Origin of the sequence: uncultured Altererythrobacter sp., assembly GCF_913057185.1 — a bacterium.
Taxonomy (GTDB): domain Bacteria; phylum Pseudomonadota; class Alphaproteobacteria; order Sphingomonadales; family Sphingomonadaceae; genus Erythrobacter; species Erythrobacter rubellus.
This window is the reverse complement of the sequence record NZ_CAJXNK010000002.1, coordinates 57,672-113,036: the sequence shown is the minus strand read 5'-3', so window position 1 is coordinate 113,036 and position 55,365 is coordinate 57,672. Positions and strand designations below refer to the sequence as shown.

Genomic DNA, 55,365 nt, shown 5'->3' with positions numbered 1-55,365 from the left:
CATTGTCAGCGGGTCTTCATTGAGCGAACCTAGCGGGAAACTCGGCGTTGGTGTCGTCGGCGCCAGGATCACATCGCATGTCGCCCAAGCCTCTTCGAAATCACGCGCGACCAGTGCTCGCACCTTTTGCGCCTGATTGTAATAGGCATCGTAGAAGCCTGCACTCAGCACATAAGTGCCGATCAGGATGCGACGCTTCACCTCGTCACCGAAGCCCGCAGCACGCGTAGCGGCATACATATCCTGAAGGCCCGCACCTTCGGGCAATTCGCGCAACCCGTAACGCACGCCATCGTAGCGCGCGAGGTTGGACGAAGCCTCTGCAGGCGCGATGATGTAATAGGCTGGCAGCGCGTATTTCGTGTGCGGCAGCGAGATATCGACGATCTCCGCGCCCGCATCGCGCAGCCATTCCTTGCCCTGCTCCCAGCTTTTCAGGATCGCCTCATAGGTGCCATCCATGCGGTATTCCCTGGGAATGCCGACTTTCTTGCCCTTGAGATCGGCTGAAAGCCCCGCTTCCCATGCGGGCACATCCATCTGCAGCGACGTGGAATCCTTCGGGTCAAACCCGGCCATGGCTTCCAGCATGATCGCGCAGTCTTCTACGCTGCGCGCCATCGGCCCAGCCTGATCAAGCGAGCTGGCAAAGGCGACTACGCCCCAACGGCTGCAACGCCCGTAGGTCGGCTTGATCCCGCAAATGCCGGTGAAGGCGGCAGGCTGGCGGATCGAACCGCCGGTGTCAGTGCCGGTTGCCGCTGGCGCTATGCGTGAGGCAACCGCGCTGGAAGAACCGCCTGACGAGCCACCCGGCGACATCGCGGCATTGCTGCCTTCTTTGCGCCATGGCGAATTGACGTTGCCGAAATAGCTTGTCTCGTTGGATGAACCCATCGCGAACTGGTCAAGATTGAGCTTGCCCAGCATGCCTGCACCGGCCGCCCAAAGGTTGGACGAAACAGTGCTTTCATAATCGGGCTTGAAGCCTTCCAGAATATGCGAGGCCGCGGTGGTCTGTACGCCGTGCGTGGCGAACAGATCTTTCATGCCGATAGGCACGCCGGCCATCTTGCCCAGGTCTTTGCCAGCCGCGCGGTCTGCATCGACTTTGTCAGCCGCAGCCAGAGCATGCTCAGGCGTGGTCACGATGAAAGCATTGAGCGCCGCCGCATCCGCAACAGCTGCATTGAAGCTTTCCGCCACTTCGCGCGCGGTGAATTCGCCGCTCGCAACACCGTCGCGGATGTCCTTGACGCCAAGATCAGTAAAGTCAGCCATCACTCGATCACCTTCGGGACGCCAAAGAAGCCATGCTCTGCGGCGGGCGCATTGGCGAGCACATCTTCACGCTTGCCGCCGCCCGTCAGCGGGTCAGCGTCAACCACGTCATCGCGCAAGCGCAGCTTTTTCGGGATCACTGCGGTCATCGGCTCGATCCCGGTCACATCGACCTCGCCCAGCTGCTCGACCCAATCGAGGATGCCATTGAGCTCGGGCACCATGCGCTCGAACTCTTCATCACCCATTTTGATGCGCGCCAAGGAAGCGATCTTGGCCACTGTTGCTTTATCTACGGACATAGCGTTTCCGTTAGCGGTGCGCTGGACCGCCTTCAAGCGCCCATTGCGCGGTTTAGGATGGAATCGAAACTTATGGCTGCGGCGGTGGTGGCGCGCCCGGCCCGCTCGGCCCTTGCGGCGGCATCATTTGTTGCAGCATCTGGATACGGCGTTCCGCATCTTGCCGGCTCATAAAGTCGACCAGTTCGACTTCGAAATTGAGACTGGCTCCAGGTGGAATGTCAGAGCCCGGTGGCGGCGCATCACCATATGCCAGGTCCGCAGGAATATAGAGCTCGTAAGTGCCGCCCTTCTTCATCTGCTTCAGGCCTTCGTAAAAGCCATCGACCACTGCACCCTTTTCAACCAGCATCGGCACGCCATCAGGGAATATTCCCGGCGGGAACGGCGACGAAGAAGCTTCGTCGAAAATCGTCCCGTCATCCAACGTGCCTTTGTATTTGATGAAGGCCACGTCGCCGTCGGTAGGCGCAGCGCCTGTACCAGCGGTAATCTCAGTCACGGAAAAAGTCTTGGGCAGTGCGGCCCAGGCAATGCCCGCGCCCAGCAGCACGGCAGCAACCACACCAAGCCACAGTTTGGTCAGCGAGCCTTTGGCAATGGGCAAAATCGGAACGCGGGTGACTTCGGTCATGCAAGATAATCCTGATATAGTCTGTGTCTTCGCCGCTTACGCACAAGCAAAAGGGCGCGGAATCAATCCGCGCCCTGATGGCTTATCGCTGAAACCTATTCAAGCCGGAAAGCTTGAATAGGACGGCATTACTTTAGCCGTCGCGTTCCATACGCTTGCGCTCAAGCTTGCGAGCGCGGCGAACAGCAGCAGCCTTTTCACGGGCGCGCTTCTCGCTTGGCTTTTCATAATGGCGACGCAACTTCATTTCGCGATACACGCCTTCACGCTGAAGCTTTTTCTTAAGCGCACGGAGAGCCTGGTCGACATTGTTATCGCGAACCATGATTTGCATAAATTCAAACACCTCACAAAAATGAGCCAGAGCCCGCATGCGCGCGAGATACCCCACTTGAAAATAAACGAAAATTGGGCCGAATCCGCAAACGGTCAGCAATCTCTGAGCGCGCTCTAGCCAAATCGGATACGAATGGCAAGTGCCTGAAGGGTTGCGGGAATACAACATGTGGCCTGCGTGCGATGATCCGTAGTCGGCGCTATGCAGGTGCGCCAAGCCTCGTTAAAGGGAGCCGCAATGAGCGCTTCACTCTCTCCCATTATGGCCAGCATCAACGTTGCCATCGGCGGCGCAATCGGCGCCGTGCTGCGTTATCAGCTTGGCCGCGGCATGACCGGATGGCTGGGTGCGCCAGTTGTTGGCGCGTTTCCGTTTGCTACGCTGGCTGCCAATGCAATCGGGAGCCTGCTGATGGGCGTGCTCGCGGGTTGGCTAGCGCGCCATGGCGGCGAAGGTAGCGTGGCTCCTGACCAGCTGCGCCTGCTCCTGGGAGTCGGCCTGCTTGGCGGCTTTACTACATTTTCTGCCTTCAGCCTCGAGATGGTGCTGCTGATCGAACGCGGACAATATCTGTTCGCGTCGCTCTATGTGATCCTGTCTGTTGCATTGGGCATCAGCGGCTTGCTCGTGGGGCTTAACCTGACGAGGCTCTTCTCATGAGCGAGCAGACCACCAACGCAGACCAGACGGTGCGCCAGTTCACCATAGGCGAAGACGATAGTGGCATACGGCTGGATCGCTGGTTCAAACGCAATCTGCCGCAGATCGGCTTTGCCACGGTCAGCCGCTGGGCACGTACCGGCCAGATCCGCGTCGATGGCAAGCGCGCCAAACCCGATGATCGTTTGAGCGAGGGGCAAGTGCTGCGTGTGCCGCCAGGCGGCGAGCAAGCCCCCGGTGGACGAAAGCCGAAGCAGCGCCGCGAGCTGAAGCCTGAGGAAATCGCCGAGGCCCATGCCATGGTGATTCGCGAGACCAAGTCCGCAATTGTGCTCAACAAACCTCCCGGCCTTGCGACGCAAGGCGGCAGCAAGACCAACAAGCATGTCGATGGCCTGCTTGATGCCTTTGTCGAAGACGATGACACCCCTCGCCCGCGCCTGGTTCACCGGTTGGACAAGGACACTTCCGGTGTGATCCTGATCGCGCGCACTCCAGGCAGCGCAGCAAGCTACTCCAAGCGATTCTCCGGCCGCAGCGCGCGCAAAGTCTATTGGGCCCTGATCGTCGGGGTTCCCGATGTGAAAGAAGGCACAATCGATGCCCCGCTCGCCAAGCAGCCGGGGAGCGGCGGCGAAAAAATGCATGTCGATCTGGAGAACGGTCAGCCTGCAAAAACGCGCTATCGCGTGGTTGAAACCGCGGGCAAGAAAGCGGCCTGGGTCGAGCTGGAGCCGCTTACCGGGCGCACCCACCAGCTGCGCGTACATCTGGAGGCGATTGGCCACCCCATCGTGGGCGACGGCAAATATGGCGGGCAAGACGCGTTTCTGACCGGCAGCATCAGCCGCAAGATGCATCTGCACGCCCGCCGCCTGGTCATTTCCGAACCCGGCGGCGGAAAGATGGATGTTACAGCCGATCTGCCCGACCATTTTTCAGCAAGTATGCAGCAACTGGGTTTCGATCTCTCGCTAAGCGATGCCGAGCCCCTGCGCGAAGATACGACCGAGCGCACCAAGGCCGAGAAGAAACAGGCCGCCCGCGCCCATGCCAAGCAATATCGCCGCAGCCAGCGCGGACCGCGCCGCGCGCGCGGAGACGCTGGCAAGTCTGGTAAGCCGCGCAAGCTCGGCAACAAGGGGCGCAAACGCTGATGCACCCGAATCCCAGTTTTCGCGACGACAGCCCCGATCTGCATCGATCGCTGGTCGACGCGGTCGGTTTTGGCACAATCTTCCTTCAGACACCGGCCGGGCCAAGGGTAGCCCACTCTGCCCTGCTAGCGATGGATTCGAGCAAACTGCAATTCCATCTCGCACGCGGCAATGCGCTCACGCGGCATTTGGAAGGCAGCACCGCGCTGGCCGTGGTCAATGGACCTGATGCCTATATATCCGCTATATTCGCCCGCTGGTACGCCGGCCCCGATCAAGTGCCGACGTGGAACTACATTGCGGTCGAGCTGGAAGGCAGCGTTCGCAAGCTTGATGACGCCGAACTGTTGCAGCAGCTTGAAATGTTGAACGATCACCACGAGGCCAAGGTCAAAGGCGGAATACCCTGGACCATGGACAAGATGTCAACGCGCCACCTGGACGGATTGGTGCGGAGCATTGTGGGCTTCGAATTGGAAATTGAAACGCGCCGAGAAACGGTAAAGCTTTCGCAGAACAAATCGGTTGAAGAGCGCGAGCGTGTTATCGCTGGCCTGGAACAACAAAATGCGGCCGGCATCGCGCAAGCGATGCGTAGGATTAACAAATGACGCGGCTCGCTGTCTTTGATTGCGATGGTACGCTGGTCGATGGGCAAGCCCATGTTTGCGATACTATGGAGCAAGCTTTTGCCGAAGCCGGGCTTTCCTTGCCTGATCGCAACGAGGTACGCCGTTCTATGGGCTTGAGCCTTCCCATGGCGGTCCGGCGACTGGCCCCCGAGATTGACGAGAACACTAATGCGCAGCTGGTTGCGGCCTACAAAGAAGCCTTCTTCGAGCGCCGTCTGCGCGGCGCCATTCACGAGCCATTGTATGAGGGCATTCGCGAGCTTCTGATCACGCTTCGGGAGGCGGATTGGCGGCTGGCCGTTGCGACCGGCAAATCCGATCGCGGTCTTCAGGCCTGCCTGGAACAGCACGGCCTGACCGACATGTTTGTATCCTTGCAAACCGCTGACCGCCATCCCTCCAAACCGCATACCGACATGTTGGATGCGGCGATCTTCGAAGCGGGGGTCGCGCCGCAGGACGCAGTCATGATCGGGGACACCACCTTCGATATCATCATGGCGAAGGATGCCAACGTTCGCTCGATCGGTGTCGCATGGGGATATCACGCACCGGAAGAGCTGCTCGAAGCGGGGGCAGAAGCGGTTGCCCGGGACGCATTGCATTTAGGGGAACTCGTGTGAGTGGGTTTGACGAGAGCAAAGCCAAAGAGCGCTTCATGCTGCTCAACCTTGTGCGTTTGGCGGGAATTTCGCTGGTTCTGATCGCAATCGCTTTCTCTCAGATGGACCCCAATGTTCCTGCAGCACTCAACATCGTTCTCAGTTTGACGGGAATGGGGATCTTCTTCTTCTGGCCGCGCCGGCTCGCAAGCCAATGGAAGTCCGAAGTCGAATGAAACGTTTTTACGAGAATGTCGATGTATCAGAGGTCGTTGATGCCGGCTGGCAAGTGACGCTCGATGGACGCGGGCTGCGAACAGTCAAGGGCACGCCGCAAATCGTGCCGACGCGCAAACTCGCAGAGGCTTTGGCGCGCGAATGGGCGGAACAGTCGGAAGACATTGATACGTCGCGTTTCGTTCATCGCGATCAGACCGATTTCGCGATCGATATGGTTGCCAACGATCCTGAAGAAGCAATCAACCAGATCTTGAAGTACGCGGAAACAGACACGCTTTGCTATCGCGCTAACCCGGAACAACCGCTCTTTGAGCGTCAACAGGCCGTCTGGGAACCGCTGATCAAGCGGGTGGAACAAACCCATAGCATCAAGTTCACGCTGGTGAGCGGGATTGTGCACCGCCCGCAACCACCGGAAACGCTTGCGACTTTGAGTGATTTTCTGCGCGGCAGGGATCACTTTACCCTGGCCGGCATGCAAACCATGGCCTCGCTGGCCGCTTCACTCTGCATTCCATTGTTGGCTTTGGAGGATGGTGCGGAACCGATTGCTCTATGGCGCGCGGCAAGCCTTGAAGAAGAATGGCAATCGGATCTGTGGGGCCGTGATCAGGAAGCCGAAACGCGCCGGAGAAGGCGGCAAGAGGCGTTCCTCGCGGCTTGCGACTGGATCGGTCTGCTGAACGACTAAAGCGCGCTACTCGAGCCAGTCAGCAACTTGTCTGGCAACATCATTGGCCGCACTATTGAGCGCCGGACCGACTGAAGCAGCGTCAGCCAAGACCCCTGTTTCAATTGCTTCGAAACGTTGTTGTCTGACCACCCCGTCACTGTCCAACAGGGTCGCATCGAAACGCACAATGACCGCTGACTGGGTCGCATTATAGCCAAACTGCGACAGACTGCCGCGTATTTGCAAGCTTCCCCGCGCCGCTGGGTCGCCGCCCGCCAGAACCACACGTTCGCTTTGCGTACGAATGGTCTCTGCCAGCAAGCGACGGAACAATTGTGCAGGACGCTCGACCCACACTGCATCTTTCAGATAGGCCAGCGACGCATCGTCAATCCGGACGGGCACGCGGAGCACATCCAGCTCTGCCGGAACGACCGGCTCGTGCAGGGCAAGAGCCTCGCCGCGCGCGGCGCTGATCGCGGCACCAGCCGGAGCAGAGGTGGTCGGGGTCAAGGTCAGCAGGCTTTCCGGCGGTTCTGCGCCGCCCAAGTTTACACAGCCGCCTAGCGCGAGGCATGAGAGCAAGAGACCAGCCCGCAAGAATGCTACAGGCCGGCTTGAAGAAGTGATCATCGACTTGCCCTTTCTCATGGCTCGTAATCCGGCAAAGTTTGCCCGCCTATCACAGCAGCCGCGCCTTGGCTCTCAAGCCGCTCTGTCACCTTGCGCAATGCGCGGCTCGTTGCTTCCAAATCGCGCATTGCGGCTTCGGCGGCCGGGATTGTTGTTTGTGAAAGTTGTTCAGCTGCAGGCTGCGCCGCGTCCAGCGTTGCGGCCAAGGACGCTGATGCAGCATTAACAGATTCCAACGTGTTTCGTAGTTCCTTAGCCAGGGATCGGCCCTCGGAATTGATGACTTTGTCTGTCGATTCCATGACCCGTTCGAAACTGTCGAGCGCTTCGGCACCTTCCTTAAGGGTAATCTCCAGCTGCGCCAGATTGGCATTTACCGCCGGGGCAGTCTCGGCAAAACTGGCGGTCATGGCGTTGGTATTTTCCAGGATCGCAGCAATCTGGTTCTGGTTGTCATCGTCCAACACTTGCGTGAGGCGCTCGGTCAGCGTCGCCAGCCTTTCCAGCAGCAGTGGTGCAGACGCTAGCAATTCACCAAAGCCGCCGCGCGCGGGCGGAATGACCGGGTTTCCATCGGGGCAGGCTGTCGTTTCACATGTGATCGGCGGCGCGTCGATACGTGCGCCATCAAGCAAAATTGTTGAGACGCCGGTAAAGCTCGCTTGAATGGTCGCCGTCGTCCCGACAAGCATTGGCACATCATCGCGCACCTTGATGGTGACTTTCACATACTCGGGATCCTGCTTCCAGAGCTCGATCTCACTGACCTGTCCAACCGGCACGCCCGCGAACGAAACCTGGGATCCCTTGGCAAGACCAGCAACAGATTGTTCAAAGAGAATATCGTACTCATCGTTTGCGCCTTCGCCAATTCGCGCAAGCCAGACGATAAATGCAGCCAGCGTCGCAAGCAGCGCCAACGTGACCACGCCCACCCAGATATTGTTGGCTTTTGTCTCCATGCCTGCCCTTTATGCCTCGCTATCCGGTTGATTGTCCACGCTTGCACGCGAATTTACCCGCGGCGGCTTGCCATGCGATGCAGCCCTGCCGCGCGGGCCGTTGAAGTATTCGTCGATCCACGGATGATCTGTTTCCAGCAATTCTGGGATAGTGCCCACTGCGATAATTCGTTTGTCGGCAATCACCGCCACACGGTCACAAATCTCATAAAGCGTGTCCAGATCGTGGGTGATCAGGAACACAGTCAGGCCAAGCGTTTCTTTCAGCTCACGCGTCTGCCGGTCAAACGCAGCCGCACCTATCGGGTCAAGTCCGGCAGTCGGCTCATCCAGGAACAGCAATTCGGGATCAAGCGCCAGCGCGCGAGCAAGGCCGGCGCGCTTCTTCATACCGCCGGAAAGTTCAGACGGAAATTTGTCGATCGCGTTCTCTGGCAGGCCTGAAAGAATGACCTTGTAGCGCGCAATCTCGCGGCGCAATTCAGGCTCTATGTCAGGATAGAACTGTTTGATCGGCACTTCGACATTCTCGCCCACGGTCAAGGTCGAGAACAGGGCCCCGCCCTGAAACAAGACACCCCAGCGGCAACGGACGCCCATGTCTTCATCGATACCCGCTTGTGTAATCGAATTACCAAACACCTCGATTTCGCCAGCCGCTGGTGTCTGCAAGCCGATAATCGCGCGCATGAGCACCGACTTGCCTGTCCCCGAACCACCAACCACGCCAATAATCTCACCGCGATTGACCTTGAGCGAGAGGTTTTCGTGAACGACATGTTCGCCGAAAGCGGTCTTCAGGCCCTCAACAACAATCGGATGCTCGCCGCGAAAACGTTCGTGCTGTTGAGGTTCGTGCTGGTTGAAAATGCTCATCCCCAACCAACCTCTGTGAAAAATACCGCGAAGAACGCATCAAGCACGATCACTGCAAAGATCGCACTGACCACTGCCATGGTTGTGCGCAGCCCGACTTCCTCTGAATTCCCGCGCACTTGCATGCCGTGATAACAGCCCGCCAGCGCAATGATCAGGCCGAAGACCGGCGCCTTGATAAGCCCAACCCACAAATCGTGGGTCGGCACGACTTCTTCGATGCGGGTCAGAAATGTCCAGAAGGGAATACCCAGCAACAGGTCACCCACTACAGCGCCGCCGATGATTGCCATGACTGATGCATAAAAGCCCAGCAACGGCATCATGATGACAGCCGCCAAAGTGCGCGGAATTACCAGAGCTTCGACCGGAGATATTCCGATCGTGCGCATCGCGTCGACCTCTTCGGTCAGCTTCATCGTGCCAATCTGCGCGGCAAAGGCAGAGCCCGAACGGCCCGCAACCATGATTGCCGTCATCAACACGCCAAGCTCGCGCAGGGTAATCCGGCCGACCAGATTGATCGTCAGCGATTCAGCGCCAAATTGTTCCAGTTGCACCGAGCCTTGCTGGGCAATCACAATTCCGATCAAGAAGCTCATCAATCCGATGATCGGTAACGCGCTGACGCCAACCAATTCGATCTGGCGAACGAATGCCGTCCCCCGGAACCGGCTCGGTTTGCGCAACAAGTTCCAGACAGCAATCAATATCTGCCCCAGGAAATCGAGCGCGCCTATGGTGCCCACCTGCGCTTTCTCGACCAACTCACCAGTCTTTGCGGGGATCGGTTGCCACCAGGCCAAACCCTCTGGTTCCTGATACTCACCGCCGCCCGCTGCCTCGACCGCATTGAGCAGCCGACGCGCTCGCTCGCTTGCCCCGACAATTTCGGCCCCATGCGCCCGTGCGGTCCGGCAAGCAACCCATGCGCCGACCGTGTCTATCTCGCTCACACCTGAAAGATCGATCTCGGCAATTTCTCCGCTCAACGCGTCAAAATCCTGATCAATCGCGCCAATCGAAGACACCAGATACGGCCCCGACAGCAACAAGCGCCATCCGCCAGCTTCCCGCTCTTCAATGGAAAATTCGGCTCCGCCGCTCATGCGGTAAACTATGCGAGGAAAACGGTACGATAACAAGCGCTCTGTTGCGTCGCAGCTTATCAGCCGTTGCACCTTGCGCGTGGCGCTGGCAAAGGCGCTATCCAAGATGACTACAGAGTTAGATAAAACATTCGATCCCGCCACGATTGAGGCGAAATGGTATTCCCATTGGGAAGAGAGCGGCGCATTTCGTCCGGAGCGCCCCGACGCCGAGCCGTTCACTATCGTGAACCCTCCGCCGAACGTGACCGGATCGCTCCATATCGGCCATGCGCTCGATAACACATTGCAGGACATTGTAATCCGTTATGAGCGCCTGCGCGGCAAGGATGCGCTGTGGGTGGTTGGAACGGACCATGCGGGCATCGCGACGCAGATGGTGGTCGAACGCCAGCTGGAGGAACGTCAGGACAAGCGGACGAATTATTCGCGCGAAGAATTCGTCGACAAGGTGTGGGAATGGAAAGCCGAGAGCGGCGGAACCATTACAAATCAATTGCGCCGACTGGGCTGTTCGATGGACTGGTCACGCGAGCAGTTCACCATGGACGAGCATTTCACCAAGGCCGTTCTCAAAGTGTTCGTCGACCTCTACAATGACGGCTTGATCTATCGCGACAAGAGGTTGGTGAACTGGGACCCGAAGCTCAAGACCGCGATTTCCGACCTTGAAGTCGAGCAGCAGACAATCGCGGGTAGTTTTTGGCACTTCAAATATCCGCTCGCGGACGGTGTAACCCTCGACAACGGACAGGACTTTATCGAAGTCGCGACCACGCGGCCCGAAACCATGCTCGCCGATATGGCGGTCGCGGTGCATCCCGATGACGAGCGCTATAAGAGTATCGTCGGCAAGCATGTGATCCTACCGATCACCGGTCGTCGAATTCCCATCGTGGCGGACGAACACGCCGATCCCGAGCTGGGCAGCGGCGCGGTAAAGATTACGCCGGGGCACGACTTCAACGACTTCGAGGTGGGCAAGCGCGCTGGTTTTGCCGCAGCAGACATGCTCAACATGCTCGATGGCAATGCCGATGTTTGTCAGACGGCAGACGGGCTGGTCCCCGATGAATTCCTCGGCCTGCACCGCTTTAAGCGCGACGGCCAAGATGGCGCGCGCGAACTGGTGGTGCAGCGGCTGAAGGAACAGGGCTACCTGATCCCGCATATCGCCAAGACGAAGAAGGGCGAAGAAGTCGAGCATGACGCCGAACCGCGCCAGATCGCGACGCCCTTTGGTGATCGCGGCGGGGTGGTGATCGAGCCGTGGCTGACCGACCAGTGGTATGTGAATGCCGCGGAGTTGGCTAAGAAGCCGATTGAAGCTGTGCGCGACGGCACCATCGAAATTGTGCCCAAGAGCTGGGAAAAAACCTTCTTCAACTGGATGGAGAATATCCAGCCGTGGTGCGTCAGCCGCCAGCTGTGGTGGGGTCACCAGATCCCGGCCTGGTATGACGACGACGGAAACGTTCATGTAGCCATGACCGAAGAAGAGGCTCAATCGAAGGCTGGCAATGGCGTTAAACTGAGCCGCGACAATGACGTCCTCGACACCTGGTTCTCGTCAGCCTTGTGGCCCTTCGCCACGCTCGGCTGGCCGGACAAGACCGACTTGCTTGAAAAGCACTACCCCAACGATCTGTTGGTTTCCGGCTTCGACATCCTGTTCTTCTGGGATGCGCGGATGATGATGGCGGGCTATTTCAACACGGGCCAAGCACCGTGGCCGCGCCTCTATCTGCACGGCCTTGTGCGCGCGGCAGACGGCGCGAAAATGTCCAAGTCGAAGGGCAATGTGGTCGATCCGCTCGGCCTGATTGACCAGTATGGCGCGGATGCGCTGCGCTTCTTCATGGCGGCGATGGAAAGCCAGGGCCGCGACATCAAAATGGATGAGAAGCGGGTCGAGGGATATCGCAATTTCGCGACCAAGCTGTGGAATGCAACGCGTTTCTGCCAGTCGAACGGGATCGGCGCGTCGAGCACGCTGGCCGCACCCGAAGCCAGGCTTGCGGCGAACCAGTGGATCATCGGCGAGGTCCAACAGACCGTCGAAATGCTTGATGCCGCCATGGCAGACCTGCGTTTCGACGCGGCGGCCAACACGATCTACCAATTCACCTGGAGCCGCTTCTGCGACTGGTATCTGGAACTGATCAAGCCGGTGTTTGCAGGCGATGCGGATAGCCCGGCTGCGGTGGAAACCCGCGCGGTTGCCGGATGGGCACTCGATCATATCCTGGTGATGCTGCATCCCTTCATGCCGTTTATCACGGAAGAATTGTGGCATGCACTGGGCGCGCGGAAGTATGATCTTATTCTGGCGAAGTGGCCCAATCCGCGTGCCAGCGTCAGCAAGGACGCGACCGACGCGATTGACTGGGTAATCGATCTGACAACCAATGTCCGCAGCGCAAAGAACGAGTTAGGTATCCCCCCGGGCGCGAAGCTGGCAGCATTCCTGCCTCAGGCCTCCACATTGGCAACGAGCACAATCGAGCGCAGCAGCGCCGCGATCGAACGCCTCGCGCGTTTGACACCCGTGACCGTGGGCGAAGCGCCGGCAGGGGCGGCTATGCAAGTCACAGCTGGCAGTGATGTGTTCATTGTGCCGCTTGAAGGCATTATAGACATTGAGGCTGAGAAAGCGCGTCTGAGCAAGGCGCTTGAGGCCTCGCAAAAGGAAGCGAAATCCTTGGAAGGGCGTTTGTCCAACGCCAACTTCGTCGAGCGCGCCAAGCCTGAAGCGGTCGAGAAGGCGCGCGAGGATTACGCGCATCATTCGGCAGAGGCAGAACGTTTGACCGCGGCGTTGGCGCGGTTGGGGTAAAGGTGTCGCTCGTCCTCGCCACTGACGACACCGGCGGGCCGGAGATTTTTGCGTCATTGCAGGGCGAAGGACCAAGCACGGGTATGCCGGTTGCCTTCATGCGGCTCTCGCGCTGCAATCTGGCCTGCACCTGGTGTGACACCGCCTACACGTGGCGCTTTGAAGGCGACAATCGTCCGCACCGCGATGGCGAAACGTTCGAGCGTAAGGCCAATCAGGTGAAGCTCTCCCCTTCGGAAGCGGCCGAGCGCATCCTTGCGTTGGGACAAAGACGGCTGGTGATCACTGGCGGGGAACCTCTGCTGCAAGGCGGAGCTTTGGCCGAGCTGCTCGCGCAAATCCCCGACATGGAGATCGAGATCGAGACCAATGGCACGACCAAGGCGCCATCGCATGTCGATATGCGGGTCGATCAGTATAATGTCAGCCCCAAGCTCGCGCATTCGGGCAATGAGGCAGAGCTGGCGCTCATCCCCGCGCGGCTTGATGCCTATGCCGCAGATCCGCGGGCCTGGTTCAAATTCGTGATCTCAGAGCCGTCCGACGTTGACGAGGTGCTCGCATTACAGCGCCGCTATCGCTTCAAGCCCGGACACGTCTTCCTAATGCCCGAAGGAACGGACAGCGAGGCAATCGGTTCGCGCGCGCGCTGGCTCAGCGAACTATGCCTGAAGCACGGCTTCCGCATGAGCGACCGTCTGCATATCCACCTTTACGGCGATACGCGGGGAACGTGATTACCCCTGCGAACGCCACATTTGGACAACACGCTCGACGGTCTCTGGTTGACTGCCATTGGTAGAATTGAACTGGTCGAAGTTTTCGTTGCCTATGTTGCTTTTCGAAGCCCCAAATCATTGGATTACAGGGCATGTCGATTAGATCGGTGAGGTTAAGATCGCGTCAACGATAGCTCGCAAGCATGGGCTTTACCCGCTCAGACCATCGCGAATAGACGGCCCGCAATCCACCCCATGGATACCGAAAGCCCCACAGCCAGAAGTCCGTACAACAAGGCAAATCGCTGCGAGAACACCTCTACTAAGCGTTCAAAGCCGACCTTTCGCACTTGAACTTCCGCAATTGCGGAAGCAATTACTCGGCCGTCGAAAATGGCAAATGTTTCAGCAGTATATTTGCCAGTTATAACATTTGATGGCAACTGGATTCGGGCCTGATACAGAACCTGCTCGTTGATCTTAACTCCGCCCATGTCTTCATTGTAAAGACCGAGCCTTTGGCGCAAATCGACCAGGCCAGCGGCAAAACGCGCTTGCCTTTCAGGATCGATCTGACCGGTTGGAGAAAGCTGGATGAATTCCGTTCCGAGCTCGTAAATCGCGGCAGTGCGTTCATCAACAATCTCTTCAACAGGGCGCGAAGCGGCAACAGAAAAGAATGACGGGGCCGAGCGGAAATCGCTCGATTGCGCATTCATCCAGACCCCGGCAATGCGATCTTTTTCGCGGATTGTGATTGGTTCTGTCGGGCCTTTCAGCACCACAACTATGTCGTATTCGGCCCCGCCTCTTTGCCCCCGCGGATCGAGGATCGCTCCGTAGAGCAACAGCTCAGTACCGGTGAAACCCTGGCGCACTTGCACCTGGTCCTGCGAAACCGCCGGTACCAGGATCGCATCGCTTTGCCCCATCAGGAAGAAGGCCGCAAACAGGACGAAAAGAGCCCTCATAGCGGCGCCACTGTGTAAATTTCGTCAGGCTGAACGGCCAAGCCAACAAGCATTCGGAGCGCCACTGCCAGCACGATTGCGGCAAGGACAAAGCGCAGGATCTCTGGCTTTGCTTTCATTGCGATTTGGGTGCCAAATTGCGCGCCGATAACTGAGCCAAGCAACAACAGACCAGCAAGCACGATATCGACTGCTTGCGTGGTCAGCGCGTGCATCATAGTTGTTGCCATGGTCACGAACAATATCTGGAACAGCGAGGTTCCAACGACAACGTTCCCGCTCATACCCAGGATGTAGAGCATCGCTGGCACGAGGATAAATCCGCCGCCTACTCCCATTAGCATGGTCAGAATTCCGACGATGAAACCGAGGAGAAATGGGGCGAGCGGAGAGATATACAAACCGGAACGATAGAACCTCCACCGCATCGGCAATGCCGCAATCACGGGATGGTGGCGCCGCCTACGCACCTTTTTTGAAGCTTCACCGTCAGATCTGATCGTCGCCAGAGCTTCTTGCAGCATCAACCCACCTATTGCGCCGAGCATCAAGACGTAGAGTATGTTGATCGCGATATCGATCTGCCCTACCGCTTGCAGCAATCGGAAGAGAACAGCACCGATAATCGCACCAAAAATGCCGCCTCCGACGGTCACTGCCCCCATGCGATAGTCGACACCGCCTCGCCTGCTGTGCGCCAGGACGCCAGAAACGCTCGCGCCAGTGACCTGTGTAGACGCAGACGCAGCTGCGACCGTGGGCGGAATTCCGTAGAAGATAAGCAGCGGTGTGGTCAGGAAGCCTCCACCTACCCCGAACAGGCCCGACAAGACGCCTGTAACCGCGCCCAGCAACACAATCAAAAACCCGTTCACAGACAGGTTTGCGATCGGCAAATAGACGGGCAGGATATCTTCCATAAAGAACGGCCTAGCCCAGCCGTCCCTAGGTTTAAAGTCGCGACATCGCGCGAGCCGATTTAAAAACGCGAGGAGAGCGTTACAGCAACACCAGATTGCGGTTCTGCGTCTCCTGCGACCCTTTCGCGATAGTCGAACGAAAAGCGTGTGGGGGCTTGTGCAATCGTCAAATCAACCCTTGCAACCAGCAACAAATTACGAAAAAGGGCGCTCCAACCATGGCAAAAAACAACCCTCCCCTCCGCTCGCTTTTTGCGCCTGTGCGCGCGCTGTTTGTTAGTGATGCATCAGCTGGCATCCTGCTCATCATTGTCGCTGCAGCGGCTTTGCTGGCGGCGAACTCGCCGCTGGCGGGCGATTACAAGGAATTGTTCTACGGTGATCTGACCTGGACCCCGATCGCAAAGCTCGATGATTTGCATTTGTGGATCAACGACGGCCTGATGGCGGTATTCTTCTTCGTCGTCGGCCTCGAAGTGAAACGCGAGCTGATCGAAGGGCAATTGGCAGACCCGATGAAGCGCCGTTTGCCAGTGGTAGCAGCGGCAGCGGGCATGTTTGTGCCGGCAGCGGTCTACATGCTGGTTTCCGGCGGTGGAGAATATGCAAGCGGTTGGGCGATCCCGGCCGCGACCGACATCGCTTTCGCCATGGGCGTTCTGGGCTTGTTGGGGAACAGAGTGCCTGCCTCGCTGCGCCTGTTTCTGCTAACAGTGGCGATCGTCGATGACATCGGAGCGGTCATGGTGATCGCGCTTTTCTACACTCCTACCATAAAGATGGTCTGGCTAGTGGCTTCTGTTGTGGTGTTTGGATTGATGGTCGGCCTCAATCGTGCGCGTGTCAGCGTATTATGGCCGTATGTCTTGATGTCCCTCGTCCTTTGGTATTGCGTGCTCAACACAGGCGTCCATGCAACGATCGCCGGCGTCGTGGCTGCACTGACAATCCCGATGCACGGCAGAAGCGGCAATCACATGCTCGAAAAGCTTGAGCACAATCTTGCACCCTGGAGCGCCTATCTTGTGGTGCCGGTCTTCGGGTTCGCGAATGCCGGCGTGTCGTTGCAGGGCCTGGGGGTCGAGGCATTGCTCGACCCGCTTCCCTATGCAATCGCCGCCGGTCTGGTCATAGGCAAGCAGCTCGGCATCTTCACCGCAGTTTGGCTGGCGGTGAAAACCGGGTTTGCGCAAGCACCGGACAATGCAAGCTGGATGGAAATCTACGGTGTGTCGATCCTGTGCGGCATCGGCTTCACAATGTCGCTGTTCATCGGCGGGTTGGCATTCCCGGGCAATCAGTTGCTTATCGATGAAGCGAAGATCGGCATTCTGACCGGTTCCGCCATTTCAGCGATACTGGGCTACATCGTCCTGCGAATGACCACCGCACACACAGCCGAAGAATGCGACGACAAGGGCAATCCGCTTCCCAAGGAATAACGACGGCGGAGAAGTCGCTGCCTACCAGCTGCCGGTATTTTCCATACTGCACCAGGGCTCTTGCGGATCGAGATTGCCTTCCTGCAGCAACTCGACGGAGATGCCGTCAGGTGATTTGACGAATGCCATATGCCCGTCGCGCGGCGGGCGGTGAATGATGTGGCCTGCATCCAACAGCCTCTGACATGTCGCGTAGATATCGTCGACGCGATAGGCCAAGTGGCCAAAGTTGCGCCCTCCATCATACTCTTCCGGCGTGGTGCCATCTTCTGGCGGCCAATTGTGAGTTAGCTCGACCTCGGCCACACCCTCTTGGCCAGGCGCAGCGAGGAAAATCAGCGTGAACCGCCCCGCTTCGACTTCAAACCGGCGGACCTCTTCCAGACCGATGAGATTAAAGAATGCCACCGTCGCGTCAGGATCGGTGACACGGATCATGCTGTGCAGATATTTGACCATGGAGCTGTCCTTTAGTTTACGCCGTTCTTGCACACATGGCCATCGACCGTCGTTCAAGCAAGTCAAACGGGCACAAGTTCCGAAGAACCCGTGCCCGCCAGATGTCTCGTAAATGCCTGAATCTTATTTGCGTCAGATACTTGCGCTCAGCGTAAATACGACAGCATCGTCTGTGTAATCATAGGCTCCCGCCGGAATATCACCTTCAGCGCCGACATAAGCTACGCCAATGCTAACTGGACCTCCAACAGCCAAATCAAGGCCGATCGACCAGTCAAAAGCCTTGCCATTATCGGTAAAGGTCAGGAACCCATCCGTGTAACCCAAGTGCGCCGTCACGCTAATCGGTGTCTCGGGAATACCCGCAGACAGATCTGTATAGATGTAAAAATTGTCTGAATCACCAAGCGAATCCTGATCAGGTGCGTATGCCACGCCAATGGTTGCTTCGCCTGGCCCGAAGCCAAAACCGACCGAACCATAGAATTCGTAATAATCGAAATCACCTGGTCCTGCATCTGGGTACATATAGACGATACCGCCGATATCGAATGACACCCCTTCAGCCAGACTGCCGCCAAAGCCTGCATACACATCAAGCTCGGTTGATCCAAAGCCGACTGTGTCTTCGTCCAGCGAAGAGGCCCACGTGCCGGCATAGAAGCCAGAGTCATGAGCGAGATCTACGCCTCCTTGGATAGCGATCTCGCCACCCGACAAATCTACACCGCGGAATCGGTACTCGGATGCCAATGCCACATTGCCCGAGAGGGTAATGCCAATATCACCACCAACGTTGTTGGCAGTTTTTTCAGCGACAGGTTCTTTAAGTGGCGCGATTTCACTGACATCGACATCAACGTCAGCAGCAGCCTGAAGAGTAGCGAGGTCAAACTCGCTTTCAGCTGCGTTTTCATTTGCGAGAGCCGGTACTGCGGAGAGTGCGAGACCGGAAACTAAAGTTGCGGTAAAAGCACCGCGTACGGACGTTAGCATGACAACTTCCTTATGTTGTTTTTTTGCTTCGTCCCACCTGCAAACCCAGCGGACACCTGTTTGATGCGGCGTTCTCGGCCTGAGTTCGCTAGAAAACTGCACAGCTTTGCTGCATTGCACAAGAGTTATTGCGGCGATTCCCCCAATTGAAGTAATTTGTAGAAAATTGTGTTGTCATTACGCACCACTTGGGAAACAGTCCATCTGTTGAGTGCTACATGTTGCCGTAAAGCCTCCCCTAGCCTAAATGCAGCGCAGGTTTTCCCGAACGTGCCATGATATTAAGCAATCTCAACAAGCTCCTGTGCCGCAAGAAAAATGCACCATCCGGACCACGTGTCCCCGATGGTGAGCGCTATTATGTCGTGGGTGACATCCATGGCCGCCTGGACCTGTTTGAAGCACTTGTCGATGCGATCGAAGCAGACATAGCCGACCATCCCGATGCCGATGTAACTGTGGTACTGCTCGGCGATCTGATCGACCGCGGCCCTGACAGTGCCGGTGTGATTGAACGCAGTTTGGAATGGCAGGAATGCCGAAAAGTCCGCATTCTCGCGGGCAATCACGAAGAGATGTTCCTAGAATCAATCGATGATATAGAAGTACTTAGGCACTTTTTGAAGCATGGAGGCCGTGAAACGATCCTGAGCTTTGGCTTGCCGGTCAAAAAATACCGGAAGCTAGACCTCAAGGAATTGTTCGAACTTCTACCCGAGATAATTCCGGAGACAACACGGAAATTCGTCGCCGGCTTTGAAGAGATGATCGAAGCGGGAGATTATGTTTTTGTTCATGCTGGGATCAATCCCGAGCTGCCGCTGGATAAGCAGAAGCGCAGCGACCTGCTTTGGATTCGCGAGCGGTTTCTGAGGCACCAAGGCCCGTTCCCCAAGACAGTCGTTCATGGACATACCATTTTTGACGAGATAGAAATCAAGAATGACCGGATTGGCCTCGATACCGGCGCTTTTCGAAGCGGCATTTTGACAGCCCTGGTTCTCGAAGGAACAAATCAGCGAACGATCCAATCGATCGAAAAAAAGAAACATATCAAAATCAGGCACGAGGAAATCAGCTCATGAAGATCGCTATGGTTGGATCCGGCTACGTCGGACTAGTTTCTGGCGCCTGCTTTGCCGATTTTGGTCACGAAGTCGTTTGTATCGACAAGGATCAATCGAAGATCGATCGTCTGCATGATGGCATTATGCCGATCTATGAGCCCGGTCTCGACGCCCTTGTTGAGACAAACGTAAGCGCGGGCCGGCTTACCTTTACGACCGACCTGGCTGAAGGGATCAAGGGCGCAAGCACCATCTTTATCGCCGTTGGCACACCAAGCCGCCGGGGTGATGGGCATGCAGATCTGTCCTTCGTCTATGCCGTAGCCGAAGAGATTGGAGCTAATCTGTCGAACGACGCTGTCGTCGTTACCAAGTCGACCGTACCCGTAGGTACTGGAGATGAAGTAGAGCGCATCCTGAAAGGCAGCGGTACGAGCCACAAAGTGTCTATCGTATCCAACCCAGAGTTCCTGCGCGAAGGCGCAGCAATCGGTGACTTCAAACGGCCCGATCGGATCGTGATCGGTTCAGAGGATGATTTCGGACGCGACGTCATGCACGAGGTATACCGGCCACTCTTCCTAAATGAATCGCCCATTCTCAACGTCAATCGCCGATCAAGCGAGCTGATCAAATATGCCGCCAATGCGTTCCTTGCTACAAAGATAACCTTCATCAACGAGATGGCCGATCTGTGCGAGAAAGTGGGTGGCAATGTGCAGGATGTTGCGCGCGGGATCGGCATGGATGGCCGGATCGGGAGGAAATTTCTCAACCCTGGGCCCGGCTATGGCGGCTCTTGTTTCCCGAAGGACACTTTGGCGTTGCTGAAGACCGCAGAGGATCACGAGAGCCCGGTCCGGATCGTGGAGGCGGTTGTTAAAGTAAACGAGAGCCGCAAGCGCGCAATGGGCCGCAAGGTGATCGATGCATTGGGCGGCATGAAAGCTGCTCGCGGCAAGAAAGTCGCCTTGCTTGGCCTGACCTTCAAACCCAACACCGACGACATGCGTGATTCCCCGTCGATTGCTATTGCCCAGGCACTCGCCGATGCGGGTGCCCATATCACAGCCTTCGATCCGGAAGGTATGGAACAAGCCATGCCGCTGATGCCCAAGGTCAACATGTGTGAGAGCGCTTATGAAGCGATCGAAGATGCTGACGCAGTTGTGATCGTAACCGAGTGGGATGTGTTCCGTGCGCTGGATGTCTCAAGGATCAAGGAATTGGTGAAGACCCCGATCATGGTCGACCTGCGCAACATTTATAGCCCCAATGACATGCGCGCGGCAGGCTTCACTTACGAGAGCATTGGCCGCGGATAGGTTCGGCGCTTCGCCAGTGATCTTGTAACCCTCTTCGAATTGATAAGCAATTCAAGGGGATTGGAAACGGTTTCACCTGGCAAACATTCTCGACTGGCTGTCATCACTCTTTGTTTATAAAATCGGAATTGTGCCGCCAGCGCTAATAGTGCTGTTCATAATCAACCGCGGACAGGCGCAGGATGCAATGCGTCATAACTATCCAGTGAGTGGCCACCTACGACATGTATTCACCGGACCTGGCGAATTCTATCGACAATACTTGTTTGCCATGGACTGCGAAGAGCTGCTGTTTACTCGCTTGCAACGCGATTGGGTGAACGAAGCATCTGCAGGCGAATCAACCAATGTAGCTTTCGGTTCGACCCGTCATTTGGAGCCGGCCGGCACACTCATCTTTGTGAAGAGCCCGCGGCGGATGAAGCTTTTCAATTGCGTATGGGGTTTGCCGATGGGCATTCTAGGCCACTGGATGACCTCCATCCGGCATTGGCGGCGTAATGCTCGTTCGCCATGCCAGACAGGCCTGAGGATCATCCGATCAGGCAAAAGAAAAGCCGCGGACCGAAGTCCGCGGCTCTCTTTTTTCTAAATCCTGAGCGGATTAGAACGAGAAGGTCACACCACCGAAGAACGTACGAGCAGTGTCGTAGATCGTCGGGAAGGTGTTGCCATTACCCAGCGGCGGACCCGAAGAGGTCGATACTGGGGGCTGGGTGTTCGTCACGTTCTGGACACCGCCTCGTAAGCGTATCGTGTCATTCAGCTCGTAGAAGAATGACAGGTCAACATAGTTGATCGTCTGCAGATCATCGTCAATCAACGGGCTGTCACCAGCTTCGTTCTTCGTTCCCGCGAAGTAACGCCATGTTGCAGCGGCCTCGAGGCCTTCAACCGGGGTTTCCCAAGTTGTCGTCACACGGTGACGATACTTCGGGTTCACCGGAGAAATACAACCATTGTTAAGGAACCCTGCACATTCAATCGGGGTATCGCCCGGGAATGAAGCAAAGTCGAACTTGTCTAGATAGGTACCAGCGTAGTCAAAGCGCATACCGCCAAACGAACCAAGATCGGTTGAATAGCGAACTTGGATATCAATACCCGAAGTTGTCAATTCAGCGATGTTGAGGTTGGTCTGTTGAAAACCTACGCCCGGAATACCCGCGATGAGCGAGCCGTTCGATGCGCGAACGATCAGATCGCAGAAGGTTGGGTTACCGGTTGAAAGACACTGATCCAAAGTGGTCTGTGCCTCGATACCAGCTGAGATGAAGTCTTCAACTGAGATATCAAAGTAGTCAACTGTGACCGACAAACCTGGCGCGAACGAAGGTGTCAGAACGGCACCAAAAGTCCAAGTGTCCGAGCTTTCCGGGGTCAGCTGCGGGTTACCACCAGTCAGCGACTGGGTCTGACCAGAGATCACGTCTGGAACATTACCATACTGAGCCGCAGTAACGCCAGTGTTTGCACATGCTGACTGTGAGGCAGTTGGTGCAGAAGTCGCACAAGGATCGTAGATTTGTTCCCCGAGCGAGTTCTGAGACGAGTTGAGGTTCGGCAGGCCAGTGTTCTGGCCTGTGTAAAGCTCAATCACGTTCGGTGCACGAACAGCACGCTGGAACTGACCGCGAAGCGTCAGATCTTCAACCGGTGACCAGGTCAACTGAACACCGAAAGCATCGGTGCTGAAGCTGTTGGTCGTGCCGTTACCCGAGTTGTCATAATCCGAGTAGCGGTACTGACCAGCAAGTGTCAGCTCGTTGAAGAATGGCTTGTCCTGAACGAGTGGGATCTGAAGCTCAGCGTAGAGTTCCATGACTTCCACCTGACCCTTAACAGGCAGGGTTGCGCCACCAACACCGGTGAAACCGCCGCCAGGAACCTGGCTGATTTCATCGGGGATTGATTCCAGCTTGTCCTTACGACCCTCAACACCAACAAGCAGAGCGACGCCATCGTCTGCCCAAGGTGTAGAGACACCATATTCGCCGAGGTCGCCCTGAATGTTCGCGCCATAAACCATCTGACTGGTTTTACCGATCACAAGGCCGACACCCTGAATGAAGTCGAGAGCTTCCCGGGTCACACCTGAGCTGCCGCCAGGACGCGTAAAGATGTTGTACGGAACGCAGCCACCCGAGGGATCGGAACAAACAACATTGCCATTGCCATCATCGACAGCAAGAAACGCCTGCTGCGTCTTCGAGATAATGAAGTCGTTAGTAGACAGCGAGCTGTCCGAAGTCTCGGCATACTGACCGAACACTTCGTACGCCCACACGCCATCCGCAAAATCACCGCGCAAGCCGCCAACGATGCGGAATGCAGAGTTTTCGAGGCGCGAGTTACGAGGACCACCTTCAACGTTACGGTGCGACATGAACTGGCTGTCCTTGATCACGCCATCAGCGATGTCCTGCGCCGAACAGCCGAACACTTCAGTGGCCAAGTCAATGCCTGGTGTGCCGTTGATAAACGGGTTGTCACAGTTGATGTCCCAGATACCGAATGACGCAGATTCAGCAATCTGGGCGTCTGAGAAGACGTCCGTGTAGCTTACGTCCAGGAATGCTTCCAGATTGTCCGTGATGTCATAGTGACCACGAGCGTACAAAGTGAAACGCTCTGAAGGACGCTGGAAGAAGTTACGCTGACCAAAGTTGTAGGTCTGAGCAGGCCCGCCAGCGAAAGGAACGAGCGTACCATCTTCAAGCTGGAAGACGTCGTCGTTTACGCCGTCACCGTTGAAGAAGTCAGCAAAGCGACGGAAGTTCGAAGAGCCTACGCAGCCCGCACCGCCGAAGCTGGTCGAAGAACCGGATTCACCGATTGTACAAGCCGAGAAAGAACGGTTGTTCTGAGTTACCTCGTTACGTTTTTCGTAGCTGGCATAAACGGTAACGTTACCACGGCCGTCAGCGGTGTTGGTGCCGATCATACCGGTGATCACATATTCTTCACCGTCAATAATAGGCGACGCAACAGTCTGTTCTGCAGCAGAGGTAACATTGTTGAAAAACTTGTTGCCGTTACCAGTCTGCTGGAAGTTACCCTGCAGATCTAGCTCGATGCCTTCGAAGTCGCGGCGGAGAATAAAGTTAGCAACACCGCCAACAGCGTCCGAACCGTAAACAGCCGAAGCACCACCGGTCAGCACGTCGACGCGCTCAACCAACTGGGTCGGGATCAGGTCAAGGTTCGCTGATGAGATGGACGAAGAACCATAGGGCAGTCGACGACCGTCGATCAACACGAGCGTACGCTCCGAACCAATACCGCGAAGGTTTAATGTAGCGGTACCCGATGCACCGTTTGAAACTTCACCAGCTTGACCAGCAAATACCTGAGGAAGCTGGTTGGTTAGGTCTTCGATACGAGCAGTACCGGTTGATTTAATTGTATCAGTAGAAACACTGAGGATTGGAGCCGCAGCTTCAAGGTTCGGGTTCACGTTCAGACGCGAACCAGTAACAACGATGGTGCTTTGCTCTTCGATTGCGCTGTCGTCAGACGTAACGTCTGCATCTTGCGCCAGGGCTGGAGCCGCCGTGATTGCAAGACCTGCAATCATGGTAGAGCTCAGGAAACGCCCCATAAACTTAGTATTTTTCATGTCGTTCCTCCGGATAGATTAATCTTCCGTTCTAGTTTTGCCAATAGGGACCAAATGGCTACACAACGCACCATTTGCGCGTGCAACAAACCACCCAATCCCACTTGGATCGGGTGCAACTGTATTCCAGGGCCACCCAGGTCAACCTGCGAGGGAGTAACTTACGGCTTTTCTAGGGAAGTGTTGCAGTCGTGTTACACATCATTTCCCGCGTTTTAGCGTTGCAGTTCATCCACTTATCCTGATGTTAACGTTAAAATAGAATTGAACGCCAACGCATCAGTAAGTGTGCCAGGAGGCCTGTAAGCCGGGTTCTGTCCTGCAAGCGGTATGTTCGCACACCAGCCTTGCAGCGGCAGCCATTCATCTAGGCTACGGATTGCTCCGCAGCTCAAGCAGCCAACCCGGGCCTCTCAGGGCGAAACGCCCCTGCTTTTGACAGCGCGAGCCCCCTATTTGGCCTTGCTCCGGGTGGGGTTTGCCATGCGGGCGCTGTTACCAGAGCCCCGGTGCGCTTTTACCGCACCCTTTCACCCTTGCCTGTGCCCTTTAGGGGCCATCGGCGGTATACTCTCTGTGGCACTTTCCCTTAGGTTTCCCTCGGCGGGCGTTACCCGCCACCCTTGTTTCGTGGAGCCCGGACTTTCCTCGTAATCTCGCGAAAACGCAGCTGCCCAGCCTCCTGGCACAGCGCGATATAGGCATGACCGCCAGAAATGAGAAGGGCCAACCCGTTTCAAGGCCGACCCTCCATCAATTCGGAATTTCAGCGCCTACTCTTTGCCGCCAATGCTCTCGATCGATTCATCGGGCGAAAGCGCCATCTTCCAGATCAGTGCGCCGATCACTGCGCCCACTAGCGGTGCGACCCAGAACAGCCACAGCTGTCCGACAGCGCCGGTCTCTGCATAGAATGCAACGCCGGTTGAACGCGCCGATCACCTGCGCCACCCAATAGGGCAGCAGCTCACCCCATGAAAATCGGCCTAAAACAGCAAGGCCAAGCGAAACAGCCGGGTTAAAATGTCCGCCGGAAATCCCTCCAACCGCATAGGCCATAGTGAGCACGGTCAAACCAAAGGCCAATGCGACGCCGGCAAAACCGATCCCCAATTCCGGATAGGCTGCTGCCAGCACAGCTGAACCGCAACCGCCAAACACAAGCCAGAATGTGCCGATCAACTCAGCAGACAGTTTTCTAATCATGAACTTACTCCCCTCCCCGGAGAACAATGCGCAAGACTAGCATCTAGAACAAGGCGCAAGACTAGCATCTAGATTGCAGGGGGTAGATTGCAGGGGGCAAATTCCAGATTGGGGAAAGAGGATCAGCCTACCGGGCAGCGCCGCGGTCACGATCAAGCAACAGCTGAAACAGGATCGCACCCACATGCTGATCCACGATCCCGTCAATCAGCTCAGGACGCCACCGGCGCTGGAATGCTTCGACTGCCTTGTGTCCGTCTGTGATGTCATAGCCAAACCGCTCCAGCGCGAGATAGAACGCGCCATCGTTGTCGAACGGATCGCCCAGGTCGAGTTTCTCCGGCTTTGGCAGGCAGAGCCCGTATTCAGCCAATCGATCCCATGGAAACAGCTCGCCCGGATCGGTCTTGCGCGCTGGCGCAACATCGGAATGACCGACAACGTTTGCGCGGGGAATATCATTCTCTTTCACTATCCGCGCCAATAGCGGAACGAGGGCTTTGATTTGCGCTTCGGCAAACTCGCGATAGCCTAGCCCATGCCCCGGGTGATCCAGCTCGATCCCGATACTTGCCGAATTCACGTCCTTGTGACCGCGCCAGTAGGACATACCCGCATGCCATGCGCGCTTTTGTTCCGGCACCAGCCGGGTGACTTCGCCTTCTTCGCTGATCAGGTAATGCGCAGAAACCTGCGCTTCCGGATCGCACAATCGCTCCAACGCTGTCTCAACCGGTTTCATCTCGGTATAGTGCAGCACCACCATATTAATCGGCAGCGCGCGATCGTTAAAATTTGGCGAGAGCTGCTCGCGATGGACCAGCTCGTCACGCATTTTAGCCGATCATCCCTTCAGGCTGCGGCAGCACCGCGCCCATGACCAGGCTAGTATCGGTCTTCTTATACTGAAGCCCACCGCCCATTTCCTCAGCCAGCGTTGCGATCATATGCGCAGCGGCAGTTCGGCTGGAGAGTTCGCCTGGCGCAAGCTCGCCTTGAATCGCGCGACCGATGTTGTCATCGAATGCAAGCCGGTCCCCACTCGCCCGGACAACGATCTCTACATTGCCGCCTTGCAGCTCAGCACCAATATCGAGTGTCCCGCCACGGATGAGCGCATCAAGTGCAATATGCGCGAGATTGAGCATCACCTTTACCGCGGGCTTCGGAAGGCTGGACTCACTGATCGCCCAATTCTGCGTCACGCCTTTGGCGTCCGATACCAGCGCGTCGATTACGCTTTGCGCCTCTTCCACCGGAACAGCTCCGCCAAAACCACCAGCCGCGCCGAACGCGAGCCGGAAGAACTTGAGTTTGTTCGTGCTGATCTTTGCGCTTTGTTCGAGCAGCTCCATGCAGCGCGCGCGCATCTCCGGGTCTTTCTCGTCAGCGAGCAATTCCAGCCCGTTGGAGAGAGCTCCTACAGGTGACAGCATGTCGTGGCACAGCCGCGAGCACATCAATGCGGCAAGTTCAGTGGAAAAGGTCATCGAGGCCATTAAAGTCCTACAGAATGGAACACTTGGAACGCTGTCCTACTCAGAAAATCGCTACCATACCAGCCGTGTCGAATCCGAATGCGCGAAAAGGTTATTCGCCAAAGGCAGACCAGTCGAGCACAGGTCGCTTCTAGTCGTCCACCACTGCGTAGGAAACTTCCGTGAATCCGTCTGGATCATCCCGCCACAAGCCAATCTCCTGCCCCGCGATAATCACCCAGATGCTGCCGTCACCAGTGGACATGACCCGATCCGTCTTTGATGGTCGCGCATCACCCACCGGATGCGAATGGTAATAGCCGATGACTTGAGGCCCGCCTTTGCGGGCAGCGCGATGCGCATCGATCAGTGCTTGCGGATCAATTTCGAAATGGGTTGCAGGTGCCGGATGGACATTGCGGGTCGCAACACAATCGGAAATTCGATCGCCCTCGCGCAGCATAATTCCGCATGCCTCGAGCGGATGGGCTTTTCCCGCCTCCCGCAAGATCCGATCGATCACTCCACTTGCCACTTTGATGTCCATCGCGCATGCCTCTAGCATGACCGAAAGCGAAGTCATCATCGGATCAATCGGAACGTCAGACCGCCTCGACAAGGCGTTGGCTGACGCGAGCGATTTTTCGCGAGCGCGAATTCAGGCGCTAATCGCGGAAGGTCGTGTTGCCATTTCCGGTCAGATCATGACGAGCGCAAAAGCCAAGATTCCGGCTGGTGCGCGGTATGAAATCCGCGTCCCGCCTCCCATCGAAGCCGAAGCCCGGCCGCAGGATATCCCGATCAATTTTGTGTTCGAGGATGAGCATCTGATCATCGTGAACAAGCCTGCCGGCATGGTGGTTCATCCCGCAGCCGGAAATCCTGACGGGACTCTGGTCAATGCGCTGCTCCACCATTGCAAAGGCCAGCTTTCGGGCATTGGCGGCGTCGCGCGGCCGGGCATCGTCCACCGGATCGATAAGGACACGTCCGGCCTGTTGGTGGTCGCAAAGTCCGATAAGGCGCACGAAGGTCTTGCCCGGCAGTTCAAGGACCACTCGATCGAGCGGCGATATCTGGCGGTTTGCGGGGGGCATCTGCGCAATTCCGAAGGCACGATTTCCACGCGAATCGGCCGTTCTGATGCCAATCGCAAAAAAATGGCTGTGCTCGCCAAGAATTCCTCGCGCGGCAAAGATGCTGTGACCCATTATAAGCTTTTGAAGAAGCTCAAATCCGCTTCGTTAATCGAATGTCGGTTGGAAACGGGGCGAACCCACCAGGTTCGCGTTCACTTTGCGTCAATTGGTCATCCGCTAGTAGGTGATACGATATATGGACGCACTCCAGCCGAATTACGTAATATTCTGAAGGCTTTGGGTTTCGAAAGGCAGGCCTTGCATGCGGCATCGCTTGGCTTTGAGCACCCGATAAGCGGAGATTGGCTCGAATTCCGATCGGAACTGCCGGAGGATATGCAGGAACTAATCGACCAAACCACGCGTTGAAATCGATGAAATACACTGCAAATCTCTGCAAACGCGTGTATGTGTAACCATGTGACCCGCACCAACGGATGCCCATTAGGGGTCCAGATACCGTCGGGTTGACGCAAGAAAGGTTAGGGAAAGAGTGACCAATACCAAGTCTATGAGCGTCCCGGCGCTCGGCGGAGAGCAAAGCCTCAACCGCTACCTCTCGGAAATCAAGAAATACCCCGTTCTCACCGCTGAGCAGGAATATATGCTCGCCAAGCGTTATGAAGAGCATGAGGACCCCGAAGCTGCGGCGCAGCTCGTGACCTCGCATCTGCGCCTGGTTGCGAAGATTGCGATGGGTTATCGCGGCTATGGCTTGCCGGTCAGCGACCTTATTTCAGAAGGCAATGTTGGCCTGATGCAGGGCGTCAAGAAGTTCGAAGCCGATCGTGGCTTCCGCTTGGCGACCTATGCGATGTGGTGGATCAAGGCTTCTATCCAGGAATACATTCTCCGCAGCTGGAGCCTCGTGAAGATGGGCACCACCGCCGCGCAGAAAAAATTGTTCTTCAACCTGCGACGGATGAAGAAGAACCTCGACGCTTACGAAGATAGCGATCTTCATCCTGACGACGTGGCGAAGATAGCGACCGATCTGGGCGTGCCGGAGCAGGAAGTCGTCAATATGAACCGCCGGATGATGATGGGCGGCGACGGTTCGCTGAACGTCCAGATGCGCAATGGCGAGGAAGGTTCTGGCGAATGGCAGGACTGGCTGACCGATGATCGTCCGCTGCACGACGAAACGGTTGCCGAAGCTGAAGAAGCCCAGGTCCGCCACGAAATGCTGGCTGAAGCCATGGATGCGCTGAACGATCGCGAGAAGCACATTCTGACCGAGCGCCGCCTGACCGAAAACCCGCAAACGCTAGAAGAGTTGTCGCAGGTTTACGATGTCAGCCGCGAGCGTATTCGCCAGATCGAAGTGCGTGCATTTGAAAAGCTGCAGAAAGCGATGCAGCGGATTGCCGGTGAAAAGCTCTTGTATGCAGGGGCTTAACTAGCCCGGCAGACGGTCCAAGAGATCATCGAGAACCGAAACATCGAAACGCCGGGGTTTTCCTCCGGCGTTTTGCTTTTCATCTCGCACAGCACATCTCCCGGCTCTGGCCACTGGAATTGGACCTGCTCGGGAATGACACCGACCAGAGCTTCGAACCATGCGATCAGGTGGGGCTGTAGGGCCAGGTGCATGTCAAACCCTCAGCGGCTACGCGTCTTGTCACCTTCCTTTTGCGCGCGGGCAACGTCAGGTTCGATGTGCTGTATGAAATAGCGATCCGCGAAGCCGATCGCCTCTCGAGCCAAAGGCATCGTCTCGTTGAAGACGTCCATCGTTTTGAACCCGGCGCGGGCCATGCACCAGTCAAAGTGTGATTTGAACGGCTCTGTGTCGCAGATCGCGAAACCGTGCTTTACCTCTATCGCCTGAGCTGGCCTGAACCGCCGGATATTGTGCTGAAACCAGTATTCGGCGTGAACGGCAGGCGCATCAGCAGCGCCCAGAACCTGGCCTTCTGCCTCAAACTCGAGCACGCAATACTGCTCGCCAAAACGGCGCGAATATGTGGTCTTTCCCGCGGTGCTGATGCCTTCGATGACAATAATCATACTACACCAGTCAGTGTCGCCGGGTGACCCGTTTGATTACTCGCTTGGCGCAAGATCCAGCACAGCTGCGATCATCGCTCGGGTGCCCACAGTCACACTCTCGCGCGGGGCGATCTTGAATAGCGGTGAGTGGTGCGAAGGCACTGCAGGGCCGCCATTCGCCGCCGCGTCGAACGCCTCCTGAGGCGTACCACCAACGGCGAAGTAATATCCCGGAACGCCGGTGTCCTCAGCCACGAAGAAAGCAAAATCCTCTGCCCCCATCCCCTGCTGACGGAATGCAGGAGTCGCTTCTTCGCCAAAGGTTTCACGCATCACACCGTTGAGGCGGCGCGCCAGCTCGGGATCGTTGTAAGTCACCGGCGTGCCTTCGGTCACGGTGACCTGCACCGGCATGTCGTCCGGCAGGCCATGGGCCTTGCCGATGTTCACCGCCACCCGTTCGATCGTGGAAAGCAGCTGTTCGCGAACGCGCTCGTCATTGGAACGCACCGTCAATTGCAAGTCAGCGCGGTCTGAAATGATGTTGTGCTTGGTACCTGAGTGGAACGCGCCGACAGTGATGACGGCTGGCGACAATGGCATGACTTCGCGGCTGATGATCGATTGCAGCGCAGTGACGATTTGCGATCCGATATAGACCGGATCACGCCCAGCATGCGGGCTCGCGCCGTGCGCGCCAATACCCGGCACCATGATGTCGACCGAATCCGCGCTGGAGTACTGAATGCCTTCCGACGCGCTGACGGTGCCGGTCGGGATCACAGAAGCGACGTGGAACGCGACTGCGTAATCGGGCTTGCCAAAGCGTTCATACAGCCCGTCTTCCATCATCGCTTTCGCCCCGCCCACACGCTCTTCAGCGGGCTGGACCACGAACATAAGCGTGCCCGACCATTGGTCCTTCATCGACGCCAGCAAGCGCGCCGTGCCGACCATAGAGGTGATATGCACATCGTGCCCGCAGGCATGCATGACCGAGTATTCCTCGCCATCCTGCCCGACCTGCTTGGCCTTGGACGCATAATCGAGCCCCGACTTTTCTTCAACCGGCAGCCCGTCCATATCTGCGCGCAACAGGATCAGCGGACCGTCGCCGTTGCGCAGCATGCCGACCACGCCGGTTCCGCCAACATTCTCTGTTACTTCAAGCCCGGCATCACGCAGTTCTGCCGCCATACGCGCGGCGGTTTTGGTCTCCAGAAACGAAAGCTCGGGGTTCTGGTGGAAATGCACAAACAGATCGTCGAGATAGGCGTCATAATCGGCTTCGACTGCCGCTGCGATCTCGCCGCTATCCGCCATAGCCGGCATTGCCAGCATTGCTGTGCTGAGGGCCAGCGACATTGCTATATTGCGCATGAACTTCATCGATTCTCTCCCAATCCCCGTGTTGATGACTTCCAAGCATCTTCGCGCCCAAGTCGCAAGCGCGTTCCTGATTGCGCACGCGTCACCACGCGCCTATTTGCACCAACATGCGTCTCGCAATCCTTCCCCGCATCCGTGATGGCTTTGGCAATCTGCGCCGCTCGCCCGGACGCACCCTGCTGCGCTGGACGGCCATGGCGATCCTTGGCTTTGTGTTTCTCAGCTTCGTGCTGGTCATATTCTACAAATGGGTACCCGTACCGATCACCGCGACAATGATCCTGGACGAAGAAGTGTGGGAGCACGGGCTTAGCAAAGACTGGGAATCGCTCGACTCTATCGACCGTAATCTGGTCAGTGCCGTGATCGCGGCGGAAGATGGCAAGTTCTGCAGCCACAACGGGTTCGATGCAGAAGCCATCGCCAAGGCCGCCGCGCGCAATGCCCAAGGGGGGCGCATTCGAGGCGGCTCGACCATCACGCAACAGACCGCCAAAAACGTCTTCCTGTGGCAAGGCGGTGGCTATTTCCGCAAAGGTATCGAAGCCTGGTTCGCGTTCCTGATTGAGCAAATCTGGGGCAAGCAGCGGATCATGGAAGTTTATCTGAATGTCGCTGAAACCGGCATTGCAACCTATGGCGCAGAGGCTGGCGCGCAGCGTTACTTCGGGCATTCCGCGGCAAGGCTGCCCCAAAGCGAAGCTGCGCGCATGGCGGCGGCGCTGCCGCTCCCCAAGCAACGCCCGGTTGTCAATCCGACCGGTTTCACAAGGCGTTACGCAAACACGATATCCGCACGAATGGGAGTTGTAAGGCGTGACGGGCTTGATTCGTGCGTCTATGACTAGAAGCCATGGGCGAGGCGCATAGCCATTCACACTCGCATTCGCATGGCCACAGCCATGGGGCTGGCGGTCATTCTCATGCGCCGGCCGATTTCGGGCGCGCCTTTGCAATCGGCATCGTTCTAAACAGCGCCTTCGTTATAGTCGAAGCGACCTACGGCTTTCTGTCCGGATCGATGGCATTGGTCGCCGATGCAGGCCACAATCTGTCAGATGTGCTCGCATTGATGCTCGCCTGGGGCGCAAGCGTCGCGGCGAAGAAACCAGCCTCCCCGCGCTATACCTATGGCTTCAAGAGCTCGACGATCCTGGCTGCGCTGGCCAACGCGATGTTGCTGGCGATCGCCATTGGCGCGATCCTGTTCGAAACAATGCACCGCATTCTTGAGCCTGCTCCGGTCGAAGGCATGACCATGGTGGTGGTTGCCGGGATCGGGATCGCGATCAACACATTCACGGCGCTGATGTTCATGCGGGGACGCAAGAATGACCTCAACATTCGCGGAGCCTTCCTGCACATGGCGGCTGACGCGCTGGTATCATTGGGCGTGGTGATCGCAGGCGTTGCAATCCTCTATACCGGACAAATCTGGATCGATCCGGTCACCAGCCTGATTATTGTTGCAGTGATCGCGTGGGGCACATGGGGTCTGGCAAAAGACAGCATAAAGCTGGGCCTGCACGCAGTGCCCGAAAATGTGGACGAGACCAAGGTGCGTGCTTTCCTTGCGAAATGCGAAGGTGTGAGCGAGGTGCATGATCTGCACATCTGGCCAATGTCGACAACCGAGACCGCGTTGACCGTGCATCTGGTCGTGCCCAATGGCCATCCGGGCGACAGCTTTCTGCACTCAATCAGCCACAAGCTGGAACACGAGTTTGGTATCAATCACTCGACGATCCAGATCGAGCGCGAGCGGGATTGTGCGACCAGCGACTGCTAGACTAGCGCAGCATCGACTGCTGCCAGCGCATGCAATCCAGTCGTATCGAACAGCGGGATCTCACTGTCTTCCTGTCCAACCAGCAGCATAATCTCGGTGCAACCGAGGATGACCGCCTCTGCGCCGCGATCGACCAGACGCGCGATCACTGCGCGGTATATCTCGCGGGACTCTTCGCGTGCGGAACCATTGACCAGTTCTTCATAAATAATGCGGTGCACTTCGACCCGGTCGGCATGCCGGGGGATCAGGACTTCCAGCCCGTGCCTGTCCTCCAAGCGCCCCCGATAGAAGTCCCGCTCCATGGTGAAAGCGGTGCCCAGCAAGCCGACCTTCGTGAAACCCTGCAGCTTAATCGCTTCAGCTGTCGGGTCCGCGATATGCAGCAGTGGCAGGTCGCAGGCTGCTTCGACTTCGGGCGCAAGCTTATGCATGGTGTTGGTCGCGATAATGAGCAGGTCTGCACCGCCTGCCTGCAATGAACGCGCGCTTTCGCCGATCATTCTCCCCAGCGCTTCCCATTCGCGTGCGTGCTGCAACCTCTCGACCTCGCCGAAGTCGAGCGAGTGCATCAGGATTTTGGCGCTATGCGGCGCACCCAGCCGTTCGCGAACCGCGCGATTGATGATCGTGTAGTACTGGGCCGAGCTTTCCCAGCTCATCCCGCCGATGATGCCGATGGTTCTCATGCTGGTAACCAACGCCGCATTTTCGATTCGATCAAGCGGACCAGTTCAGTGTCCATGAACTGGTACTCGTCGGGAATGCCCAGCACGATGATGCGCATGTCCTTCAACGCCGCGCGGTGCCGGTTTTGCAGCTTGGTTCGATGGGCTCGCTCCATCACGAAGATGAAATCGGCCCATTCGACAAGCTCGTCCGAGAGCGGATATTCAGCGTCGCGTTTGGTCCCTGCCGAGATTGTGGCGATGCCCTGGACTTCAGCGAAGAGATGTTCAGCTGTCGGACTACGCAAGCGGTTATGGCTGCATACGAACAGATAGTTGCGATCAGCCAAACAGAGCGATGCGGTTGCTAAGCCGCTTCGTCGTTCTTGCCCTTCTTGGAAGAGCTGCTGACCACGCGGACCGGGTCCTTGCGGCCATGGACCACATCGGCATCGACCACGATCTCACTAACATCTTCCATGTCAGGCAGATCGAACATCGTGTCGAGCAGAATGCCTTCAACGATTGAGCGAAGTCCGCGTGCACCGGTTTTGCGCAAGATCGCTTTCTCGGCGATTTCCTTCATCGCTTCGGGCGTAAAGGTCAGCTCGACATCTTCGAGCTCGAACAGTTTCTTATACTGTTTGACCAGCGCATTTTTTGGCTCTTGCAGAATAGTGACAAGCGCATCGACATCCAGATCGTGCAGCGTTGCGATCACCGGCAGACGACCGACGAATTCGGGGATCAGGCCGAATTTCAGCAAATCTTCCGGTTCGCTCTTTTCGAGCAGTTCGCCCACTTTGCGCTTGTCCGGATCGGCGACATGGGCTCCGAAACCGATCGAGCGTTTCTGCAAGCGGTCAGCGATAATCTTGTCCAACCCAGCGAATGCGCCGCCACAGATGAACAGGATATTGGTCGTGTCGACTTGCAGGAATTCCTGCTGCGGATGCTTGCGGCCACCCTGCGGTGGAACGCTGGCCGTGGTGCCTTCCATCAGCTTCAAGAGAGCTTGCTGCACACCCTCACCCGACACGTCGCGCGTGATCGAAGGATTTTCCGCCTTGCGCGTAATCTTGTCGATTTCGTCAATGTAGACGATGCCGTGCTGTGCCTTCTCGACATTGTAGTCCGAGCTTTGCAGCAGTTTGAGAATAATGTTCTCGACGTCTTCGCCAACATAACCCGCTTCGGTCAGAGTGGTCGCGTCAGCCATTGTGAACGGCACATCGAATGTGCGCGCAAGTGTTTGCGCGAGCAAAGTTTTACCCGATCCAGTCGGGCCCACCAGCAGGATGTTCGACTTGGCCAGCTCTACATCGCCAGCCTTGTTCGAATGCTTCAAACGCTTGTAATGGTTGTGCACCGCAACAGCGAGAACGCGTTTCGCGCGATCCTGCCCGATGACATAATCATTCAGCGTCGCAAATATCTCTGACGGCGCAGGCACTTCGCCTTCTTTGCGTCCGGTCAGACCAGCCTTGGTCTCTTCGCGGATAATATCATTGCACAGCTCAACGCATTCATCACAGATGAACACGGTCGGCCCCGCAATCAGTTTACGCACTTCGTGCTGCGACTTCCCACAGAAGCTGCAGTAGAGAGTGCTTTTGCTGTCAGTTCCGCTCAATTCGGTCATTCCTAAGGCTTCCTAGCCCCTGAAAATCAGGGGTTCGCTGACTTTATAGCCGCGTAATGATGAATCAACCTATAGCGCAGCGATTTTGGATGCTGCCCTAGTGAATCTGTGCAGATTCGCGGTTGATGTGGTCTTAATGTCCCGCAAAGGGACGAAATCCGGCAGAATTCCTTACTCTGGCGCGCCGCCAGAGCCTTCTTCGTCGCCAGTTTCTTCGCTTTCCGGACGGGTTTCGAACACTTTATCGACCAAGCCGAATGCCTTCGCTTCCTCTGCTTCGAGGAAGGTGTCGCGATCCATCGCCTTTTCAATCTCTTCCAGGCTCTGCCCGGTGTATTTGACATAGAGGTCGTTCATACGCGCCTTGATCCGCAGGATTTCGCGCGCCTGGATCTCGATATCCGAGGCCATACCACGCGCCCCGCCAGATGGCTGGTGGATCATGATGCGCGCATTGGGCAGCGCGACTCGCATGCCGGGTTCACCTGCGGCGAGAAGGAAGCTGCCCATCGACGCTGCCTGCCCCATGCACACGGTCGAAACGCGCGGCTTGATGTATTGCATCGTGTCGTGGATCGCCATGCCGGCCGTCACCACGCCGCCGGGCGAATTGATGTACATGCTGATCGGCTTGGACGGATTTTCGCTTTCGAGGAACAGAAGCTGCGCTGTGATCAGCGAAGCCATGCCATCTTCGACCTGACCGGTTACGAACACAATCCGCTCGCGCAGCAGACGGCTGAAAATGTCGAAGCTGCGCTCGCCACGGCTGGTCTGCTCGACAACGACCGGTACCAGCGCGCCCGTTAGTGGATCGTGCGTAAACTGGCCTTGGGTAGAATGGGCGTCTGAGCCGAACAGGTCGATCATAGTGTGTCCTTGTGAATCTGAATGATTCCCTATGTCGGACGCAACGCCGCGATGTTCAAGGGGATTAACCTTTGCATCTCGACAAAAAACTGGAACCGATGCGGCGACCAATGATTTCAACCGCAGCGGGCAGCGCATGCACGCCATCGCCGTTCGTCGGATGGCGAGAACTACCGGTCGACGGTGGGTTCAATAAATCTTGTCCTTCGGCAACAGCGCGGCTTGAAGGGAACTGGAATCATCACGTATCGCCTAGATCTTCGCCGGGCCCTGCTTGCTGCCAGTGCGATGCCATTGGCATGGTCGAACGCCGCACTTGCAAGCGAAGCAAACGCTGTCACAGCGTCTTCGCGCGAGCCGGGTGCTCCGGCTGCGACCATGGATGGCCGCGTCTTCGAGCCGGACTATTTCGAACGATTCGCCCCTCGCAACGCACTCGATATGCTGCGACAGGTGCCGGGATTCTTGTTGCAAGGCGGCGGCGGTGGAAACAGCGGACGCGGCTTTGGCCAAGCGAATGAGAATGTCCTTGTCAACGGACAGCGTCTAACCAGCAAATCTGAAGGTGCGCAGGATCAACTCCGCCGCATACCCGCTGGAAAAGTGATCCGTATCGAAATTGTCGATGGGACAGCACTGGATATTCCGGGTCTTACCGGACAAGTCGCCAATGTGATCGTCGAGTCAGGCGGAATTTCCGGCCAGTTTACTTGGGAGGGCGCGGTGCGCACAACCGAAGTCGATCCGGAATGGTATGGCGGAGAAATCTCCATTTCGGGCAGCACAGGCGCGCTCGATTACACATTTGCCTTCGAGAATAACAACAGCCGGTTTGGCGGCACGGGGCCTTCCTTCTTCGCTTATGGATTTGGGGACCTGAGCGAGCGACGCGACGTCGTGCGGGTCGGAGCATCTGACTTGCCGCGTGTTTCAACCGCGCTTGGCTATGATTTTGGCAATGGGACAATCGCAAACGTCAATGCCTATTTCGGTCATACCTTCTTCGAGCGTGTCGAAGACGAAGATCGGCAATTAGCCGATGGTTCGCAGATTGCGCGCATCAACTCGCGTCGCGGTTCCACGCCGGAGTATGAAATCAGCGGCGATATCAGTTTCGACTTGGGCGCCGGTCGGCTCAAGCTGATCGGACTCGAAGCCTACGACACCGAAGAGATCAAAAGTGTTGTGATCGATACATCGCTAGCGACCGGGGGCACATCTGGCAGTCGTTTTGTGCAGACTGGCGGTGAAGGAGAGCGGATCGCCCGGTTTGAGTACAACTGGCCGATGCTGGGCGGGGACTGGCAGCTTGCCGGCGAAGCGGCCTTCAACCGTCTCGACCGGGTTTCGCGACTGTTCGAAATCGATGACGAGGGCGACTTCAACGAGATCGCCTTTCCAAACGGAACGGGCGGCGTCACGGAAGAGCGCTACGAAAGCATACTCAGCTATAGCAAGCAATTGACCGGCAAGCTTGCACTGCAGATATCGGCTGGCGGCGAATACTCCAGGATCGAGCAAACCGGTAGCGCGGCAAATTCTCGCACGTTTCAGCGGCCCAAAGGTGCATTTTCGCTCGGGTGGCAGCCCGAGACCGGATTGGATATCTCGCTTGGAATCGAGCGACGCGTCGGGCAACTGGATTTTGGTGATTTCCTCGCTGAGATCGAACTCGATGAAGACAATGAAAACACAGGCAACAATCAGCTTGTCCCGTCCCAGACATGGGAGGTCGTTGCAGAGATCAGCAAGACCTTGGGGCCGTGGGGCACGACCACGTTGTTCTTCGAAAAGCGCTGGATTGATGATTTCACCGACATCATCCCGCTAGCCGGCGGCGGAGAATCCCGCGGCAATATAGCCAGCGCCCGTCGCACGGAGATTGAATGGACAACGACACTGCAGCTCGACCCTATCGGGTGGCGCGGCGCACAGCTTGATATCCGGCTGGAGTATGAAGAAGGCGAAGTCCGCGACCCTCTGACAGGCCGACTGCGTGACTTTTCCGGCGGACGTGACCGCGAGGTGGAGATTGATTTTCGCCACGACGTTCCCGGTAGCAACTGGGCCTATGGCGGCGGGTTCGAATATAATCGCGATCGGCCAAGTTTCCGCCTTTCCCAAGTGCGCCTTCAGCGCGATCTGCCTAATCGCCTCAGCGCCTTTGTAGAGCACAAGGATGTCTTTGGTTTGACCGTCAATCTGGAGGTCGCGAATCTGCTTGGCGCTCGAGACGAGGAATTTCGAACCGTCTTTGATGGCCCGCGCACCAATGGCATTGTGCAATTCACCGAAGACCGAAGTTTTCGCGAAGGCCCGATCTTGCGCTTCAACGTCAGCGGGAATTTTTAGACGCTCGCTCTTGCATCGCCCCGCGCACGTGGCAGTGTGCCGTACATGAGACATACAACCGCCGCCGCGCTGGCGCTCGTACTCCTTGCTTCTCCCGTCCTGGCCGACGAGCCATACGATGCAGCTGCCGAAGCGCAGCAGCAACTGGCGCGCATAGCGGCGCTGGATGATGCTGGGCCGCAACTGAATGCTGTCATCGTTTATGAGCCAGAGGGGCCCAATTATGCCAACGAGGCGAGCGAAGCTGGCATGCCACTCGACGGGCGCACAGTGCTGGTGAAGGACAATATCGAAACATTCGAATGGCCGACCACCGCAGGATCGCTGGCATTAAGAAACAATGCGACTGGCCGCGATGCTCCGCTGATTGCCAATATCCGCGCAAATGGCGGCGTGATCATGGGCAAGACCAACTTGAGCGAATGGGCAAACATTCGCGACAACCGTTCCACCAGCGGATGGAGCGCGATTGGCGGGTTGACGCGCAATCCGCACGCAACCGACCGCAACGCCTGCGGCTCGTCGTCGGGCAGCGGCGCAGCGATTGCCGCGGGCTTTGCCTGGGCCGCGATCGGAACCGAGACCAATGGCTCGATCACTTGTCCCGCCAGCGTTAACGGCATTGTCGGTTTCAAGGCGACCGTGGGAATGGTCAGCCGCACGCATGTTGTGCCGATCAGCGCGACGCAGGATACTGCCGGACCGATGACGCGGACAGTGCATGACGCGGCGCTCTTGCTAAGCGCAATGGCGGGTAGCGACCCGCTTGATCCCGCGACAGCAGAAGCAGACACGCACAAAACAGACTTCACCACCGGCTTGGACGATTTCTCGCTCGCCGGCGTACGCATCGGCGTGATGCGCAATCAGGTGGGCAATGTGGCGGGAGTGACGGCGCTATTCGAGCAGGCACTCTCTGACCTCGAATCGCAAGGCGCAGTGCTGATCGATATCGAGTACGACTGGCCCGACGATTTCTGGGGCCGCTCTTTAACGGTGCTGTTATTCGAGTTGCAACGCGACATGGCGGCCTATCTCGGCACGCTCGAAGACGGGAGTATGCCCGATACGTTGGCAGACATCGTCACCTTCAATCGCGAAAATTCAGAAAAGGAGCTGCGCTGGTTCGGGCAGGATCTGTTCGAACAAGCGCTCGAAACAACCGATGAAGCGGCTTATCGCGAGGCGCTTGAGACCAATCTCAAAGCGACGCGCGAGGACGGCATCGACCGCTTGCTGGCAGAGCATGGCGTCCAATTCCTGGTCGCCCCGACCACCGGGCCCGCGTGGTCGACAGATCTTGTGAACGGCGACAATTTCGGCGGCGGCGTGGGCGCAGGATCATTGCCCGCCATTGCAGGCTATCCCCATATCACTGTGCCAATGGGTGCGGTCGAGCGCTTGCCCGTGGGCTTCAGCATCTTTGCCGGCAAGTGGCAGGATCACGAAGTGCTGAAAGCAGGCGCTGCATATGAAAAGGCGCGGACAGCCGAGCTGCCCACGCCTTCATTCGATCCGTGGAAACCAGCAGAGTAATCCGCCGCCGGCATTCCGGTTGATTACTTCTTCGCTGCCTTCTTGGCCGGTGCCTTCTTTGCTGGCGCTTTCTTGTCAGCAGCCTTCTTGGCAGGAGCCTTCTTCGCAGCTGGCTTGTCGTCCGCCTTTTTCGCCGGAGCTTTCTTGGCAGGCGCCTTCTTGGCGGCTGGCTTCTTGTCGTCAGCTTTCTTAGCCGGAGCCTTCTTGGCGGCTGGCTTCTTCTTGGCTGGCTTGGCTTCAGCAGTTTCTTCCGCTTCGATCGCCGCTTCCAGCTCTTCTTGCGTTACTTCGCGTTCGGTCACCTCTGCCTTGTCGAACAGGAAGTCGACGACTTTATCTTCATAAAGCGGAGCGCGCAGTTGAGCGGCAGCCATTGGCTCGCTCTGAACATACTGCATGAACTTTTCGCGATCTTCCGGGCGATACTGCTGTGCAGCCTGCTGCATCAGCATGCTCATTTCCTGCGCGGAAACCTCAACTTTGTTCGCCTGGCCGATTTCCGAAAGGAGCAGACCCAAACGCACCCGGCGCTCGGCGATCTTGCGATAGTCGTCCTTCTCGGCTTCGATTTCCTTCAACGCCGCAGCGGGATCTTCTTCCTGCTGAGCTTCCTGCAAAAGCTGCGCCCAGATCTGTTCGAACTCGGCGTTGACCATGCCTTCCGGCACTTCGAAATCATGACCAGCAGCCAGCGTATCGAGAAGCTGGCGCTTCATCTGCGTGCGGGTAAGGCCGGCGGTCTGCTGCTCCAGCTGGCCGCGCATCAATTCCTTGAGCTTGTCGAGGCTGTCGAGGCCGAGATTCTTAGCGAACTCGTCATCAACCTTGGTCTCTGTTTCGACCTTCACCTGTTTTACAGTGATGTCGAACTCGGCATCCTTGCCTGCCAGATTTTCGGCCTGATACTCTTTCGGGAAGGTGACTGTGATGGTTTTCTGGTCACCGGTCTTCACGCCAACCAGCTGCTCTTCAAAGCCGGGTATGAACTGGCCAGAGCCAATCACCAGAGCCGCACCTTCCGCCTTGCCGCCTTCAAATTCGACACCGTCGAGCTTGCCAACAAAATCGATGATCAGCTGATTACCTTCTGCCGCCTTCTTGCTCTTCGCAGCATCCTTGTAGCTCTTGTTCTGGCCTGCGATGCTGGCAACGGCTTCATTAACCGCTTCATCGGCAACCGGAACAACCAGACGCTCAAGCTTCAGGCCATCGGTTGATGGCACTTCAACAGTCGGCAGCACTTCCAGCTCGATTGCGATTTCAGCGTCCTTGCCTTCTTCGTAACCTTCGCCCAGCTCGATCTTGGGCTGCATCGCCGGACGCAGCTCTTTGTCTTTCATCAACTGATCGACCGATTCGCGAATAACATCGTTCACGGTTTGCGCATGCAGCTGTTCGCCATGCATCTTCTTGATGAGATTCGCAGGAACCTTGCCAGGGCGGAAGCCGGGCATCTTTACCTGCGGGGCGATCTTCTTGACCTCAGCCTCGATTTTAGCTGCGATATCCTTAGCTGGAATGGTCAGCTGATAGGCGCGCTTGAGGCCTTTATTGGTGGTTTCCTTGATCTGCATGGGATTAAAACTGAAGCCTTTTCAACAATTTCGCTGTGTCTATGCGACGTAATTGGCAACGTTCAGGCGAATTGGTGCGGGCGAAGGGACTCGAACCCCCACATCTTACGATACTGGTACCTAAAACCAGCGCGTCTACCAATTCCGCCACGCCCGCTAGCCCGAACGAAGCCGTGCGCGCAGTAACCTGCGACGCATGTAGGGGTGCGCCATTAGTCGGGCGGGCGCAAAAGGGCAAGCGGAACTGGCTTGTTAGTAGGGCAAGTCGGCTTTAAAGGCGCGCAGCATGACTGAAGAGACACAGAACAATACCCCGCCTGACCGCATGTCGGTCAATCCCCACAGCGAGTATTTCGACGGCGAGCAATTGCAGCGCGGCGTCGGCATCAGGTTCAAGGATCGCGTACGCACCGACATTGAGGAATATTGCATTTCCGAAGGTTGGGTCCGCGTGCAGGCAGGCAAGACGGTCGACCGCAAAGGTAACCCGTTGACGATCAAGCTGACCGGTCCGGTCGAAGCCTGGTTCGAGGATCTGGGCGACAATCCGCCGGTGGCCCGAAAAGACGAAACACAAGATTAAGCACGCGCTCTTGCTTGTCATTGCGGCCGGCAAGGGCCAATTGGCAGTAGCGCAATGAAACCCGAAGTCATCATCATCGGCCGACCCAATGTCGGAAAGTCCACGCTGTTCAACCGGCTAGTGGGAAAGAAACTCGCGCTGGTCGATGACCAGCCGGGCGTCACGCGTGACCGGCGCATGGGTGATGCAGAAGTCGCGGGAATGACTTTTACTGTGGTCGATACCGCTGGGTGGGAAGACGAAGACCCGGACACCCTGCCCGGCCGGATGCGGATGCAGACAGAGGTCAGCATCGAAGGCGCAGACGCAGCGATGTTCGTGATTGATGCGCGTGCAGGCCTGACCCCGCTCGACGAAGAGATCGCACGCTGGCTGCGCGAACAGGAAGTGCCTGTGGTGCTGGTGGCCAACAAGGCTGAGGGCAAAGCTGGCGAGGCCGGCGTCTATGAAAGCTATTCTCTGGGACTGGGCGAACCGGTTCCCCTGTCTGCTGAACATGGCGAAGGTATTGCAGACCTGTTCGGCGCGCTGTGGCCCATTATCGGAACCAAATCCGAGGCGGCTGAGGCAGCTGCCAAATTCGCCGCGAGCGAGGGTGAGGAGACACCGCTCGGCCCGCTCAAGCTGGCGATTGTGGGGCGGCCGAATGCAGGTAAATCCACTTTGATCAACCGGTTGTTGGGCGAGGATCGCCTGCTGACTGGTCCGGAAGCAGGGATCACCCGCGATTCCATTGCGATCGACTGGAAATGGACCGACCCCAAGGCAGGGCCGGACGATCCGGGCGAGCGCGAAATCCGGCTGATCGACACCGCCGGCATGCGCAAGAAGCGCAATGTAACCGAAAAGCTGGAAAAGCTATCGGTGGCCGACGCGCGCCGCGCGGTCGATTTTGCCGAAGTGGTCGTGTTGCTGCTCGATGCGACTCAAGGCCTGGAGCACCAGGATCTGAAGATCGCGGACATGGTGCTGCAAGAAGGCCGCGCTTTGATGATCGCGATCAACAAGTGGGATATCGCGGAGAACCCTTCGTCCCTGTTCAACGGTATTCGCGGAGCGCTGGACGATGGCTTGGCGCAGGTACGCGGCTTGCCGCTGTTTGCAGTCAGCGCGAAAACCGGCAAGGGCTTGGACGACATGCTACGCGCGGCGTTCGAGATCCGCGAAAGCTGGTCCAAACGTGTACCCACCGCTGCGCTTAATCGCTGGTTCGACGATGCGATGGAGGCAAATCCGCCGCCAGCACCAGGCGGCCGCCGGATCAAGCTGCGTTACATTACGCAGGCCGGTACGCGACCTCCGCGCTTCGTGGTGTTCGGTACGCGGCTGGAATCGCTCCCCACCAGCTACGAACGCTATCTGGTGAACTCCATCCGCAAACATTTGGGCTTTGATGCGGTTCCTGTTCGGGTCGTGTTGAAGAGCCCCAAGAACCCGTATAACGCCAATCGCGGTGGCGGCGGCAATTACAGTGGCAGCTCGGGGAAAACATGATTGTATTTGACCTGCTAGCCTCGGGCAGCGGCAATATCGCAAGCGATTTGCTCGAGCGCACATCAAGCACGCTACGGGTGCAGGAAATTGTGCGGCTAAGCCTTGCGCCGGCATTCTTGCTCGCCGGTATTGGCGCGATCATGAATGTGATGATGACACGGCTGATCTGGGTTGCAGAGCGGATCGAACGGCTCGAAGCGCGCATGCGCGGAAAAGAGAACCCGACCGCCGAACACGAATTGAAATGGCTGCGGCATCGCCGCCAACTGGCGCAGCGCGCAGTGATGTTCAGCACCTCTGCCGCGCTGACGATTTCGGTTGTGATTGCGCTGTTATTTATCAGCGCTTTCATCAAGCCTCAGATCGGGACATTGGCCGCGCTGGCCTGGATCCTGACGATGGCCCTGCTGTTCACAGGCCTAGTCAACTTCGCGCGCGAGACGATGGTAGCAGCGAAAGGCCACCGTGTGGCCCGCAGTCAACCAGGGCAGGAACAAGACGAGCCCCATACGTAAAAAGGGCGGAGCATTGCTGCCCCGCCCGGATTGATCGGTATTACCGTTCAGTCGTTCATTACAAGCTCACGCAGGATGTAAGTGCCTCTAATCTTGCGGATATTGTTGTACAGCTCCCTTACGGTTTCGTTGCTGCTTTCCATGTTGGTGTCACCCCAGGCTTCCATGAACTTCTCATACTCGGCCTTGTCGGGATCAAGCGACGCCATGTTGGGATAGTTGATCCGCAGCACGAGGTTCACCTCGTTCGCGCCATAAGGAACGGTGTAGATACCGTAATCTGTTATTTGGCCGAGCTGCTTGGCCACTTCGTTCGCTTTCACCCAGGTCTGCTGCAAGCCTTCTAGGTAATAGGGTAGCTGCCCCTCATCCACCTTCACATAGGTCAGCTCAATTACAGTTTCCTGAGGGGTATAATCCTCCCAAGCTTGAAGCTGAGCCGCAGCAGGTGTCGCAAACGCCACGGCGGACGCGGCAAGCAGTCCAAGACCAACTGATTTAAATTTTCGCATGTGTGTACTCCAATCATTAACAGGTTGAGCGACCCAGAAAACTGAAGGGGCGCTACCCAAGCTATCACCCCTCTCCACACTTGAAGGTGACAGGATAACCAATCAAGTCAACGGAAAAGGGCTGATGGATTCCAATCTGGTTTGCCGAAAGAAGCCTTCAGTTGGCATGCATGAAAGCCTGGGAGAACCGCCGGAGGACCAACTCTCCTTAAGCCTCGCCAGCCGCCTGACTTTGGAGCTGCACATAATTTTCTAGACCCATCCGCTCGATCATGTCGAACTGGGTTTCAAGGAAATCTACGTGCTCTTCTTCAGCGTCGAGGATCTTCGCAAATAGATCGCGGCTCACATAGTCGCGCGCCTTCTCGCAATATTCGACCGCATCGCGCAGCAGGGGGATCGCGTCTTCTTCAAGCGCCATATCCGCTTTCAGAATTTCTTCGACGGTTTCACCCACGCGCAGCTTGTGAACCGCTTGAAAATTGGGCAGCCCGTTCAGGAACAACACGCGTGCCGCCAGTTCATCGGCGTGCTCCATCTCTTCGATCGATTCCTTGCGTTCGTAAGCGGCAAGTTTCGTCACGCCCCAATCGTCAAGCACGCGATAATGCAACCAATATTGATTGATCGCGGTCAGCTCGTTCGTGAGCGCCTTGTTGAGATATTCGATGACTGTTGCGTCGCCCTTCATGGCGATACTCCTGTTTGAGACCGATTGCGCGCTTATATGCCCCAACCGCGCCTCGCGGACAAGGCGATACCATGAAAAATTGTCGGATTTCCGCTACTTGAGAGCGATAATCACTAGCACGCAGTCAGCTTATGCTGCGACTGATTTGCAACTGAGCTCGCGCTCTTCAAAGAGGATCGCATCCGCATCGCTCAGGCAGGTTCCGCAATTGGGCCTTTTACCCAATGCCGCATAGGCCGCTTCGGCATCGCCGGACGTTTTGCGCGCCATCTGACGCAAGTCGGCCTCTTTAATCGCATTGCAGATGCAAACGTACATCGGACAGCAATCTCCTGCGAGTGATTCGCAAGAACGAGGATATGCGAATTATTCTCAATAGCAAGGAGAAAGGTGCTTGCCTGTGGACTAGGGTCACCTCTTCAACGGAAACATCTTCCTATAGTTCAGACATCTCCACAGCCACTCAAGCGGACCGTAGCGATAACGCTCAAGCCACGGCTTGGACCACGCCAGGATGACAATCCATGCGGACAGAACGACCAGATAGAGCTGCGGTCGATTGAGCTCACCAAAAAGACCCAGCGCCCAGCCATGGAATACAAGCAGCATCAGAATCGATGTGCCGAGGTAGTTTGTGAACGCTGCGCGCCCGGCCGCAGCAAAGCGTTGCGCGAGCCATCCCTTCCAGCCTGGCCCGTAGACGGCCAGCAAGGCCATGATCCCGATCACCATCATCAGGCGCGGTAGTGGACTGACCCCCACGAATGCCACGAGCGTGCCATAATAGGTAAATCCGATCGATTGGACCCATAGGCCGATCAAAAGGTGCAGTAGACCGCCTCCTAAAAAGCCGATCCAGCCCCAGAACCGCATCCGGCCTGGATCAATGCCTCCATTGAAGAACCCAAGCCGATAAAGCCCCATCCCGATCAGCATCAGCGGCAGCGATTCCAGTCCAAAGAACAGCACGTTGGTCAGCGGCTCGAACCAGTGCTCTGAAAAGCGGTGCTCGACAAACCCGATGTAATCGCCTGATTGCTTCAACCCGGATTCGATCACATCATCCGCAAGCGTCTCTTGCTTACCTTCTTCAAGCCCGACGCGGGTTTCAGCCATCGCCACATTCTGGCCGAATGACGTGTCGGCAATAAAGTGCAGCGGCAACATCATGAGCGCATAAAATATTGCGCCGGCAAAATAGCCGAGCAACCCCACCTTGAGCTGGTCCTTGGGGCTCCAGCCCAAACACAATAGCGCGATGAACCCAATCACAGCGTAGTAGAACAGAATGTCACCGCGCCAGATGAAGAAGAAATGCACCATTCCGAACAACATTAGGAAGAATAGCCGCCGCGCTTGCAGCCAGCGCGTTTGCCCCCTTGCCCAGGCCCGCTCCATAAACAGATACAGCCCCACGCCGAACAGGACTGTAAATATCCCGCGCATCTTTCCGTCGATCAGCACAAATTGTGCGATCCACATCCAGCCGCCATCGTCTCCAGCGGGAACAAGGAATGTTTCAGGGAACATGTAAGCGCTAAACGGCTGCCCGAAGGCAACAATGTTCGCAGCCAGAATGCCAAGCACGGCAATCCCGCGCATCAGATCAAGGCTGCCGATACGCTCTGCAAGCCGGGCGTGCGCAGCCGCCTCCAAATCCGGAGTTACCGCTTGATCGGCCACAAGGATCTCCCTTTGCCCCTTTTTCGGAAGCCAACTTAACAGGCTTTCGGCACAAGCAAAGAGCCAACCAATCGGTCCAAGTTAACCTAAAAATAACGGTATCCTGCGATCCCCGTATCCAGAAGTCGCATTTGCGGCACCAACCTAAGGGCTAACCAGTGGGATTAAGGCGTTGCGAGTACTAACATTAGCATCGCAGAAAGGCGGATCGGGTAAAACTACCCTGTCAGGGCACCTTGCCGTACAGGCACAGCGCGCAGGCGCTGGGCCAGTCGTACTTATCGATATCGATCCACAGGGCTCGCTGGCTGATTGGTGGAACGAGCGCGAAGCGGAATATCCTGCTTTTGCTCAAACAACAGTAGCGCGTCTTGCCAACGATCTTCAGGTTCTGCGCCAGCAGGGCTTCAAGCTTGCAGTGATCGACACGCCGCCAGCGATTACCATGGCGATCCAGTCAGTGATTAGCGTTGCTGAACTGATTGTTGTGCCAACTCGCCCAAGCACGCACGATCTGCACGCTGTTGGTGCGACGATTGATCTGTGTGAACGTGCCGGCAAACCGCTGGTATTCGTAGTCAACGCAGCAACCCCGAAAGCAAAAATCACTTCGGAAGCTGCGGTTGCCTTGTCACAGCATGGCACAGTCGCTCCGATCACTCTGCACCACCGCACAGACTTTGCTGCATCAATGATTGATGGCCGCACAGTCATGGAAGTCGATCCGGAGGGCCGCAGCGCTGCAGAAATGACCGCGCTTTGGAAATATATCTCGGATCGTCTTGAGAAGAACTTCCGTCGCACCGTATTCGCAGCGCCCGGCACACAGCCGCAAGTTGCAAGCGCACATCGTCCGGCTGGCGGTTTCAGCCGCCGCGTAGCACAGTAAGCGGAGGCGCTGGCCATGTCTGAAGCCACATTAGCCTCTCTCAATCAGTCGCTGCTTGCACGCAAAGGTGGCGCAAAACCCGCCATGCGTCGGCAATCAGGACTGCCGATCGCAACTGCCACCGCAGAAGCGCTCGAAGATCTGGGCTGGAACGATATGGGCGGCGATGAGCTGTCCAATGTCGTGCCGATTTCACCGGCCTCGGACGATGCAGATGACGCACCGGTTCTGACGCTAGCCAAGAAGATCGCCGCGCCCGCCAATACAACAGCCGTTCGCAAGAGCGCTCTCAAGCAAGGCAAACGCGCTGCATTCACGCTGTGCCTGGATGCTGAGCGTCACCTCAAACTGCGCCTGGCTTCGACCATCAAGGGTCAAAGCGCACAGCAGATTGTGACTGATGCTCTCGATTCGCTTCTGAACGAGATCAAGGAACTGGACGCTCTTGACGCGCAAATGCCGCAGCATTGAGTGATTTGAGCAAGAGCAAGGGAAAGCCCTCATGAGCAAGACCGCACACAACACGCCAAAGATTGCATTCGCACTCAGCACCGCGCTGGTCAGCGTCGCACTTGCCGGTTGCACGACTTCTGCCGCGCCGCCCGCTTCTGTTTCGCTTGCAAAGGCGCAGGCTGCGATTGAAAAGGGCAAGGCTGCCAAAGCGGTTGAGTATGCGGAAGCCGCTGTCTTGGCCGATCCACGCAATGCGTCAAACCGTGCCCTGCTTGGTGCGGCCTATCTTGAAGCCGGCCGGTTTCAGGCTGCGGCGACAAGTTTTGGTGACGCGCTTGCTCTTGGCGACACCGACAACCGCACGGTTCTGAGCTATGCGCTGGCGCAGACTGCACTAGGCAACAATGCCGAAGCGATCCGCATACTGGACCAGTATGAAGGCCAGCTCGATCACGCTGACCGCGGTCTGGCACTTGCTCTGGCAGGCGAACCACGTGATGGCGTTCGCGTTCTCAGTAATGCACTGCGCGGTGGTCAGAACACAGCCAAGGTTCGCCAGAATCTGGCCTACGCCTATGCGCTGTCGGGCGACTGGCGCGCGGCTCGTGTGATGGCTGCCGAAGATGTGCCGGCCAATTTGGTTTCCGAACGCATCGCCGAATGGGCAGAACAGACCCGCTCGGAAGCTTTCCAAACGCGCGTCGCAAAACTGCTTGATGTCACGCCAACATATGATGCTGGTCAACCCATTCAGCTCGCTTTGGGCAACTTCCCGAGCCAGGATGTGATGGTTGCACAAGCTGCACAAGATGCAGTCGAACCTCAGGTGGCGGTTGCAGACACACAAAGCACCGAACTGGCCGCAGTTGACGCGGACGTTGTTTCGACTCTGATCGCAGCACCCGCTCGACCGGAGAAGGTTGCAGCTGCTGAGCAAGTTCAGGTGGCCTATGCGCCAACACCTCAGGTCGCTACCGCACGCGTGGTTTCGAACCCGGTGGTTCAGGAATTGCCCGCCAACTATCAAGCGGCAGGTCGCAAACCTGCCTCGCGTTGGGCGGCCAACACCTCACAACGCCCTATGGCAGCGACAAGCAACGCCACCGATGGCACGCATCTTGACCAGCTTGGCAGCTTCTAACCAGTGACGCAGCCGAGCGTGCATGGTCGATCTATCAAAGCCGCCATTCACAGCTTGACGGCCGCGATCTCGTGATCACCCAGGCTGAAGTCGATGGCAAAACCTACTACCGTGTAGCCGCCGCTGGATTCAGCGCGCGTGGTGCGGCTTCGATGTGTGCAACTTTAAAGGCCGGTGGTGCCGGCTGCATCGCACATGCCGAAAGCAGCCCGTTGCCAGGCGCAATTGATCGCGGTGTTCGCTTGTCTTCACGCTAACCAAGAGCTTCTCTCTCCAGCGAGAATAACCCCCGGGTGCGAAGGCGCTCGGGGGTTTTGCTTTGTTGGCTAGAACAGCCGCTTCCCGCCTTTCCAAAGCGCGGTTGCGCGGCCTTGCATCGGCTGTTTGTCAAACGGCGTATTGCCGGCGCTAGCAGACATTTTTGCGCTATCGACAATCCAGGGCTTCTCAGGATCGATTAACGCGATGTCCGCCTGATTTCCGGGGGTAATTTCGCCCGCATCAACGCCCAGGATCTTCGCCGGATTGCCGGCCAGAAGCGCAAAAGCGCGACCAAGATCAATCACTTCATCGCGCACCAATGTCATGGTCAGCGGCAAAAGGGTCTCCGCCCCCGCCATGCCGGGTTCGGCATCGGAAAACGGCAGGCGCTTGTCCTCGGGCCCGCGCGGATCATGCCCTGAAGCGATCACGTCAATCGTCCCGTCTGCAATCGCCGCTATGACCGCCTGACGATCAGGCTCGCTGCGCAAGGGAGGCGAAAGCCGCGCAAACGTGCGAAATTCAGCGGTCGCCAAGTCTGAGAGCATAAAGTGCGCCGGTGTTACACCTGCGGTAACGGCAACGCCGCGCGCCTTCGCCGCGCGCACCAGATCAAGCGCAGCTGCGGTGGTAACCTGGCGGATATGCAGTCGCGCGCTGCTCATCTCGGCCAGCGCGATGTCGCGCGCCACCGCCAGCACTTCGGCTTCGGCGGGCGCGCTGGGCAATCCCAGCCGGCTCGCCATTTCGCCAGCCGTCGCAGCGGCATCTCCGGCCAGTCCGCTGTCCTCGGCATGACTTACCACGACCAGGTCCAGCATGGCGGCATATTGCATCAACCGCAGCATCACGCCGCTGTCTGCGATCCAGCCGCGACCGGTCGAAAGGCCGCGCGCGCCGGCCTCTTTCATCAGGCCCAGTTCTGCCAATTGCTGACCGCCCAAGTCACGTGTGGCTGCCGCGAGCGGATGCACCCAAAGGTCAGGCTTCCCGCTCTTCGCGATATAGCTGACCCGGCTCGGCAAATCGAGCGGGGGGGATTGGTCTGGCATCAAAGCCGCGCGTGTAATCCCGCCGAAATGGAACGCGGGCTTGTCGACAGCGAATACACTCAGATCGACCAGCCCCGGAGCGATCACCCGTCCCCTCGCATCGACGATCTCGTCGCCATCTTGCGGTGCGATATCGCCTAGCGCATCGATCAGCCCGGCCACCAGGCGAACCACCCCCTCTTTCACGCCCTCGCCAGTAACGACGCGTCCGTTTGTAATTGTGATGGGTGAAGCCTGCTTCATGCCCAGCTCTCCACACCGCGCGTCTCGCGCGTCAGGATATCAAGGCATGCCATGCGTACCGCAACGCCCATTTCAACCTGCCGTGTGATGATTGAACGATCGATCATGTCCGCTACATCGCTGTCGATCTCTACACCCCGGTTCATGGGCCCCGGATGCATCACCAGCGCATCTGGCGCCGCGCGCTTCAATCGTTCCTCGGTCAGGCCGTACAAATGATGATATTCGCGCGCGGAAGGGATGAACTGCCCCTGCATCCGCTCAGTCTGCAAACGCAGCATCATCACCACATCACTGCCCGACAGCGCTGCATCGAAATCATGAAACGGCTCTGCTCCTATCGCCTCGACATTTGCCGGCATAAGCGCGGGAGGAGCGCACAAGCGTACAGTCGCTCCGAGAGCTTGCAGACACAGAAGGTTGGACCGCGCGACACGGCTGTGCAGAATGTCCCCGCATATCGTGATCGTGAGCCCGGTGAAATCCTCCGCCGTCTCACCGCGCGCCTGCAAGGCATGTCGCAGCGCGAGCGCATCCAGCAGTGCCTGCGTCGGGTGTTCGTGCTGGCCATCACCGGCATTGAGCACCGGGCAATCGACCTTGTCAGCAATCAACTGGGTCGCGCCGCTGGAAGCATGGCGGATAACAATTGCATCGGGGCGCATGGCATTCAAAGTGATTGCCGTGTCGATCAGCGTCTCACCCTTCTTCACGCTCGATTGCGCGGCATGCATATTGACAACATCCGCGCCCAGGCGCTTGCCCGCGATTTCGAAGCTCAGCAGCGTTCGCGTTGAATTTTCGAAGAAGGCATTGATAATGGTCAGGCCTGACAGCAGATCGCTGTGCTTGCTCCGCTGGCGGTTCAGACGGATCCATTGTTCCGCCTGATCCAGCACATAAAGAATCTCGTGGCGCTCCAGGTGTCCGATGCCCAGCAATCCGCGATGCGGAAACGCCATTCGCCCGGCCGGAAACCTGCCCGAACTGTGAGCCGCGGCAGGTTGATTTGCCTCGTATCCCGCTATGAATTCGCGCAACTTCGTGGCTGTGCTGCCGCGCAAATCACGGCCTGCCTTCAATTGCGATACGAACGGCTTGTCGTTCATCGCCAGCTCGCCGAAACGCGTTTCCGACATGTCATTTCGCTGGCAGAATTGTTCAATTTCAAAGAGCAAATCGTGCATATGGCGCCCTTTAAGTTGGATTTATCCAACCGTCCAGCCTGAATCGGCACAATCCACCGCTCAAGCTGTTGAACGAACCATATTGCGCACTCGACGGCATATTCGGCGAAAGAAGGTGGAAATTTGCAGCGCGCGCCCTAGTTTATGTACACAGTACCCGATTGAAAGATGACAATATGAGTTTTGCAGGCAAGGTTTGGCGGCTTCTGGTCGGGATCAAGGATGGCTTGGTTCTGCTGTTCATGCTGCTGTTCTTTGCGATGCTGTTTGCGATCCTGTCTGCGCGCCCTAGCCCCGGCATGGTTCACGATGGCGCATTGCTGCTTGAACTGGACGGCTATGTTGTCGAGGAACGCGCAGTCATCGATCCGATCCAGGCGTTTATCAACCAGCAGGCGCCTGTCACCGAATTTGAAGTAAACGAGCTTGTCCGCGCGATTGACGCAGCCGCGGGCGATGATCGTATCAAAGCGGTCGCGCTTGATCTCTCGCGTTTTCTGGGCGGTGGACAGGTCCATATGCAGGAAATCGGCGACGCGCTGGCGCGGGTTCGCGCGGCGGAAAAACCGGTTGTTGCCTATGCGCTGGCCTATTCAGACGACGCGTTGCATCTGGCTGCGAACGCGAGCGAGGTATGGGTTGATCCATTGGGTGGCGCCATCGCAGCGGGGCCTGGCGGGTCCTTTCTGATGTTTGGTGATCTGCTCGAAGAGTATGGCGTTAACGCGCGGATCTACCGCGTTGGCACATTCAAGGCCGCGACAGAGCCTTATTCACGCAATACTCTATCTCCCGAAGCACGCGAGAACATCGGCGGCCTGCTCGCATCCTTGTGGGAAGAGTGGCAAGCCAATGTGAAGAAAGCGCGGCCAGCGGCTGACCTTGAACGCGTGACGTCGGACCCCGTGGAGTGGATCCAATCAGCCAATGGAGATCTTGCCACAGCGGCGCTGAACGCTGGTCTGGTCGACAAGATTGGCAGCCGAGTTGAATGGGGAGACCGCGTAGCGGAATTGGCCGGCAAGGACAGCTGGAACGACATGCCGGGCGCCTTTGCATCGACCGACCTCAGGCCATATCTCGCTGATGTTGGTGAGGATCGAAGTGGCCGGGCGATCGGCATCGTTACAATCGCCGGTAATGTTGTTGACGGTGAAGCGGGCCCTGGAACCGCCGGCGGAGACCGGATTGCTGAACTGCTCGACAATGCCTTGAATGATGATCTGGCGGCGCTGGTTGTCCGCATCGACACGCCGGGCGGCACCATGACCGGATCTGAGCAGATCCGTCGCGCGATTTTGCGTCACAAGGATAAGGATATTCCCATCGCGGTATCAATGGCGAACATCGCAGCGAGCGCTGGCTATGCGATCGCTTCAACCGGAGACCGGATTTTCGCTCAGCCAGAGACAGTAACCGGCTCAATCGGTGTATTCTCGGTTATTCCGACGTTCGAAGGCACAGCCGAACGGTTCGGCATCAATGCGGACGGAATCCGAACCACGCCGCTGTCTGGCCAGCCGGATATCTTCGATGGCTTCACGCCAGAGGTGGATGCCATTCTGCAAGCAAGCGTAGAGGACAGCTACCGCGATTTCCTGAACCAGGTCGCTGAGGGACGCGGAATGGACGCTGCGCGGGTGGACGAGATCGGGCAGGGCCGCGTCTGGGACGGCGGCACTGCACGCCAGCTTGGGTTGGTCGACCAGTTCGGCGGGCTGCAAGAGGCGCTCGAATGGGCCGCCAAAGAAGCGGGTCTGGAAGACAATGGCTGGCATGCCAAACGGCTGGGAAGCGCGGAAACGAGCTATGATTCGCTGATCCGGCAGATACTGACGAACAATTCGGAAGCTCGCGCGCCTGCCGGCGATATGTTCGCCGTGTTCGCGCGGCAGCAGACCGGCCAGGTCTCACGCGCGCTTGGAGATCTTGAACGATTGACAATGGTGCAAGGGGTTCAGGCCTATTGCCTGGAATGCCCGCGTGAAGTGCGCGGAACCGATGGCGCTGCGATCAAAGGATGGCTCGCAAGGCTCAGGGCAATCCTGGCAAACTAACCGTTGTCGAAACAGCCTAGCTCTGGCCTTTTCGGGCAATCCCGTTGGCTAGCATGTCATTGACAGTCGCAGCGACCTCTTCCGGCGTTCGATTGCCTTTGTCCCATATTGCAAAGCGCAGGCCAACAAAGACATTCATCCCTATCAAGGCCCAGGCGTGAATTTCGCCCAAACCGGTGCGGCATTCGCCCGCTGCGGAACAAGCGGAGCGCCCCTCGCGTCAACGCTGGGCCTCGAAGGAACGCTGACCGGCTTCTATGGCGATCCGCGCCCGGTCTTCGTGACTGGCGAGATCCGCTTCTAAGCGAGTCCCAATACCACCAGCTTTCCCTGTGGCCCTGACCTGCATCTTGCGGGTCAGCGCCGCAATCTTTGTGCAGCAAGTCCGGTTCGCGCGCTAATCACTGGAAATGCATTCTGGCCTCGTGCATAGGCGCTGCCCATGCATGATATCCGATTTATCCGAGAGAACCCGGAAGCCTTTGACGCAAAGCTGGTACGGCGCGGGCTAGAGCCT

The 55,365-nt window shown here is 57.4% G+C and carries 58 protein-coding genes, 1 tRNA gene and 1 other RNA gene (2 of these 60 running past the window's edge); 27 read left to right on the top strand and 33 right to left on the bottom strand.

Annotated features, from left to right (window positions below):
• The 4 genes from gatA to rpsU form a co-directional block, all read right to left on the bottom strand.
• Positions 1 to 1,281, bottom strand: partial view of an Asp-tRNA(Asn)/Glu-tRNA(Gln) amidotransferase subunit GatA gene (gene gatA / locus QZ487_RS08380; RefSeq protein WP_285975654.1) — the 5' portion only. Its footprint begins 201 nt before the window's first position; the window shows 1,281 of its 1,482 coding nt (coding positions 1–1,281); the start codon lies at positions 1,279 to 1,281; the stop codon falls past the left edge of the window.
• Positions 1,281 to 1,583, bottom strand: coding sequence for an Asp-tRNA(Asn)/Glu-tRNA(Gln) amidotransferase subunit GatC (gene gatC / locus QZ487_RS08375; RefSeq protein WP_296024255.1), 303 nt, complete (start codon positions 1,581 to 1,583; stop codon positions 1,281 to 1,283). Before gatC ends, gatA begins: the two co-directional genes overlap by 1 nt.
• A 70-nt stretch (positions 1,584 to 1,653) precedes the next feature.
• Complete coding sequence (locus QZ487_RS08370) at positions 1,654 to 2,217, bottom strand: FKBP-type peptidyl-prolyl cis-trans isomerase (protein ID WP_296024253.1); 564 nt, start codon at positions 2,215 to 2,217, stop codon at positions 1,654 to 1,656.
• Positions 2,218 to 2,350: 133 nt separating this feature from the next.
• Complete coding sequence (gene rpsU / locus QZ487_RS08365) at positions 2,351 to 2,551, bottom strand: 30S ribosomal protein S21 (protein WP_296024250.1); 201 nt, start codon at positions 2,549 to 2,551, stop codon at positions 2,351 to 2,353.
• A gap of 240 nt (positions 2,552 to 2,791) precedes the next feature.
• On the opposite strand from rpsU, the gene crcB reads away from it, so the two are divergent.
• The 6 genes from crcB to QZ487_RS08335 are packed head-to-tail and all read left to right on the top strand — an operon-like array spanning position 2,792 to position 6,536.
• The gene (gene crcB, locus QZ487_RS08360; RefSeq protein WP_285975658.1) at positions 2,792 to 3,214 is read left to right on the top strand and encodes a fluoride efflux transporter CrcB; all 423 of its coding nucleotides are present in this window, start codon (positions 2,792 to 2,794) and stop codon (positions 3,212 to 3,214) included.
• The gene (locus QZ487_RS08355) at positions 3,211 to 4,371 is read left to right on the top strand and encodes an RluA family pseudouridine synthase (RefSeq protein WP_296024247.1); all 1,161 of its coding nucleotides are present in this window, start codon (positions 3,211 to 3,213) and stop codon (positions 4,369 to 4,371) included. The genes crcB and QZ487_RS08355 overlap by 4 nt, the downstream gene beginning before the upstream one ends.
• Complete coding sequence (locus QZ487_RS08350) at positions 4,371 to 4,982, top strand: FMN-binding negative transcriptional regulator (protein WP_296024245.1); 612 nt, start codon at positions 4,371 to 4,373, stop codon at positions 4,980 to 4,982. Before QZ487_RS08355 ends, QZ487_RS08350 begins: the two co-directional genes overlap by 1 nt.
• The gene (locus QZ487_RS08345) at positions 4,979 to 5,626 is read left to right on the top strand and encodes an HAD-IA family hydrolase (RefSeq protein WP_296024242.1); all 648 of its coding nucleotides are present in this window, start codon (positions 4,979 to 4,981) and stop codon (positions 5,624 to 5,626) included. Before QZ487_RS08350 ends, QZ487_RS08345 begins: the two co-directional genes overlap by 4 nt.
• Complete coding sequence (locus QZ487_RS08340) at positions 5,623 to 5,841, top strand: hypothetical protein (RefSeq protein ID WP_285975662.1); 219 nt, start codon at positions 5,623 to 5,625, stop codon at positions 5,839 to 5,841. Before QZ487_RS08345 ends, QZ487_RS08340 begins: the two co-directional genes overlap by 4 nt.
• Positions 5,838 to 6,536 carry an ATP12 family chaperone protein gene (locus QZ487_RS08335; RefSeq protein WP_296024238.1) on the top strand — a complete coding sequence of 233 codons (699 nt, stop codon included), beginning with the start codon at positions 5,838 to 5,840 and terminating at the stop codon, positions 6,534 to 6,536. Before QZ487_RS08340 ends, QZ487_RS08335 begins: the two co-directional genes overlap by 4 nt.
• Positions 6,537 to 6,542: 6 nt before the next feature.
• On the opposite strand, the gene QZ487_RS08330 is transcribed toward QZ487_RS08335, so the two are convergent.
• The 4 genes from QZ487_RS08330 to QZ487_RS08315 are packed head-to-tail and all read right to left on the bottom strand — an operon-like array spanning position 6,543 to position 10,098.
• On the bottom strand, positions 6,543 to 7,151 hold the full coding sequence (locus QZ487_RS08330; protein ID WP_296024237.1) for an ABC-type transport auxiliary lipoprotein family protein: 609 nt from the start codon (positions 7,149 to 7,151) through the stop codon (positions 6,543 to 6,545).
• 14 nt (positions 7,152 to 7,165) lie between these two features.
• A complete protein-coding gene (locus tag QZ487_RS08325; RefSeq protein ID WP_296024235.1) occupies positions 7,166 to 8,113 on the bottom strand; it encodes an MlaD family protein in 948 nt (315 codons plus the stop codon).
• 9 nt (positions 8,114 to 8,122) lie between these two features.
• Positions 8,123 to 8,989, bottom strand: a complete 867-nt coding sequence (locus QZ487_RS08320) for an ABC transporter ATP-binding protein (protein ID WP_296024233.1) — start codon at positions 8,987 to 8,989, stop codon at positions 8,123 to 8,125.
• Positions 8,986 to 10,098, bottom strand: a complete 1,113-nt coding sequence (locus QZ487_RS08315) for an ABC transporter permease (RefSeq protein WP_296024230.1) — start codon at positions 10,096 to 10,098, stop codon at positions 8,986 to 8,988. The genes QZ487_RS08320 and QZ487_RS08315 overlap by 4 nt, the downstream gene beginning before the upstream one ends.
• Positions 10,099 to 10,204: 106 nt before the next feature.
• On the opposite strand from QZ487_RS08315, the gene QZ487_RS08310 reads away from it, so the two are divergent.
• Positions 10,205 to 12,934 (top strand): valine--tRNA ligase, encoded by a 2,730-nt coding sequence (locus QZ487_RS08310; protein WP_296024228.1) that lies wholly within the window; start codon positions 10,205 to 10,207, stop codon positions 12,932 to 12,934.
• 2 nt (positions 12,935 to 12,936) lie between these two features.
• The gene (locus tag QZ487_RS08305) at positions 12,937 to 13,671 is read left to right on the top strand and encodes a 7-carboxy-7-deazaguanine synthase QueE (RefSeq protein ID WP_296024227.1); all 735 of its coding nucleotides are present in this window, start codon (positions 12,937 to 12,939) and stop codon (positions 13,669 to 13,671) included.
• 200 nt (positions 13,672 to 13,871) lie between these two features.
• Here the strand turns inward: QZ487_RS08305 and QZ487_RS08300 are convergent, their stop codons facing one another.
• Together QZ487_RS08300 and QZ487_RS08295 are read right to left on the bottom strand one after the other, a co-directional pair.
• The gene (locus QZ487_RS08300) at positions 13,872 to 14,624 is read right to left on the bottom strand and encodes a TIGR02186 family protein (protein WP_296024226.1); all 753 of its coding nucleotides are present in this window, start codon (positions 14,622 to 14,624) and stop codon (positions 13,872 to 13,874) included.
• The gene (locus QZ487_RS08295; protein WP_296025313.1) at positions 14,621 to 15,532 is read right to left on the bottom strand and encodes a sulfite exporter TauE/SafE family protein; all 912 of its coding nucleotides are present in this window, start codon (positions 15,530 to 15,532) and stop codon (positions 14,621 to 14,623) included. Before QZ487_RS08295 ends, QZ487_RS08300 begins: the two co-directional genes overlap by 4 nt.
• Before the next feature lie 230 nt (positions 15,533 to 15,762).
• On the opposite strand from QZ487_RS08295, the gene nhaA reads away from it, so the two are divergent.
• A complete protein-coding gene (nhaA, locus tag QZ487_RS08290) occupies positions 15,763 to 16,986 on the top strand; it encodes a Na+/H+ antiporter NhaA (protein ID WP_296024225.1) in 1,224 nt (407 codons plus the stop codon).
• 21 nt (positions 16,987 to 17,007) lie between these two features.
• Here nhaA and QZ487_RS08285 read toward each other — a convergent pair whose 3' ends face one another.
• Both QZ487_RS08285 and QZ487_RS08280 read right to left on the bottom strand, forming a co-directional pair.
• Positions 17,008 to 17,445 (bottom strand): VOC family protein, encoded by a 438-nt coding sequence (locus QZ487_RS08285; protein WP_285975671.1) that lies wholly within the window; start codon positions 17,443 to 17,445, stop codon positions 17,008 to 17,010.
• A 132-nt stretch (positions 17,446 to 17,577) separates the two neighbouring features.
• Complete coding sequence (locus QZ487_RS08280) at positions 17,578 to 18,441, bottom strand: TorF family putative porin (RefSeq protein ID WP_285975672.1); 864 nt, start codon at positions 18,439 to 18,441, stop codon at positions 17,578 to 17,580.
• A 275-nt stretch (positions 18,442 to 18,716) separates the two neighbouring features.
• Here QZ487_RS08280 and QZ487_RS08275 point away from each other — a divergent pair, with 275 nt between their 5' ends.
• Together QZ487_RS08275 and QZ487_RS08270 are read left to right on the top strand one after the other, a co-directional pair.
• Entirely contained in the window at positions 18,717 to 19,526 is an 810-nt protein-coding gene (locus tag QZ487_RS08275) for a metallophosphoesterase family protein (protein ID WP_296024221.1), read from the top strand.
• A complete protein-coding gene (locus tag QZ487_RS08270; RefSeq protein ID WP_296024220.1) occupies positions 19,523 to 20,833 on the top strand; it encodes a UDP-glucose/GDP-mannose dehydrogenase family protein in 1,311 nt (436 codons plus the stop codon). Before QZ487_RS08275 ends, QZ487_RS08270 begins: the two co-directional genes overlap by 4 nt.
• Positions 20,834 to 21,437: 604 nt before the next feature.
• Here QZ487_RS08270 and QZ487_RS08265 read toward each other — a convergent pair.
• The 6 genes from QZ487_RS08265 to QZ487_RS08235 form a co-directional block, all read right to left on the bottom strand.
• Positions 21,438 to 24,452: a TonB-dependent receptor gene (locus tag QZ487_RS08265; protein ID WP_296024218.1), complete on the bottom strand. Its 3,015-nt coding sequence runs from the start codon at positions 24,450 to 24,452 to the stop codon at positions 21,438 to 21,440.
• A gap of 287 nt (positions 24,453 to 24,739) precedes the next feature.
• Positions 24,740 to 25,138: RNase P RNA component class A (rnpB, locus tag QZ487_RS08260), an RNA gene on the bottom strand.
• Between the two features lie 118 nt (positions 25,139 to 25,256).
• Positions 25,257 to 25,658, bottom strand: coding sequence for an aquaporin (locus QZ487_RS08250; RefSeq protein ID WP_367114444.1), 402 nt, complete (start codon positions 25,656 to 25,658; stop codon positions 25,257 to 25,259).
• 127 nt (positions 25,659 to 25,785) lie between these two features.
• A complete protein-coding gene (locus tag QZ487_RS08245) occupies positions 25,786 to 26,493 on the bottom strand; it encodes an N-acetylmuramoyl-L-alanine amidase (RefSeq protein ID WP_296024216.1) in 708 nt (235 codons plus the stop codon).
• 1 nt (position 26,494) lies between these two features.
• Entirely contained in the window at positions 26,495 to 27,148 is a 654-nt protein-coding gene (locus QZ487_RS08240; RefSeq protein WP_296024215.1) for a histidine phosphotransferase family protein, read from the bottom strand.
• 139 nt (positions 27,149 to 27,287) lie between these two features.
• Positions 27,288 to 27,722, bottom strand: coding sequence for a M67 family metallopeptidase (locus tag QZ487_RS08235; protein ID WP_285975679.1), 435 nt, complete (start codon positions 27,720 to 27,722; stop codon positions 27,288 to 27,290).
• On the opposite strand from QZ487_RS08235, the gene QZ487_RS08230 reads away from it, so the two are divergent.
• Both QZ487_RS08230 and rpoH read left to right on the top strand, forming a co-directional pair.
• The gene (locus QZ487_RS08230) at positions 27,700 to 28,644 is read left to right on the top strand and encodes an RluA family pseudouridine synthase (protein WP_296024212.1); all 945 of its coding nucleotides are present in this window, start codon (positions 27,700 to 27,702) and stop codon (positions 28,642 to 28,644) included. The genes QZ487_RS08235 and QZ487_RS08230 overlap by 23 nt on opposite strands.
• A 142-nt stretch (positions 28,645 to 28,786) precedes the next feature.
• The gene (gene rpoH / locus QZ487_RS08225; RefSeq protein ID WP_285977008.1) at positions 28,787 to 29,674 is read left to right on the top strand and encodes an RNA polymerase sigma factor RpoH; all 888 of its coding nucleotides are present in this window, start codon (positions 28,787 to 28,789) and stop codon (positions 29,672 to 29,674) included.
• Here rpoH and QZ487_RS08220 read toward each other — a convergent pair.
• The 3 genes from QZ487_RS08220 to QZ487_RS08210 are packed head-to-tail and all read right to left on the bottom strand — an operon-like array spanning position 29,671 to position 31,656.
• Positions 29,671 to 29,868 (bottom strand): hypothetical protein, encoded by a 198-nt coding sequence (locus QZ487_RS08220; protein ID WP_285975681.1) that lies wholly within the window; start codon positions 29,866 to 29,868, stop codon positions 29,671 to 29,673. The two genes, rpoH and QZ487_RS08220, sit on opposite strands and share 4 nt — an antisense overlap.
• A gap of 9 nt (positions 29,869 to 29,877) precedes the next feature.
• The gene (locus QZ487_RS08215) at positions 29,878 to 30,285 is read right to left on the bottom strand and encodes a hypothetical protein (RefSeq protein WP_296024208.1); all 408 of its coding nucleotides are present in this window, start codon (positions 30,283 to 30,285) and stop codon (positions 29,878 to 29,880) included.
• A gap of 36 nt (positions 30,286 to 30,321) precedes the next feature.
• On the bottom strand, positions 30,322 to 31,656 hold the full coding sequence (locus QZ487_RS08210) for an amidohydrolase (protein WP_285975683.1): 1,335 nt from the start codon (positions 31,654 to 31,656) through the stop codon (positions 30,322 to 30,324).
• Positions 31,657 to 31,850: 194 nt separating this feature from the next.
• Between QZ487_RS08210 and mtgA the strand changes: the two genes are divergently transcribed.
• The gene (gene mtgA, locus QZ487_RS08205; protein WP_285977009.1) at positions 31,851 to 32,504 is read left to right on the top strand and encodes a monofunctional biosynthetic peptidoglycan transglycosylase; all 654 of its coding nucleotides are present in this window, start codon (positions 31,851 to 31,853) and stop codon (positions 32,502 to 32,504) included.
• A gap of 5 nt (positions 32,505 to 32,509) precedes the next feature.
• Entirely contained in the window at positions 32,510 to 33,445 is a 936-nt protein-coding gene (locus QZ487_RS08200) for a cation diffusion facilitator family transporter (protein ID WP_296024206.1), read from the top strand.
• Here QZ487_RS08200 and QZ487_RS08195 read toward each other — a convergent pair.
• The 4 genes from QZ487_RS08195 to clpP all read right to left on the bottom strand — a co-directional run bounded on the left by QZ487_RS08195 (position 33,442) and on the right by clpP (position 36,625).
• A complete protein-coding gene (locus QZ487_RS08195) occupies positions 33,442 to 34,134 on the bottom strand; it encodes an aspartate/glutamate racemase family protein (protein ID WP_285975685.1) in 693 nt (230 codons plus the stop codon). The two genes, QZ487_RS08200 and QZ487_RS08195, sit on opposite strands and share 4 nt — an antisense overlap.
• Complete coding sequence (locus QZ487_RS08190; RefSeq protein ID WP_296024204.1) at positions 34,131 to 34,463, bottom strand: phosphotyrosine protein phosphatase; 333 nt, start codon at positions 34,461 to 34,463, stop codon at positions 34,131 to 34,133. The genes QZ487_RS08195 and QZ487_RS08190 overlap by 4 nt, the downstream gene beginning before the upstream one ends.
• A 17-nt stretch (positions 34,464 to 34,480) precedes the next feature.
• Entirely contained in the window at positions 34,481 to 35,755 is a 1,275-nt protein-coding gene (clpX, locus tag QZ487_RS08185; RefSeq protein ID WP_285975687.1) for an ATP-dependent Clp protease ATP-binding subunit ClpX, read from the bottom strand.
• A 171-nt stretch (positions 35,756 to 35,926) separates the two neighbouring features.
• Complete coding sequence (gene clpP, locus QZ487_RS08180) at positions 35,927 to 36,625, bottom strand: ATP-dependent Clp endopeptidase proteolytic subunit ClpP (RefSeq protein ID WP_285975688.1); 699 nt, start codon at positions 36,623 to 36,625, stop codon at positions 35,927 to 35,929.
• A gap of 222 nt (positions 36,626 to 36,847) precedes the next feature.
• Between clpP and QZ487_RS08175 the strand changes: the two genes are divergently transcribed.
• Together QZ487_RS08175 and QZ487_RS08170 are read left to right on the top strand one after the other, a co-directional pair.
• On the top strand, positions 36,848 to 38,977 hold the full coding sequence (locus QZ487_RS08175) for a TonB-dependent receptor plug domain-containing protein (RefSeq protein ID WP_296024200.1): 2,130 nt from the start codon (positions 36,848 to 36,850) through the stop codon (positions 38,975 to 38,977).
• 45 nt (positions 38,978 to 39,022) lie between these two features.
• Positions 39,023 to 40,513, top strand: a complete 1,491-nt coding sequence (locus QZ487_RS08170; protein ID WP_296024198.1) for an amidase — start codon at positions 39,023 to 39,025, stop codon at positions 40,511 to 40,513.
• A 23-nt stretch (positions 40,514 to 40,536) separates the two neighbouring features.
• Here QZ487_RS08170 and tig read toward each other — a convergent pair whose 3' ends face one another.
• Positions 40,537 to 42,087 (bottom strand): trigger factor, encoded by a 1,551-nt coding sequence (tig, locus tag QZ487_RS08165; protein ID WP_296024196.1) that lies wholly within the window; start codon positions 42,085 to 42,087, stop codon positions 40,537 to 40,539.
• Positions 42,088 to 42,159: 72 nt separating this feature from the next.
• Positions 42,160 to 42,244, bottom strand: a tRNA-Leu gene (locus QZ487_RS08160).
• A gap of 129 nt (positions 42,245 to 42,373) precedes the next feature.
• Between QZ487_RS08160 and QZ487_RS08155 the strand changes: the two genes are divergently transcribed.
• From QZ487_RS08155 to QZ487_RS08145, 3 genes are read left to right on the top strand one after another with little or no spacing between them, the layout of a single operon-like run.
• Entirely contained in the window at positions 42,374 to 42,670 is a 297-nt protein-coding gene (locus QZ487_RS08155) for a DUF3297 family protein (protein ID WP_285975692.1), read from the top strand.
• Between the two features lie 54 nt (positions 42,671 to 42,724).
• Complete coding sequence (gene der / locus QZ487_RS08150; protein ID WP_296024193.1) at positions 42,725 to 44,164, top strand: ribosome biogenesis GTPase Der; 1,440 nt, start codon at positions 42,725 to 42,727, stop codon at positions 44,162 to 44,164.
• Positions 44,161 to 44,679 (top strand): DUF2721 domain-containing protein, encoded by a 519-nt coding sequence (locus tag QZ487_RS08145; RefSeq protein ID WP_296024191.1) that lies wholly within the window; start codon positions 44,161 to 44,163, stop codon positions 44,677 to 44,679. The genes der and QZ487_RS08145 overlap by 4 nt, the downstream gene beginning before the upstream one ends.
• Positions 44,680 to 44,726: 47 nt before the next feature.
• Here QZ487_RS08145 and QZ487_RS08140 read toward each other — a convergent pair whose 3' ends face one another.
• The 4 genes from QZ487_RS08140 to QZ487_RS08125 form a co-directional block, all read right to left on the bottom strand.
• Positions 44,727 to 45,191 carry a hypothetical protein gene (locus tag QZ487_RS08140; RefSeq protein ID WP_285975695.1) on the bottom strand — a complete coding sequence of 155 codons (465 nt, stop codon included), beginning with the start codon at positions 45,189 to 45,191 and terminating at the stop codon, positions 44,727 to 44,729.
• Positions 45,192 to 45,399: 208 nt separating this feature from the next.
• On the bottom strand, positions 45,400 to 45,882 hold the full coding sequence (gene bfr, locus QZ487_RS08135; protein WP_296024188.1) for a bacterioferritin: 483 nt from the start codon (positions 45,880 to 45,882) through the stop codon (positions 45,400 to 45,402).
• 129 nt (positions 45,883 to 46,011) lie between these two features.
• Positions 46,012 to 46,200 carry a (2Fe-2S)-binding protein gene (locus QZ487_RS08130; protein WP_285975697.1) on the bottom strand — a complete coding sequence of 63 codons (189 nt, stop codon included), beginning with the start codon at positions 46,198 to 46,200 and terminating at the stop codon, positions 46,012 to 46,014.
• Between the two features lie 93 nt (positions 46,201 to 46,293).
• Complete coding sequence (locus QZ487_RS08125) at positions 46,294 to 47,565, bottom strand: DUF418 domain-containing protein (RefSeq protein WP_296024187.1); 1,272 nt, start codon at positions 47,563 to 47,565, stop codon at positions 46,294 to 46,296.
• 172 nt (positions 47,566 to 47,737) lie between these two features.
• Here QZ487_RS08125 and QZ487_RS08120 point away from each other — a divergent pair, with 172 nt between their 5' ends.
• Genes QZ487_RS08120 through QZ487_RS08105 form a run of 4 tightly spaced genes read left to right on the top strand, consistent with a single transcriptional unit; the run spans position 47,738 to position 50,305 of the window.
• Positions 47,738 to 48,454, top strand: a complete 717-nt coding sequence (locus QZ487_RS08120; RefSeq protein ID WP_296024184.1) for a ParA family protein — start codon at positions 47,738 to 47,740, stop codon at positions 48,452 to 48,454.
• Positions 48,455 to 48,469: 15 nt separating this feature from the next.
• Positions 48,470 to 48,925 (top strand): hypothetical protein, encoded by a 456-nt coding sequence (locus QZ487_RS08115; RefSeq protein WP_285975700.1) that lies wholly within the window; start codon positions 48,470 to 48,472, stop codon positions 48,923 to 48,925.
• A 31-nt stretch (positions 48,926 to 48,956) separates the two neighbouring features.
• Positions 48,957 to 50,048, top strand: a complete 1,092-nt coding sequence (locus QZ487_RS08110) for an SPOR domain-containing protein (protein WP_296024181.1) — start codon at positions 48,957 to 48,959, stop codon at positions 50,046 to 50,048.
• Positions 50,049 to 50,077: 29 nt separating this feature from the next.
• The gene (locus QZ487_RS08105; RefSeq protein ID WP_285977010.1) at positions 50,078 to 50,305 is read left to right on the top strand and encodes an SPOR domain-containing protein; all 228 of its coding nucleotides are present in this window, start codon (positions 50,078 to 50,080) and stop codon (positions 50,303 to 50,305) included.
• 69 nt (positions 50,306 to 50,374) lie between these two features.
• Here the strand turns inward: QZ487_RS08105 and QZ487_RS08100 are convergent, their stop codons facing one another.
• Both QZ487_RS08100 and QZ487_RS08095 read right to left on the bottom strand, forming a co-directional pair.
• Positions 50,375 to 51,604, bottom strand: a complete 1,230-nt coding sequence (locus QZ487_RS08100; protein WP_296024179.1) for a dihydroorotase family protein — start codon at positions 51,602 to 51,604, stop codon at positions 50,375 to 50,377.
• Positions 51,601 to 52,566: an aspartate carbamoyltransferase catalytic subunit gene (locus QZ487_RS08095; RefSeq protein ID WP_296025310.1), complete on the bottom strand. Its 966-nt coding sequence runs from the start codon at positions 52,564 to 52,566 to the stop codon at positions 51,601 to 51,603. The genes QZ487_RS08100 and QZ487_RS08095 overlap by 4 nt, the downstream gene beginning before the upstream one ends.
• Positions 52,567 to 52,952: 386 nt before the next feature.
• On the opposite strand from QZ487_RS08095, the gene sppA reads away from it, so the two are divergent.
• The 3 genes from sppA to serS form a co-directional block, all read left to right on the top strand.
• Positions 52,953 to 54,848, top strand: a complete 1,896-nt coding sequence (gene sppA / locus QZ487_RS08090; RefSeq protein ID WP_296024177.1) for a signal peptide peptidase SppA — start codon at positions 52,953 to 52,955, stop codon at positions 54,846 to 54,848.
• A gap of 157 nt (positions 54,849 to 55,005) precedes the next feature.
• Entirely contained in the window at positions 55,006 to 55,152 is a 147-nt protein-coding gene (locus tag QZ487_RS08085) for a hypothetical protein (protein ID WP_285975704.1), read from the top strand.
• A gap of 138 nt (positions 55,153 to 55,290) precedes the next feature.
• Positions 55,291 to 55,365 carry the beginning of a serine--tRNA ligase gene (serS, locus tag QZ487_RS08080; protein ID WP_296024175.1) on the top strand. It continues 1,206 nt past the right edge of the window, so the window shows 75 of its 1,281 coding nt (coding positions 1–75); its start codon is at positions 55,291 to 55,293; the stop codon falls past the right edge of the window.

What these genes read in the sequence shown, in the direction of transcription:
- gatC (WP_296024255.1), bottom strand. Translation starts at nt 1,583, where the DNA reads ATGTCCGTAGATAAAGCAACAGTGGCCAAGATCGCTTCCTTGGCGCGC.
- QZ487_RS08370 (WP_296024253.1), bottom strand. Translation starts at nt 2,217, where the DNA reads ATGACCGAAGTCACCCGCGTTCCGATTTTGCCCATTGCCAAAGGCTCG.
- rpsU (WP_296024250.1), bottom strand. Translation starts at nt 2,551, where the DNA reads ATGCAAATCATGGTTCGCGATAACAATGTCGACCAGGCTCTCCGTGCG.
- crcB (WP_285975658.1), top strand. Translation starts at nt 2,792, where the DNA reads ATGAGCGCTTCACTCTCTCCCATTATGGCCAGCATCAACGTTGCCATC.
- QZ487_RS08355 (WP_296024247.1), top strand. Translation starts at nt 3,211, where the DNA reads ATGAGCGAGCAGACCACCAACGCAGACCAGACGGTGCGCCAGTTCACC.
- QZ487_RS08350 (WP_296024245.1), top strand. Translation starts at nt 4,371, where the DNA reads ATGCACCCGAATCCCAGTTTTCGCGACGACAGCCCCGATCTGCATCGA.
- QZ487_RS08345 (WP_296024242.1), top strand. Translation starts at nt 4,979, where the DNA reads ATGACGCGGCTCGCTGTCTTTGATTGCGATGGTACGCTGGTCGATGGG.
- QZ487_RS08335 (WP_296024238.1), top strand. Translation starts at nt 5,838, where the DNA reads ATGAAACGTTTTTACGAGAATGTCGATGTATCAGAGGTCGTTGATGCC.
- QZ487_RS08330 (WP_296024237.1), bottom strand. Translation starts at nt 7,151, where the DNA reads ATGATCACTTCTTCAAGCCGGCCTGTAGCATTCTTGCGGGCTGGTCTC.
- QZ487_RS08325 (WP_296024235.1), bottom strand. Translation starts at nt 8,113, where the DNA reads ATGGAGACAAAAGCCAACAATATCTGGGTGGGCGTGGTCACGTTGGCG.
- QZ487_RS08320 (WP_296024233.1), bottom strand. Translation starts at nt 8,989, where the DNA reads ATGAGCATTTTCAACCAGCACGAACCTCAACAGCACGAACGTTTTCGC.
- QZ487_RS08315 (WP_296024230.1), bottom strand. Translation starts at nt 10,098, where the DNA reads ATGAGCGGCGGAGCCGAATTTTCCATTGAAGAGCGGGAAGCTGGCGGA.
- QZ487_RS08310 (WP_296024228.1), top strand. Translation starts at nt 10,205, where the DNA reads ATGACTACAGAGTTAGATAAAACATTCGATCCCGCCACGATTGAGGCG.
- QZ487_RS08300 (WP_296024226.1), bottom strand. Translation starts at nt 14,624, where the DNA reads ATGAGGGCTCTTTTCGTCCTGTTTGCGGCCTTCTTCCTGATGGGGCAA.
- nhaA (WP_296024225.1), top strand. Translation starts at nt 15,763, where the DNA reads ATGGCAAAAAACAACCCTCCCCTCCGCTCGCTTTTTGCGCCTGTGCGC.
- QZ487_RS08285 (WP_285975671.1), bottom strand. Translation starts at nt 17,445, where the DNA reads ATGGTCAAATATCTGCACAGCATGATCCGTGTCACCGATCCTGACGCG.
- QZ487_RS08280 (WP_285975672.1), bottom strand. Translation starts at nt 18,441, where the DNA reads ATGCTAACGTCCGTACGCGGTGCTTTTACCGCAACTTTAGTTTCCGGT.
- QZ487_RS08275 (WP_296024221.1), top strand. Translation starts at nt 18,717, where the DNA reads ATGATATTAAGCAATCTCAACAAGCTCCTGTGCCGCAAGAAAAATGCA.
- QZ487_RS08270 (WP_296024220.1), top strand. Translation starts at nt 19,523, where the DNA reads ATGAAGATCGCTATGGTTGGATCCGGCTACGTCGGACTAGTTTCTGGC.
- QZ487_RS08265 (WP_296024218.1), bottom strand. Translation starts at nt 24,452, where the DNA reads ATGAAAAATACTAAGTTTATGGGGCGTTTCCTGAGCTCTACCATGATT.
- QZ487_RS08250 (WP_367114444.1), bottom strand. Translation starts at nt 25,658, where the DNA reads ATGATTAGAAAACTGTCTGCTGAGTTGATCGGCACATTCTGGCTTGTG.
- QZ487_RS08245 (WP_296024216.1), bottom strand. Translation starts at nt 26,493, where the DNA reads ATGCGTGACGAGCTGGTCCATCGCGAGCAGCTCTCGCCAAATTTTAAC.
- QZ487_RS08240 (WP_296024215.1), bottom strand. Translation starts at nt 27,148, where the DNA reads ATGACCTTTTCCACTGAACTTGCCGCATTGATGTGCTCGCGGCTGTGC.
- QZ487_RS08230 (WP_296024212.1), top strand. Translation starts at nt 27,700, where the DNA reads ATGACCGAAAGCGAAGTCATCATCGGATCAATCGGAACGTCAGACCGC.
- QZ487_RS08235 (WP_285975679.1), bottom strand. Translation starts at nt 27,722, where the DNA reads ATGATGACTTCGCTTTCGGTCATGCTAGAGGCATGCGCGATGGACATC.
- rpoH (WP_285977008.1), top strand. Translation starts at nt 28,787, where the DNA reads ATGAGCGTCCCGGCGCTCGGCGGAGAGCAAAGCCTCAACCGCTACCTC.
- QZ487_RS08220 (WP_285975681.1), bottom strand. Translation starts at nt 29,868, where the DNA reads ATGCACCTGGCCCTACAGCCCCACCTGATCGCATGGTTCGAAGCTCTG.
- QZ487_RS08215 (WP_296024208.1), bottom strand. Translation starts at nt 30,285, where the DNA reads ATGATTATTGTCATCGAAGGCATCAGCACCGCGGGAAAGACCACATAT.
- QZ487_RS08210 (WP_285975683.1), bottom strand. Translation starts at nt 31,656, where the DNA reads ATGAAGTTCATGCGCAATATAGCAATGTCGCTGGCCCTCAGCACAGCA.
- mtgA (WP_285977009.1), top strand. Translation starts at nt 31,851, where the DNA reads ATGGCGATCCTTGGCTTTGTGTTTCTCAGCTTCGTGCTGGTCATATTC.
- QZ487_RS08200 (WP_296024206.1), top strand. Translation starts at nt 32,510, where the DNA reads ATGGGCGAGGCGCATAGCCATTCACACTCGCATTCGCATGGCCACAGC.
- QZ487_RS08195 (WP_285975685.1), bottom strand. Translation starts at nt 34,134, where the DNA reads ATGAGAACCATCGGCATCATCGGCGGGATGAGCTGGGAAAGCTCGGCC.
- clpX (WP_285975687.1), bottom strand. Translation starts at nt 35,755, where the DNA reads ATGACCGAATTGAGCGGAACTGACAGCAAAAGCACTCTCTACTGCAGC.
- clpP (WP_285975688.1), bottom strand. Translation starts at nt 36,625, where the DNA reads ATGATCGACCTGTTCGGCTCAGACGCCCATTCTACCCAAGGCCAGTTT.
- QZ487_RS08170 (WP_296024198.1), top strand. Translation starts at nt 39,023, where the DNA reads ATGAGACATACAACCGCCGCCGCGCTGGCGCTCGTACTCCTTGCTTCT.
- tig (WP_296024196.1), bottom strand. Translation starts at nt 42,087, where the DNA reads ATGCAGATCAAGGAAACCACCAATAAAGGCCTCAAGCGCGCCTATCAG.
- QZ487_RS08155 (WP_285975692.1), top strand. Translation starts at nt 42,374, where the DNA reads ATGACTGAAGAGACACAGAACAATACCCCGCCTGACCGCATGTCGGTC.
- der (WP_296024193.1), top strand. Translation starts at nt 42,725, where the DNA reads ATGAAACCCGAAGTCATCATCATCGGCCGACCCAATGTCGGAAAGTCC.
- QZ487_RS08145 (WP_296024191.1), top strand. Translation starts at nt 44,161, where the DNA reads ATGATTGTATTTGACCTGCTAGCCTCGGGCAGCGGCAATATCGCAAGC.
- QZ487_RS08140 (WP_285975695.1), bottom strand. Translation starts at nt 45,191, where the DNA reads ATGCGAAAATTTAAATCAGTTGGTCTTGGACTGCTTGCCGCGTCCGCC.
- bfr (WP_296024188.1), bottom strand. Translation starts at nt 45,882, where the DNA reads ATGAAGGGCGACGCAACAGTCATCGAATATCTCAACAAGGCGCTCACG.
- QZ487_RS08130 (WP_285975697.1), bottom strand. Translation starts at nt 46,200, where the DNA reads ATGTACGTTTGCATCTGCAATGCGATTAAAGAGGCCGACTTGCGTCAG.
- QZ487_RS08115 (WP_285975700.1), top strand. Translation starts at nt 48,470, where the DNA reads ATGTCTGAAGCCACATTAGCCTCTCTCAATCAGTCGCTGCTTGCACGC.
- QZ487_RS08110 (WP_296024181.1), top strand. Translation starts at nt 48,957, where the DNA reads ATGAGCAAGACCGCACACAACACGCCAAAGATTGCATTCGCACTCAGC.
- QZ487_RS08100 (WP_296024179.1), bottom strand. Translation starts at nt 51,604, where the DNA reads ATGAAGCAGGCTTCACCCATCACAATTACAAACGGACGCGTCGTTACT.
- QZ487_RS08095 (WP_296025310.1), bottom strand. Translation starts at nt 52,566, where the DNA reads ATGGCGTTTCCGCATCGCGGATTGCTGGGCATCGGACACCTGGAGCGC.